The sequence below is a fragment of the Kitasatospora sp. NPDC004240 genome (genome assembly GCF_053603215.1).
Genome location: NZ_JBSGFD010000006.1, coordinates 1 through 55,785, shown reverse-complemented (window position 1 = coordinate 55,785; position 55,785 = coordinate 1). Strand labels below are relative to the sequence as shown.

At 73.6% G+C, this 55,785-nt stretch carries 52 protein-coding genes and 1 pseudogene (1 of these 53 only partly in view); 11 read left to right on the top strand and 42 right to left on the bottom strand.

All coding sequences use genetic code 11. The features are described from left to right. Window positions 1–2,413, bottom strand: partial view of a UPF0182 family membrane protein gene (locus tag ACWEQL_RS03045; RefSeq protein ID WP_452148387.1) — the 5' portion only. Its footprint begins 611 nt before the window's first position; 2,413 of the gene's 3,024 nt are visible here — the first part of the coding sequence; its start codon is at window positions 2,411–2,413; its stop codon lies beyond the left edge, outside the window. A gap of 199 nt (window positions 2,414–2,612) precedes the next feature. Here ACWEQL_RS03045 and ACWEQL_RS03040 point away from each other — a divergent pair, with 199 nt between their 5' ends. Further along, on the top strand, window positions 2,613–3,176 hold the full coding sequence (locus ACWEQL_RS03040) for a PPA1309 family protein (protein WP_452148386.1): 564 nt from the start codon (window positions 2,613–2,615) through the stop codon (window positions 3,174–3,176). 27 nt (window positions 3,177–3,203) lie between these two features. Here ACWEQL_RS03040 and ACWEQL_RS03035 read toward each other — a convergent pair whose 3' ends face one another. The 4 genes from ACWEQL_RS03035 to ACWEQL_RS03020 all read right to left on the bottom strand — a co-directional run bounded on the left by ACWEQL_RS03035 (window position 3,204) and on the right by ACWEQL_RS03020 (window position 6,709). Further along, complete coding sequence (locus ACWEQL_RS03035; protein ID WP_452148385.1) at window positions 3,204–4,295, bottom strand: YlbL family protein; 1,092 nt, start codon at window positions 4,293–4,295, stop codon at window positions 3,204–3,206. Window positions 4,296–4,376: 81 nt separating this feature from the next. Then, a complete protein-coding gene (locus tag ACWEQL_RS03030; RefSeq protein WP_452148384.1) occupies window positions 4,377–4,574 on the bottom strand; it encodes a hypothetical protein in 198 nt (65 codons plus the stop codon). 307 nt (window positions 4,575–4,881) lie between these two features. Continuing rightward, the gene (locus tag ACWEQL_RS03025; RefSeq protein ID WP_452148383.1) at window positions 4,882–5,322 is read right to left on the bottom strand and encodes a molybdenum cofactor biosynthesis protein MoaE; all 441 of its coding nucleotides are present in this window, start codon (window positions 5,320–5,322) and stop codon (window positions 4,882–4,884) included. Between the two features lie 238 nt (window positions 5,323–5,560). Beyond that, complete coding sequence (locus tag ACWEQL_RS03020; RefSeq protein ID WP_452148382.1) at window positions 5,561–6,709, bottom strand: NAD-dependent epimerase/dehydratase family protein; 1,149 nt, start codon at window positions 6,707–6,709, stop codon at window positions 5,561–5,563. Between the two features lie 211 nt (window positions 6,710–6,920). Between ACWEQL_RS03020 and ACWEQL_RS03015 the strand changes: the two genes are divergently transcribed. Beyond that, window positions 6,921–8,501 carry a zinc-dependent metalloprotease gene (locus tag ACWEQL_RS03015; RefSeq protein ID WP_452148381.1) on the top strand — a complete coding sequence of 527 codons (1,581 nt, stop codon included), beginning with the start codon at window positions 6,921–6,923 and terminating at the stop codon, window positions 8,499–8,501. Beyond that, entirely contained in the window at window positions 8,498–9,097 is a 600-nt protein-coding gene (locus tag ACWEQL_RS03010; protein WP_452148380.1) for an NUDIX hydrolase, read from the top strand. The genes ACWEQL_RS03015 and ACWEQL_RS03010 overlap by 4 nt, the downstream gene beginning before the upstream one ends. A gap of 109 nt (window positions 9,098–9,206) precedes the next feature. On the opposite strand, the gene ACWEQL_RS03005 is transcribed toward ACWEQL_RS03010, so the two are convergent. From ACWEQL_RS03005 to ACWEQL_RS02990, 4 genes are all read right to left on the bottom strand, one after another. Next, window positions 9,207–9,890 carry an AIM24 family protein gene (locus ACWEQL_RS03005; RefSeq protein ID WP_452148379.1) on the bottom strand — a complete coding sequence of 228 codons (684 nt, stop codon included), beginning with the start codon at window positions 9,888–9,890 and terminating at the stop codon, window positions 9,207–9,209. Window positions 9,891–9,905: 15 nt separating this feature from the next. Then, a complete protein-coding gene (locus ACWEQL_RS03000) occupies window positions 9,906–10,598 on the bottom strand; it encodes an AIM24 family protein (RefSeq protein WP_452148378.1) in 693 nt (230 codons plus the stop codon). A 46-nt stretch (window positions 10,599–10,644) separates the two neighbouring features. Next, window positions 10,645–12,069: a TerD family protein gene (locus ACWEQL_RS02995; RefSeq protein WP_452148377.1), complete on the bottom strand. Its 1,425-nt coding sequence runs from the start codon at window positions 12,067–12,069 to the stop codon at window positions 10,645–10,647. A 188-nt stretch (window positions 12,070–12,257) separates the two neighbouring features. Beyond that, window positions 12,258–13,019 carry a M48 metallopeptidase family protein gene (locus tag ACWEQL_RS02990; protein WP_452148376.1) on the bottom strand — a complete coding sequence of 254 codons (762 nt, stop codon included), beginning with the start codon at window positions 13,017–13,019 and terminating at the stop codon, window positions 12,258–12,260. A 279-nt stretch (window positions 13,020–13,298) separates the two neighbouring features. Between ACWEQL_RS02990 and ACWEQL_RS02985 the strand changes: the two genes are divergently transcribed. Then, window positions 13,299–14,384 carry a ThiF family adenylyltransferase gene (locus tag ACWEQL_RS02985; RefSeq protein WP_452148375.1) on the top strand — a complete coding sequence of 362 codons (1,086 nt, stop codon included), beginning with the start codon at window positions 13,299–13,301 and terminating at the stop codon, window positions 14,382–14,384. Between the two features lie 85 nt (window positions 14,385–14,469). On the opposite strand, the gene ACWEQL_RS02980 is transcribed toward ACWEQL_RS02985, so the two are convergent. The 3 genes and pseudogenes from ACWEQL_RS02980 to ACWEQL_RS02970 form a co-directional block, all read right to left on the bottom strand. After that, entirely contained in the window at window positions 14,470–15,183 is a 714-nt protein-coding gene (locus ACWEQL_RS02980; RefSeq protein ID WP_452148437.1) for a DUF2071 domain-containing protein, read from the bottom strand. Between the two features lie 113 nt (window positions 15,184–15,296). Next, a pseudogene (locus tag ACWEQL_RS02975) lies at window positions 15,297–15,614 on the bottom strand (metalloregulator ArsR/SmtB family transcription factor); the annotation flags it as partial. A 127-nt stretch (window positions 15,615–15,741) separates the two neighbouring features. Beyond that, complete coding sequence (locus ACWEQL_RS02970; RefSeq protein ID WP_452148374.1) at window positions 15,742–16,629, bottom strand: sigma-70 family RNA polymerase sigma factor; 888 nt, start codon at window positions 16,627–16,629, stop codon at window positions 15,742–15,744. Between the two features lie 104 nt (window positions 16,630–16,733). Here ACWEQL_RS02970 and ACWEQL_RS02965 point away from each other — a divergent pair, with 104 nt between their 5' ends. After that, complete coding sequence (locus ACWEQL_RS02965) at window positions 16,734–17,495, top strand: SDR family oxidoreductase (RefSeq protein ID WP_452148373.1); 762 nt, start codon at window positions 16,734–16,736, stop codon at window positions 17,493–17,495. A 13-nt stretch (window positions 17,496–17,508) separates the two neighbouring features. Here the strand turns inward: ACWEQL_RS02965 and cpt are convergent, their stop codons facing one another. The 12 genes from cpt to ACWEQL_RS02905 form a co-directional block, all read right to left on the bottom strand. Continuing rightward, a complete protein-coding gene (gene cpt, locus ACWEQL_RS02960; RefSeq protein WP_452148372.1) occupies window positions 17,509–18,057 on the bottom strand; it encodes a chloramphenicol phosphotransferase CPT in 549 nt (182 codons plus the stop codon). A 41-nt stretch (window positions 18,058–18,098) separates the two neighbouring features. Beyond that, entirely contained in the window at window positions 18,099–18,560 is a 462-nt protein-coding gene (locus ACWEQL_RS02955; RefSeq protein WP_452148371.1) for a hypothetical protein, read from the bottom strand. A gap of 65 nt (window positions 18,561–18,625) precedes the next feature. Continuing rightward, window positions 18,626–18,865, bottom strand: coding sequence for a DUF397 domain-containing protein (locus ACWEQL_RS02950; RefSeq protein ID WP_452148370.1), 240 nt, complete (start codon window positions 18,863–18,865; stop codon window positions 18,626–18,628). Between the two features lie 137 nt (window positions 18,866–19,002). Further along, complete coding sequence (locus ACWEQL_RS02945) at window positions 19,003–19,239, bottom strand: hypothetical protein (RefSeq protein ID WP_452148369.1); 237 nt, start codon at window positions 19,237–19,239, stop codon at window positions 19,003–19,005. Window positions 19,240–19,329: 90 nt separating this feature from the next. Further along, entirely contained in the window at window positions 19,330–20,166 is an 837-nt protein-coding gene (locus tag ACWEQL_RS02940; protein WP_452148368.1) for a helix-turn-helix domain-containing protein, read from the bottom strand. A 3-nt stretch (window positions 20,167–20,169) separates the two neighbouring features. After that, a complete protein-coding gene (locus tag ACWEQL_RS02935; RefSeq protein WP_452148367.1) occupies window positions 20,170–20,685 on the bottom strand; it encodes a DUF6879 family protein in 516 nt (171 codons plus the stop codon). Next, window positions 20,669–20,890 (bottom strand): hypothetical protein, encoded by a 222-nt coding sequence (locus ACWEQL_RS02930; protein ID WP_452148366.1) that lies wholly within the window; start codon window positions 20,888–20,890, stop codon window positions 20,669–20,671. The genes ACWEQL_RS02935 and ACWEQL_RS02930 overlap by 17 nt, the downstream gene beginning before the upstream one ends. A gap of 143 nt (window positions 20,891–21,033) precedes the next feature. Next, entirely contained in the window at window positions 21,034–21,555 is a 522-nt protein-coding gene (locus ACWEQL_RS02925; RefSeq protein WP_452148365.1) for a DUF6879 family protein, read from the bottom strand. A gap of 82 nt (window positions 21,556–21,637) precedes the next feature. Further along, the gene (locus ACWEQL_RS02920; RefSeq protein WP_452148364.1) at window positions 21,638–21,820 is read right to left on the bottom strand and encodes a DUF397 domain-containing protein; all 183 of its coding nucleotides are present in this window, start codon (window positions 21,818–21,820) and stop codon (window positions 21,638–21,640) included. Window positions 21,821–21,854: 34 nt separating this feature from the next. Beyond that, window positions 21,855–22,037, bottom strand: a complete 183-nt coding sequence (locus ACWEQL_RS02915) for a DUF397 domain-containing protein (protein ID WP_452148363.1) — start codon at window positions 22,035–22,037, stop codon at window positions 21,855–21,857. A gap of 178 nt (window positions 22,038–22,215) precedes the next feature. Then, a complete protein-coding gene (locus tag ACWEQL_RS02910) occupies window positions 22,216–22,398 on the bottom strand; it encodes a DUF397 domain-containing protein (protein WP_452148362.1) in 183 nt (60 codons plus the stop codon). A gap of 5 nt (window positions 22,399–22,403) precedes the next feature. After that, window positions 22,404–23,255 (bottom strand): helix-turn-helix domain-containing protein, encoded by an 852-nt coding sequence (locus ACWEQL_RS02905; RefSeq protein ID WP_452148361.1) that lies wholly within the window; start codon window positions 23,253–23,255, stop codon window positions 22,404–22,406. A 159-nt stretch (window positions 23,256–23,414) separates the two neighbouring features. Here ACWEQL_RS02905 and ACWEQL_RS02900 point away from each other — a divergent pair, with 159 nt between their 5' ends. Continuing rightward, a complete protein-coding gene (locus ACWEQL_RS02900; RefSeq protein WP_452148360.1) occupies window positions 23,415–23,783 on the top strand; it encodes an ATP-binding protein in 369 nt (122 codons plus the stop codon). 163 nt (window positions 23,784–23,946) lie between these two features. Here ACWEQL_RS02900 and ACWEQL_RS02895 read toward each other — a convergent pair whose 3' ends face one another. Then, on the bottom strand, window positions 23,947–24,891 hold the full coding sequence (locus tag ACWEQL_RS02895; protein ID WP_452148359.1) for a sigma-70 family RNA polymerase sigma factor: 945 nt from the start codon (window positions 24,889–24,891) through the stop codon (window positions 23,947–23,949). 91 nt (window positions 24,892–24,982) lie between these two features. On the opposite strand from ACWEQL_RS02895, the gene ACWEQL_RS02890 reads away from it, so the two are divergent. Next, the gene (locus tag ACWEQL_RS02890) at window positions 24,983–25,438 is read left to right on the top strand and encodes a carboxymuconolactone decarboxylase family protein (protein WP_452148358.1); all 456 of its coding nucleotides are present in this window, start codon (window positions 24,983–24,985) and stop codon (window positions 25,436–25,438) included. 46 nt (window positions 25,439–25,484) lie between these two features. Here the strand turns inward: ACWEQL_RS02890 and ACWEQL_RS02885 are convergent, their stop codons facing one another. Continuing rightward, complete coding sequence (locus tag ACWEQL_RS02885; RefSeq protein ID WP_452148357.1) at window positions 25,485–26,081, bottom strand: dihydrofolate reductase family protein; 597 nt, start codon at window positions 26,079–26,081, stop codon at window positions 25,485–25,487. 298 nt (window positions 26,082–26,379) lie between these two features. Between ACWEQL_RS02885 and ACWEQL_RS02880 the strand changes: the two genes are divergently transcribed. Next, window positions 26,380–27,714 carry an ABC1 kinase family protein gene (locus tag ACWEQL_RS02880; RefSeq protein ID WP_452148356.1) on the top strand — a complete coding sequence of 445 codons (1,335 nt, stop codon included), beginning with the start codon at window positions 26,380–26,382 and terminating at the stop codon, window positions 27,712–27,714. A gap of 136 nt (window positions 27,715–27,850) precedes the next feature. Here ACWEQL_RS02880 and ACWEQL_RS02875 read toward each other — a convergent pair whose 3' ends face one another. The 4 genes from ACWEQL_RS02875 to ACWEQL_RS02860 all read right to left on the bottom strand — a co-directional run bounded on the left by ACWEQL_RS02875 (window position 27,851) and on the right by ACWEQL_RS02860 (window position 31,839). Then, a complete protein-coding gene (locus ACWEQL_RS02875) occupies window positions 27,851–28,096 on the bottom strand; it encodes a hypothetical protein (RefSeq protein WP_452148436.1) in 246 nt (81 codons plus the stop codon). A gap of 161 nt (window positions 28,097–28,257) precedes the next feature. Further along, window positions 28,258–28,626, bottom strand: a complete 369-nt coding sequence (locus ACWEQL_RS02870; RefSeq protein WP_452148355.1) for a WhiB family transcriptional regulator — start codon at window positions 28,624–28,626, stop codon at window positions 28,258–28,260. 169 nt (window positions 28,627–28,795) lie between these two features. After that, window positions 28,796–29,281, bottom strand: coding sequence for a hypothetical protein (locus ACWEQL_RS02865; protein ID WP_452148354.1), 486 nt, complete (start codon window positions 29,279–29,281; stop codon window positions 28,796–28,798). Between the two features lie 305 nt (window positions 29,282–29,586). Further along, complete coding sequence (locus tag ACWEQL_RS02860; RefSeq protein ID WP_452148353.1) at window positions 29,587–31,839, bottom strand: ATP-dependent DNA helicase UvrD2; 2,253 nt, start codon at window positions 31,837–31,839, stop codon at window positions 29,587–29,589. 192 nt (window positions 31,840–32,031) lie between these two features. Between ACWEQL_RS02860 and ACWEQL_RS02855 the strand changes: the two genes are divergently transcribed. Beyond that, window positions 32,032–32,292: a mycoredoxin gene (locus tag ACWEQL_RS02855; protein WP_452148352.1), complete on the top strand. Its 261-nt coding sequence runs from the start codon at window positions 32,032–32,034 to the stop codon at window positions 32,290–32,292. Window positions 32,293–32,340: 48 nt separating this feature from the next. On the opposite strand, the gene ACWEQL_RS02850 is transcribed toward ACWEQL_RS02855, so the two are convergent. The 6 genes from ACWEQL_RS02850 to ACWEQL_RS02825 all read right to left on the bottom strand — a co-directional run bounded on the left by ACWEQL_RS02850 (window position 32,341) and on the right by ACWEQL_RS02825 (window position 40,412). Then, window positions 32,341–33,180 carry a GntR family transcriptional regulator gene (locus ACWEQL_RS02850; RefSeq protein WP_452148351.1) on the bottom strand — a complete coding sequence of 280 codons (840 nt, stop codon included), beginning with the start codon at window positions 33,178–33,180 and terminating at the stop codon, window positions 32,341–32,343. Window positions 33,181–33,387: 207 nt separating this feature from the next. After that, entirely contained in the window at window positions 33,388–34,329 is a 942-nt protein-coding gene (nudC, locus tag ACWEQL_RS02845; RefSeq protein WP_452148350.1) for an NAD(+) diphosphatase, read from the bottom strand. 57 nt (window positions 34,330–34,386) lie between these two features. Further along, complete coding sequence (locus tag ACWEQL_RS02840) at window positions 34,387–35,805, bottom strand: dipeptidase (protein WP_452148349.1); 1,419 nt, start codon at window positions 35,803–35,805, stop codon at window positions 34,387–34,389. Between the two features lie 193 nt (window positions 35,806–35,998). Next, on the bottom strand, window positions 35,999–38,917 hold the full coding sequence (locus ACWEQL_RS02835) for an FtsX-like permease family protein (protein ID WP_452148348.1): 2,919 nt from the start codon (window positions 38,915–38,917) through the stop codon (window positions 35,999–36,001). After that, complete coding sequence (locus tag ACWEQL_RS02830; RefSeq protein ID WP_452148347.1) at window positions 38,914–39,690, bottom strand: ABC transporter ATP-binding protein; 777 nt, start codon at window positions 39,688–39,690, stop codon at window positions 38,914–38,916. Before ACWEQL_RS02830 ends, ACWEQL_RS02835 begins: the two co-directional genes overlap by 4 nt. A gap of 59 nt (window positions 39,691–39,749) precedes the next feature. Then, window positions 39,750–40,412, bottom strand: coding sequence for a PadR family transcriptional regulator (locus ACWEQL_RS02825; RefSeq protein ID WP_452148346.1), 663 nt, complete (start codon window positions 40,410–40,412; stop codon window positions 39,750–39,752). 125 nt (window positions 40,413–40,537) lie between these two features. Between ACWEQL_RS02825 and ACWEQL_RS02820 the strand changes: the two genes are divergently transcribed. Then, window positions 40,538–41,509, top strand: a complete 972-nt coding sequence (locus ACWEQL_RS02820; protein ID WP_452148345.1) for an endonuclease/exonuclease/phosphatase family protein — start codon at window positions 40,538–40,540, stop codon at window positions 41,507–41,509. A 27-nt stretch (window positions 41,510–41,536) separates the two neighbouring features. Here the strand turns inward: ACWEQL_RS02820 and ACWEQL_RS02815 are convergent, their stop codons facing one another. The 4 genes from ACWEQL_RS02815 to ACWEQL_RS02800 all read right to left on the bottom strand — a co-directional run bounded on the left by ACWEQL_RS02815 (window position 41,537) and on the right by ACWEQL_RS02800 (window position 50,117). Further along, window positions 41,537–42,736 carry a PP2C family protein-serine/threonine phosphatase gene (locus tag ACWEQL_RS02815; protein ID WP_452148344.1) on the bottom strand — a complete coding sequence of 400 codons (1,200 nt, stop codon included), beginning with the start codon at window positions 42,734–42,736 and terminating at the stop codon, window positions 41,537–41,539. Window positions 42,737–42,927: 191 nt separating this feature from the next. Continuing rightward, complete coding sequence (locus ACWEQL_RS02810; RefSeq protein WP_452148343.1) at window positions 42,928–46,167, bottom strand: UvrD-helicase domain-containing protein; 3,240 nt, start codon at window positions 46,165–46,167, stop codon at window positions 42,928–42,930. A gap of 110 nt (window positions 46,168–46,277) precedes the next feature. Next, entirely contained in the window at window positions 46,278–49,628 is a 3,351-nt protein-coding gene (locus ACWEQL_RS02805) for an ATP-dependent helicase (protein WP_452148342.1), read from the bottom strand. 135 nt (window positions 49,629–49,763) lie between these two features. Continuing rightward, a complete protein-coding gene (locus ACWEQL_RS02800; RefSeq protein ID WP_452148341.1) occupies window positions 49,764–50,117 on the bottom strand; it encodes an MGMT family protein in 354 nt (117 codons plus the stop codon). A 134-nt stretch (window positions 50,118–50,251) separates the two neighbouring features. On the opposite strand from ACWEQL_RS02800, the gene ACWEQL_RS02795 reads away from it, so the two are divergent. Then, window positions 50,252–53,002 carry a flippase-like domain-containing protein gene (locus tag ACWEQL_RS02795; RefSeq protein ID WP_452148340.1) on the top strand — a complete coding sequence of 917 codons (2,751 nt, stop codon included), beginning with the start codon at window positions 50,252–50,254 and terminating at the stop codon, window positions 53,000–53,002. Window positions 53,003–53,067: 65 nt separating this feature from the next. Here the strand turns inward: ACWEQL_RS02795 and moeZ are convergent, their stop codons facing one another. Together moeZ and ACWEQL_RS02785 are read right to left on the bottom strand one after the other, a co-directional pair. Further along, window positions 53,068–54,246: an adenylyltransferase/sulfurtransferase MoeZ gene (gene moeZ / locus ACWEQL_RS02790; RefSeq protein ID WP_452148339.1), complete on the bottom strand. Its 1,179-nt coding sequence runs from the start codon at window positions 54,244–54,246 to the stop codon at window positions 53,068–53,070. Between the two features lie 276 nt (window positions 54,247–54,522). Beyond that, a complete protein-coding gene (locus tag ACWEQL_RS02785) occupies window positions 54,523–55,533 on the bottom strand; it encodes an NAD-dependent epimerase/dehydratase family protein (RefSeq protein ID WP_452148338.1) in 1,011 nt (336 codons plus the stop codon). Between the last annotated feature and the right edge of the window lie 252 nt (window positions 55,534–55,785).

Below are 55,785 nucleotides of genomic sequence, written 5' to 3'. Positions count from 1 at the left end.
TCAGCAGGTTGAGCTGGTAGGCGACGGCCGGGTCCGAGTTGAACTTGGCCTGCGCCTGCTTGGGGCCGAGCGCCCCGGAGCCGGTCGGCATCTTGATGATGCGGATCTTGCCGTAGTCCGGGCCCGGGTCCGCGTTGACCGCCATGAAGGCGGCCAGGTTGTCCCGGCCCGCCGGCACGAAGCTGGTGGTCAGCGAGAAGTTCGCGCCCTGGGTGCCGGGCATCCGCACGGTCAGGTAGTACGGCGGCTGCACGTCACCGGTCGTGGTGGTGGGGTCGGCCGGCACCTGCCAGACGTCGGTGCCGTTGAAGAAGCCGTCGGCGTCCGTCATGTGGTACTCGGCGAGCAGGTCGCGCTGCACCTTGAAGAGGTCCTGCGGGTAGCGCAGGTGCGGCATCAGCGTGGACGGGATGTCGGCCTTGGCCCGCACGGTGTCGGGGAACGCCTTCATCCAGGTCTTCAGCACCGGGTCGGCCTCGTCCCACTGGTAGAGCGTCACCTCGCCGGTGTACGCGTCCACGGTGGCCTTGACCGAGTTGCGGATGTAGTTGACCTTGTTGGCGGCGGTCAGCAGCTCACCGCGCTGGCTGGTCAGCGAGTCCTTGGTGACGTCGCCCAGGGTGGTCTTGGAGGAGAACGGGTAGCCGTCCGAGGTGGTGTAGCCGTCCAGCACCCAGAGCAGCTTGCCGTTCTGCACCACCGGGTACGGGTCGGCGTCGATGGACAGCCACGGCGCGACCTTCTCGACCCGCTCCTTGGGGGTGCGGTCGTAGATGATCTTCGAGCCGTTCTTGATGGCGTCCGAGTAGAGGATCTTCAGCTCGCCGAACTTCACCGCGTACGCGGCCCGGGTCAGCGGGTTCTCCAGCGAGACGCCGCTGCCGCCGTCGTAGCGGTAGGTGACCGGCTTGCCGTCCTCCGAGGTGTAGTCGATGTCGACGTTGTCGCCGCCGACCACCGACCAGGTGGAGGTCTTCTCGCCGTAGTAGACCCGCTGCTGGTACGGCCCGAAGGCGCCCTTGGTCGGCAGCGCCTGCTCGGTGTAGACCGGGTTGCCGTTGGAGTCGACCTGGTTGCCCTTGGCCGCCACCACGCCGTAGCCGTGGGTGTAGCTGAAGTGGTCGTTGATCCAGTTGCGCGGGATGCCGTTCAGGTCGATCTCGCGCACGCCCAGCACGGTGTCCTGGGCGCCGTACCGGTCGATGTCCAGCGACTTCGGGAACGCGTAGTACTTGCGCAGCGCCTCGTTCTGCTGGAAGGTCGGGCCGACCACGTTCGGGTCCAGCAGCCGGATGTCGGAGATCGTCTGCGCGTCCGGCTTCAGCTGCTCGCCACTGGTCGAGTTCACCGGGTTGTACTGCTGCGACTCACTGCCCGCGATGCCGTACGCCTGCCGCGTCGCGTCGATGTTCTTCTGGATGTACGGCGTCTCCTTGGCCTGCTCGTTCGGCTTGACCTGGAACTGCTGCACGATCGCCGGGTACAGCCCGCCGATCAGCACCGCCGACAGCACCATCAGCCCCAGGCCGATCAGGGCCGGCGCCCAGGTCCGGCGGACCGGGGTGAGGAAGAACAGCACCGCGCAGATGATCGCGACGAAGAACAGGATCGTCTTGGCCGGCAGGAACGCGTTGGCGTCCACGTACCGCAGGCCCGTCCAGCCGCCGACCCCCTTGTACGCGCCGGTCTTCACCGCCAGCGCGTACCGGTCCAGCCAGTACGCCACCGCCTTGAGCAGCACGAAGACGCCCAGCAGCACCGCCAGGTGCCCCTGCGCCCCGGCACTCGCCCGCCGGCCCGGGCCCTGCAGCCGCAGGCCCCCGTACAGGTAGTGCACCAGCACCGAGGAGAGCAGCGCCACGATCACCGCGCTGAACGCGAAGCCCAGCAGGAACTCGTAGAAGGGCAGGTCGAAGGCGTAGAAGGAGACGTCCAGGCCGAACTGGGCGTCCTTGGTGCCGAACGGCGTGCCGTTCACCCACAGCAGCCAGGTCCGCCACTGCCCGGACGCGGCGGCGCCCGCCACCAGGCCGATCACCAGCGACACCGCGATCAGCGCCCAGCGCTTGAACGGCGCCAGGCCCGCCCGGTAGCGGTCCAGCGACTGCTGCTCCACCGACATCGCCGACAGCGGCGGCCGCAGCCGGTGCGCCAGCCAGATGTTGAAGCCCACGAACAGCGCCATCAGCACGCCGAACACCGTGAACAGCCCGGCCTTGGTCCACAGCTGGGTGGTGAACACCGAGGAGTAGTGGACCGACCTGAACCAGAGCCAGTCCGTCCAGAACCCGGCGAACATGACGAACAGCAGGAAGAGCACCGCGAGTACGCCCAGGGTCAGCAGGAGCACCCGCGTCCGCCGCGAGGGCGGGCCCACCCTTCGCCGGAAACCCGGCCCTGAGCGTTCCGGCATCTGGAAGACCACGGTGGCACCTCGGCTGTGTCGTCTGGAATCGGTCGGTCGTCAGAGCAACTTAACCAGTCTTCGGCCGAGTTCCCACCGTTAGCAGACGGTTACGGGGCCCGCCCGGCCCGCGGGCACCGGGAGGGGACGGACGGACCCCCGTCACCGGTGGCCGCCGGGCACCGCCGCGACGTGTGAGGATTGAGACATGTCCGATGTCTCCCACACCCCCGACGACGTCTCCAAGCTCCCGGCCGCGACCCCGCTCACCCGGGCCGCCCTGGAGATCGACGAATACGTCGCCACCCTCGGCTGGGACCTCCCCGCCCGGCTGTTCGCCCTCGTCGACAGCGCCCAGCTGCGCAAGGCCGACCCCAGGATCGCCAAGCAGCTCGGCCTGGCGGACACCGACGAGCCCGGCCTCACCCCCGTCGAGCAGGACGAACTGCCGCCCGGCACGGAGCTCGACAAGTTCCTCGGCACCATCGCCTGGCCCGACGCGGTCGCCGGCTGCGCCCTGGTCGTCGAGCGCCTGATGCTGCCCCCGGGCGCCGAGCAGTCCCGGCCGCGCAACGCCACCGACGCCCAGCTCGCCGAGTGGGTCGCCAACCACCCCAAGCGCGAGGAGGTGCGGATCACCGCCGCCGTGCTGCGCGACGGTAAGAAGGAGATCGCCCTGCGGCTGCGCTCCAAGGACGTCGCCCGCGAGGTGCTGACCGGCCCCGAGCTGGTGCCCGGCCTCACCGAGGCGCTGCTGGCGACCTTCAAGTGACCGGGCCGGCGCTGCCGTCCCGCGGGGCTACTTCCCGCAGGACGGCAGCGCCGAGGTCTGTCCGGCGCTGACCTGCTCCAGCGACTTCAGCGCGCCGTCCAGCGTCTCGGTCCTGATCAGCGTCAGCCCGGACGGGATGTGCTTGCGCGCCTCCTCGCAGTTGGCCGCGGGGGTGAAGAAGTACTCGGCGCCGGCCTCGCGGGCGGCGATCAGCTTCATCGAGATGCCGCCGATCGGCCCGACCTTGCCGTCGTCGCCGATGGTGCCGGTGCCGGCGACGAACCTGCCGCCGGTGAGGTCCCCGGGGGTCAGCTTGTCGATGATGCCGAGCGAGAACATCAGCCCGGCGCTGGGGCCGCCGACGTCCTGCAGGCCGATGTCGATCTGGAACGGGTAGGTGTGCCGGACCGAGGTGACGATCCCGATCACCGCGTTGTCGGCGTCGTCGGCCTTGCGGGTGGTCAGGGTGACGTCGGTCCGGGGGGCCGGGTCGGCCTTGGCCGCGCCGGCGCCGCTGTCGGGCAGCCGCGGCACGACGGTGAAGACCACCTGCTCGCCCGGCTTGTGTCCGGTGACCGCCTTCGCCACCTCGGCCGGGGTCGCCACCGCCGTCCCGTCGACCGCCACGATCTGGTCACCGGCGTGCAGCCGGCCCTCGGAGGGGCCGCCCGCCACCACGGCCCGGACGATCAGCTCGTCGCCGATCGGGATGCCCAGCTGCTTGAGCGCCGCCGTGCGGGCGCTGTCCTCGGAGGAGGCGAACTCCTCGGCGTTCTGCTTCTTGGCCTGCTCGTCCGTCTGCCCCTTGGGGTAGACGTTCTCGTGCGGCACCACCATGACGTCGTCGCGCAGCCAGCCGACCACCGCGGAGACCAGGCTGGGTTCGTACCGGGCCCCGGTCACCTGGACGGTCGTCATGTTGAGGTGCCCGCTCGTCGGGTACGACTCGCGCCCGGTGATGGTGATCACCGGCTTGCCCGTCTTCTCCTGCACGCCGAGCGTGTCGTACGTCGGCCCCGGGCTCATCTCCGTGTACGGCACCTTCATCAGCACCGACGCGCAGAGCAGCGCTATGAGCAGCAGGGTGGCGGCGAGCATCGTCGCAGAGCGGCGTGGCATGCCTCGACAGTACGGGACGCGGGTGACGAACCGCCCGCCGGGCCCGGGCCAGGGGCAGGCCCCGGGGCCGCCGGACGGCCGTCAGCGCCGCTCGGCGCGGCCGCGGCCGTCCGTGGCACCGCCGGCGGTGGTGCGTTCCAGGGCCGCGGTGAAGCGCCGGTGCTCGGCGAGCGAGGCCGGGTCACCCGTGGCCCTCGGCGCGCGCTGGGCCCACCCGGCCCAGACGGTGGCGAGCAGCGCGGCGACAACAGGAATGATCAACCAGGCGAGCGCAGCCATCTCAGTACTCCCAGCTCGTCGTGTCTATGAGCAGATTAACCACCCGGGCGAACAACGCGGATGGCGCCGTCCGGGTTACGGGACGGCCGATCGGCTCACTGCCAGGGAGTATGCGGCTCGCCGGCCCGCACCCGTTCGGGTGAGGGCCGGGCGCGCCCGCACACCGGGGGCTTGCTTCGTGTCCGCCCGATCACCCGGACGGGTCGGGCCGCACGGGCCCCCGGCGCGGCCCGGCGGGCCGTGCCGGAGCGGGCGCCGGGAGGTGACGGGCGCCGGGACGGCAGGTGGCGGGCGACGGGCGCGCGGGTCAGCAGCTGCCGGCGCCGACCCACTCCTCCTCGCCGTCGGAGAACACCTGGTGCTTCCAGATCGGGACCTCGTGCTTGAGGTCGTCGATCAGCCGGCGGGCCGCCGCGAAGGCCTCGCCCCGATGGGCGCAGGACACGGCGACGATGACCGCCTTGTCGGTGATCTCCAGTCGACCGACGCGGTGCACCGCGGCGAGCGCCCTGACCGGGAAGTCCGCGACGATCCTCTCTGCGATCCGGCGCATCTCCTGCTCGGCCGTGGGGTGGCAGCTGTACTCCAGCGCGCCGACGGACTTGCCGCCGTCGTGGTCACGGACCGTCCCGACGAAGACGGTCGTGCCGCCGGCCGCGTCGTCGCCGACCGCCTCGTACACCTCGTCGAGCGAGAGCGGGGTGTCGCGGATGGCGATCAGGCGGATGGGGTCGTGGTTCTCGGACATGCCCCCATGATTCCTCATCGCCGGCGGTCCGGGGCAAGGGGCTTCCGTATCACGATTGCGAAATTTCGCATCGTGAGAACGGCGGCGGTCCGGGCGGGGAGCCGGGGCGCGCGGCGGCGGCGCGGGCCGGTGGCCGCGCCACCGCCCGTACCGCCGTCCCGGACGCCCGACCTGACAGCCCCGACCTGACAGCCCCGGGCGCCCGACCTGCCAGCGCCGCCGTCCCGGGCGCGCCGCCTCAGAAGCGCCGCCGCTTGCGGGCCCGCCGCACCAGCGCCGCCGTACCCACCAGGGCCACCGTCGCGCCGGCCGCGCCCAGGCTGGTCGCCGCCTCCTTGCCGCCCAGCCGGCGCCCGGCCACCGCGTGCTTGCCCGACACCTGGGCCAGCAGCTCGGCCAGCACCTGCTCGTTGGTGAACCCCGGCCGCCAGCCCGCCTCGTGCAGCCGGCTCCCGGACACCACCCACGGGTACATCGTGTAGGCCAGGTCACCGGCCGGCGCCGGGGTCAGCCCCAGCCGGTGCAGCCGTGCCGCGGTGCCCAGCGCCAGCGCCGCCGGCAGCTCCATCCGCCGGATCCCGGACAGCCGCTCGACGTCCTCCTGCTCCAGCCAGCCGTCGCAGCCGACCGTCACCTCGCCCTCGACCAGCCCCAGCGCCGCGTACTCCAGCGCCGCCGCCAGGTCGTCCACGTGGCAGAACTGCCAGCACGGCCGGGACCCGGCCACCACCAGCAGCCGGGGCGCCTCGAAGTGCCGGGTCAGCACGGTGTCGACGCCCGGGCCGACCACCACCGCCGGCCGCAGCACCGTCACCTGCAGGCCCGGGTGGGCCCGCGGCGCCCGGCGGGCCAGCCGCTCGATCTCCAGCAGGTCCCCGACCAGCGAGGCCTCCTCGGTCGCCCGCAGCTCGGAGTCCTCGGCCAGCGGGACCTCGTTGTCGGCCAGCGCGCCGTAGACCATCGCCGAGGTGCAGAGCACCACCCGGTGCACCCCGGCCGCCGCGGCCGCGGTCAGCACGGTCTGCGCGCCGCGCACGTTGTAGGCGCTGCGGGCCCGCGGGTCGGACTCCATGCCGAGGTCCATCGCCAGGTGGACCACCACGTCGACCCCGGCGAGCCGCTCGGCGACCGCCGGGTCGCGGACGTCGAGGATCCGCCACTGCACGCCCGGCACGTCACCGCGCCGGTCGTCCACGGCGAGGACCTTCTTCACGTGCGGCGAGGCCACCAGGCGCGCCGCGACGCGCTCGCCGAGCACTCCTGCGGCGCCGGTGACGGCCACGGTCAGCGGCCGTCCGCCGTAGGCTGGAGACGGCGACGCCGTGGTGTCCGGGTCGTCCTCTCCTCCGGTCAGCCCAGAGCGAACGTCCGAGGGCGGGGAACTCACCGGCCATCCTCCACGGTTAGCTTATGTGCGTACGTACGTGTGTCACGTACGTCCATCCTGCCCGAGGCGAAGGCCCGGCGGTGCACCCGGCGCGGGCCAGCCGCGCGGGAGCCGCCCACCGGCCGTGAGTTCCCCCGCTCCGCCGACCGCCCGGGCCGGCAGACGAGAGCCCCACCCAACCCGTAAGACGGCCGACCGGATCGAGGACCCCGTGAGCGACCTTCCCTTCGGATTCGGCGTTCCGCCCGAGGAGCCCGAGGACGGCAAGGCCAAGCGCGACGACGCCGAGAAGAGCGAGAACGCGAAGAAGGACGAGCAGGGCGACGGCGCCCAGCAGGACGGCCAGCTGCCGTTCGGCTTCGCCGGCAACCCGTTCGGCGCGCTGTTCGGCATGGGGATGCCCGGCGCCGGGATGCCCGGCGCCCCCGGCTCGTCCGACAACCCCTTCGGCGCGATGTTCGGCGGGCTCAACCCCAACGACCTCGGCGCCGCCTTCCAGCAGCTCGGCCAGATGCTCTCCTTCGACGGCGGCCCGGTGAACTGGGAACTGGCCAAGGACATCGCCCGGCAGACCGTGGTCGCCGAGCCCACCGAGGGCAAGAGCAAGGACCGCTCCGTCAGCGCCTCCGAGCGCTCCGCCGTCGCCGAGGCCGTCCGGCTCGCCGACCTCTGGCTGGACGGCGTCACCGAGTTCCCCTCCGGCGCCGGCACCGCCGTCGCCTGGAGCCGCGCCGAGTGGATCGAGGCCACCCTCCCGGTCTGGAAGGACCTGGTCGACCCGGTCGCCGAGCGCGTCGGCAACGCCATGGGCGGCGTGCTGCCCGAGGAGATGCAGGCCATGGCCGGCCCGCTGATGGGCGTCATGCGCTCGATGGGCGGAGCGATGTTCGGCACCCAGATCGGCCAGGCGCTCGGCGCGCTCGCCGCCGAGGTGGTCGGCTCCACCGACGTCGGCCTGCCGCTCGCCCCCGCCGGCAAGGCCGCCCTGCTGCCGCAGAACATCGCCGAGTTCGGCGAGGGCCTGAGCGTCCCCGCCGACGAGGTCCGGCTCTACCTGGCCCTGCGCGAGGCCGCCCACCAGCGCCTCTTCGCCCACGTGCCGTGGCTGCGCGCACACCTGTTCGGCGCGGTCGAGGCCTACGCCCGTGGCATCAAGGTCGACACCTCCCGGATGGAGGAGCTGGCCGGCCGGCTCGACCCGTCCAACCCCGAGGCCCTCCAGGAGGCGCTCGCCGGCGGCCTGCTCCAGCCCGAGGACACCCCCGAGCAGAAGGCCGCACTCGCCCGCCTGGAGACCGCGCTCGCGCTGGTCGAGGGCTGGGTCGACGCCGTCGTCCACGCCGCCGCCCAGCCGCACCTGCCGCAGGCCGGCGCGCTGCGCGAGACCGTCCGCCGCCGCCGCGCCGCGGGCGGCCCCGCCGAGCAGACCTTCGCCACCCTGGTCGGCCTGGAGCTGCGCCCGCGCCGGCTGCGCGACGCCGCCCGGCTCTGGGCGCTGCTCGCCGACGCCCGCGGCGTCGAGGGCCGCGACGACCTCTGGCAGCACCCCGACATGCTCCCCACCGCCGCCGACCTGGACGACCCGGACGCCTTCGTGCACCGGGACACCGCCGGGGGCCTGGAGGGCGGCCTCGACTTCGACGCGATCGACCGGCTCCTCGGCGAGGCCGCGGCCGGCGGCGCCACCGGCCAGGGTCCGAAGCCGGACCTGCGCAAGGACGACGGGTCCGGCGCGCCCGGCGACGACGCGCCCGGCACGGGCGAGGACGGCAAGGAGGGGCCCGCCGCATGACGGTCACCGACACGGCCGCCGGGGCGGCCGCCGGGTCCCTGCACGCCGACGCCGTCCGCGCACTGGACGGCTGGCGGCCCGGCGACCCGGTCCAGGAGGCCCTGCGCCGCGACTACCTGGACCACCTCGCCGAGCAGCCCGGGGGCCTGTACCGCTCCTGTCTGCCCGCCCACATCACCGCCAGCGCGATCGTGGTCGACCCGGCCGCCGGCCGCGTCCTGCTCACCCTGCACCCCAAGGTCGGCCGGTGGCTGCAGATGGGCGGCCACTGCGAGCCGGGCGACGCCGACCTGGCCTCCGCCGCGCTGCGCGAGGCCACCGAGGAGTCCGGCATCGACGGCCTCACCCTGCTGACGGTCGACGGCCTCCCGGCCCCCGCCAAGCTCGACCGCCACCAGGTGCGCTGCACCGGCAAGGACCGGCCGGAGAACACCCACCTCGACGTCCAGTACGTCGCGGTGGCCCCGCCCGGCGCGCGGGAGCTGATCAGCGAGGAGTCGCTGGACCTGCGCTGGTTCGCGTACGACGCCCTGCCCGAGCTGACCGACGACTCGGTCCGGGACCTCGTCGCCCGGGCGCGGCAGCTGACCGGCTGAACCGCCCCGGTCCGCTCCGAGGGGGCCCGCCGTGGCGGCGGGCCCCCTCGTACGGCTGTGCGCGTACCGCCGGGCCCCTCGTAGAGCCGTGCCTCCTGCGGCCGTGCGCTCAGCGCACCGGCACCCGCTGCGGGGGCAGCAGCTCGCTCGGCTGCACGACCACGAAGCCGTCGCCGGTGAAGGCCAGCTCCCAGCCCTCGGTGGCCGTGCCGCGCCGCCGCCAGGCCTCGGTGTTGGAGCTCTGCGCCTGCAGCTGCACCTCCAGCGACGAGGACCAGCCGACCACCGCGTCGGCGTCCGCGTAGACGTACTGCCCGCGCTGCACCGGCATGACCAGCGGCCGGCCGGAGGTCATCACGACGAGCTTCCCGCTGCCGGACAGCTCCAGACTGTGCGTACCCACGCCGGTGATCCGCTCGCCGCCCTCGATGTTGACCACCTGCCAGCTGATCCCGGTGTCCATCGCCAGCACGTAGCTGCTGGTCACCGTGAGCCGCTCACCGCGCAGCTCCAGGATGTGCAGGTGCTGCGCGAGGTTGGCCAGGTAGACCGTGCCGGTGCCGCTGCACCGCATCAGGTCCAGGGCGGTGGGCTGGTTGTTCTGCCGGTTGCGGCGGGAGCCCGGCGGGGTCCAGCCGGTGAACTGCACCCGCCCGGTGTGGGCGACCATGGCGCCGCTGCGGGCCAGCACCTCCGCCCGCCCGTCCAGGACGACCCGCAGCATCTGCGGGTTCTGCAGGGCGTAGCGCTCGTCGCCGGTCAGCGCGGTGTGGTCGAGAAGGGGACTCTGCACGGTGCTCGCTGCTCCTCAGCCGCGGATCTTGAGTCGGTCGGAGGTGTCCTCGCTGGGCTGCACGACGACGAAGCCCGAGCCCTTGAAGCCCAGCTGCATCGCCTCGCCGCTGCCCCGGCCGATCAGCGACCCGACCTTGACGGTCCGCCGCGTCCTGATCTCCAGGCCGGTCGTCCAGGCCACCAGGGCGTCCGGGTCGACATAGGTCTCGGCCTCGGCGCAGTCCAGCACCACCGGCACCCCCCGGGAGGTGATGGAGACCCAGCCGCTGCCGCTCACCGTCACGTTGAACAGCCCGGTTCCGGCCATCAGCGCCGGGCCCTTCACCTTCTCCACCGTGCAGCTCAGCGAGGAGTCCAGGGCGAGCAGGTGGGAGCCGTTGACGGACAGCGACTCGTTGTCGAGCTGGAGGTTGAGCACGTCCGCGCCGAAGTCGGCCAGGTAGAGCGTGCCGTCCCCGAACCAGCGCAGCAGCGGGCTGCGCTCCCCCGACGCCCACTCGCCGAGTGCCCGGCGCAGCGACTGGGAGACCGGCTCGTACTGCAGGAAGCCGTCGTAGGCCACCATCGCGCCCGGCTTGGCCAGCACGTCCTGGGTGGCGGTGACGGCGACCTTGCACATGGCGCCGCCGTGGTTGCTCATCCGCGCGGTGGGCGGGGAGGCCGTGTAGCCCTCCAGGTACGTGCCCGAGAGCACCTGCCGCTGCATCGTGCCCTCCTTTCTGCTGGGTGCTGGACGCCGGAAGCGGTGGGACTCAGACCTCGAACGGCTGGACCACGATGAAGTTGCCCGGCCCGCCGCGGAACTGCAGGCTGAGCGACTCCGCCGCGTGCCCCGCGTACGCCGAGCGCCGGATCCGGACCGGCGCCGTGGTGATCACCTGTGCGCCGCGCGACCACGCCACCAGCGCGTGGATGTCGGCGTACGTCTCCGGCGCCGGGGTCACCGGCAGCACCACCGGGATGCCGTTGGTCTTCACCACCACCGTGCCGTGGCCGCTGAACTGGAGGGTGAAGAAGCCGCCGTTGGGCAGCCCCTCGCCCTCGATCCGGCGGACCTCGTGGTCGAGGCCGGCGTCGAAGGCGAGCACCCGGTCCGAGCTGACGCAGATCGCGTCGCCCTCCAGGCGCACCACGTGGAGGTGGCTCGCCTCGTCCGCGAGGAACACCTGACCCTCGCCGGAGACCCGCATCAGCTTGAGCGTCTGGCCGGTGAGGTTGCCGGTCAGCTTGCGCAGCATGCCGGAGCTCTCGTGGGCGAAGTCGGCCTTGCCCTGGTAGGCGACCATGCTGCCGTTCAGGGCGAGGACGTCCTGACCCTTGGTGAGGGTGTAGCGGACGAGGTGGTCGTTCTGCTTCAGCCAGCCGGACTGCTCGGGGAGCTCGGCGTACTTGACCAGGGAGACGCGGACGCCGGGTGGCTGCTGGGCCTGCGGCGGCTGCTGGGCCGCGTACGGCGGGGTGACCGGCTGCGGGGCGGGGGGCTGCTGGGCGGGGATCTGGAGGGTCGGCTCGGGGGTGGGCGCCGCGACCGGGGCCGGGGTGGCGGTCGCGGCCGGGGTCGGGACGGCGGTCGCGGCCGGGGTCGGGGCCGGGGTGGCGGTCGCGGCGGCGGGGACGGCTGCCGGGGCGGGCTGGGCGTCCTCGTCGTCGAGCGCCTCGCCGCCGAAGTTCTCCAGCAGCGCCCGCAGGCCCCCGTCGAAGCCCTGGCCGACCGGGGTGAAGCGCCACTCGCCGTTGCGGCGGTAGAGGTCCGCCAGCATCACCGCGCGCTCGGTGCTGAAGTCCGCGCCGGTGAAGGAGTACCGGCCGACCTCCGCGCCGTCCGCGACGATCCGCACGTACCCGCTGGCGACCTGCGACATCTGGCCGTCGCCGTCGATGGTCGCGGTCAGGCTCAGCCGGTGGATGGCCGGCGGCACCTCGGGCAGGACGACCCGGAACGCCTCGGTGTCACCGGACTGCGCGCCCAGCATCCGCACCGAGCCCTCCGGGCTGGCCGGCTGGTTGAAGAAGACGAAGTAGCGGTCGTCACTGAGCCGCTCCGCCTCGTCCAGGCCGAAGCAGCTGATGTCGAAGGCGAGGCCGGGCGCGGCGAGGTGCACGCCGACGTAGAGGTCGGTCCCCGGGGTCAGTTCGGCTATCCGCACGCGCGACGCCTTGGCGAGTTCCCTGGTCATGGCGCTGAACTGGCCCTCCCTGCGTAACCGGCACGGTTGCGTAACCGGCATGGTGCCGCGACCTTATCCCACCTGATCCGGACGGGGCAGGAGCGCGGAAGGTTCCCCTTCACGCCCGGGGACGCGCTCGGGCGGGGGCCGGTTGGCCGGGCGCGGGGTGCGGGTTGCCCGGGTATGGGGTGCGGGGCTCAGGCGCAGGACTCGGTGGGGGCCGGCGGGCCGCTCTCCGGGCCCGCGTGGCGGGCTCCCGGGATGTGCGGCAGCCGGGCCGCCGACGCCACGCCCTCCAGGTATCCGCGGGCACGCTCGGTGCGCGGGTAGGCCTCCAGCAGCGCCCAGAACGCGGGCCCGTGGTCCGGGACCAGCAGGTGGGCCAGCTCGTGCAGCAGCACGTAGTCCACGACGTACTCCGGCATGCCCTGGAGGCGGTGCGAGAGCCGGATCGTGCGCTCGCTGGGGGTGCAGGAGCCCCAGCGCGAGTTCTGGTTGGTGACCCAGCGGACCTGGGCGGGGCGGGCCCGGCCGTCGAGGTAGCCGGTGGACAGCTCGCGGGCCCGGGCCGCCAGCGCGTCGTCGCCCAGCACCCGCCGGCTCTCCTGGGCGGCGAGCTTCTCCAGCATCTGCGCGACCCAGCGCTGCTCCTCGGCGTGCGACATCCGGGCCGGGATCAGGACGACGGTGCGGTCGCCCTCGCGGTAGGCGGAGACCGTACGGCTGCGGCGGGCGCTGCGGCGGACCTCGACGCGGGAGCGGTCGGGGAGGGGGTGGGGTTCGGTGCCCTGGCCGTGGCCCGGCTGCGCCTGGGCGGGCTGTGCCGGGAGTTGCTGCTCCGGCGGTGGCGGGGCGGGATCCGGGCGCCCGCGTGTGCTCGGCGCCGCGACCTGGGACCCGGACGCTGCACGGGCACGCCGACGCGACGCCGGGGAATGGGAGTCCCGTTCGGCCGCCATGGCACACGACGTTACCCGTTACCCCTGACAGAAGTCCGCTGTCATGGCCGAAATCTTTCGTGGAGTGATCGAGAACGAAAGGCTTACGGGAGGTGTCCGGAACACGACCCGAGGCCGGACGGAAGGTTATCCACAGGGTGAGCGAACAGATCTTCAGATCATGGGATCGGGTCTGTGGATAACGCTGAGCACGGAGTCCGTCACCTGGGGCATGCTGCGGTCAGCCGTCCGTCCGGAAACGATCGGAGGTGCGTACCCGTGCGCCCTGTGGTGCCTCCCGTGTCGCGCCCTGTCCTGAAACCCGCCCTGTCCCGCGCCTGGCGGGACACCGAGACCCTGCAGCTCGGCACCGTGCAACGCCATGCGCACCGTCTCGGCCAGACCGACGAGACCGTCCGCTCGCTCCTCGGCCTGCTCGACGGCGAGCACGAGCGGTGCGCCCTGCTGGAGGCCGGCGAGCGGCTGGGGCTCGGCCGCGACGCGGCCGCGGGCCTGATCGACGCGCTGGAGCGCGAGGGCCTGCTCGACGACGCGGCCGCTGTCGACGCCGCTCTCGGCCGTTTTCCGCGACCCCTGCGCGAACAGCTCGGACCGGACCTCGCCTCGCTCTCCCTCGTCCACCCGGGCCCCGGCGACGCCGCCGCCGTCCTGGCCCGGCGGGCCGGGCGGACGGTGGAGGTCCGCGGGGCCGGACGGGTCGGCTCCGCGGTCGCCGCCGTCCTCGCCGCGGGCGGCATCGGCACGGTCACGGTCACCGACGGCGGCCGGGTCAGCGCCGGGGACTGCTCCCCCACGGGCCTGCCGCCCTCCGACGTCGGACGGCTCAGGGGCACCGCCGTGCGCGAGGTCGTGCAGCGGGCCACCGGGGTGCGCCGCTGCGCCACGCGCTCCCCGCGCGCCTTGCCCGCCCTGGTCGTCCTGGCCCCGCGGGACGGCGGCGGCGCGTTCGCCTGCGGCTCGTACGAGTCCAAGCAGCTGATGCGCGCCGGGGTGCCGCACCTGTACGCGGGCGTGGTCGAGCGGATCGGGGTGGTCGGGCCGCTGGTGGTGCCGGGCGGGTCGGCCTGCGGGACGTGCCTGCTACTGGCCCGGGAGGACGAGGACGCGGCCTGGCCCCGGCTGCTGACGCAGATCGCCGGCGAGGGCCCGGGGCGGGCGCCGACACCCGCCTGCGACACGGCGGTGGCGACCGCCGTCGCCGGGCTCGCCGCACTGCACGTCCAGCTGTTCCTGGACGGCGGGGAGCCGGCGAGCCTCGGCGGGTGGTGCGAGCTGTCGGCGGAGGACGGGATGGTGCGGCGGCTGCGGCTCAAGGAGCACCCCCACTGCGGATGCCTGTGGGACCCGGGAGAGGGGGTGGTCTGAGCGCGGACCGCGGAGCGCGATGGGGCCGACCCGCGTACGGTCGGCCCGGCCGGCGTCCGGTCGGCCCGGCCCCGGACCGGGCGGGTCAGGCCGCCATCGCCGGCAGCGGCCGCCAGCGCGCCGGCAGGTCGCGCATGACCAGCGCGCAGTCCAGCACCGCGGTGCCGGGCGGGAAGCGCCGGGTGTCGTCGAAGAACGAGGACCGCGCCTCGCGCACCCGGCCGGCCTCCACCCGCCAGTCCTCGGCGCTCAGCTCCATCCCGTCGAGCCGGCAACCGCCGGCGGCCGGGGAGTACCCCTTGGCGCCCGCCCGGAAGAACGCCGAGGCCTCCGCGAGGTCCGCGAACAGCTCGCTGCCCCGCAGCTCGTCCGTGACCTCGACGGTGACGTCCGCCCGGGTCCCGTCGTGTCGGGAGGCGAAGGCGACGCGCAGTTCGTCCGCCGTCTCCTCGACCGAGAAGTCGGCGCGGCCGTGCTCCCCGGGGAAGAGCCGGCCGCCGGCCCAGGCATTGATCCGGGAGCCGGTCTCGCGGCGGCTGATGTAGACGCCGGACTCGACGCCGTCCGGCCCGTCCCACTCGACGGCCACGCGGTGGGCGACGTTCTCGCTGCGCAGGCCGACCGCCCTCGGTGCCCAACTCGGCCGGGCCGCGCCGATCCTGAGCAGGCAGATCCCGGCGACCGCGTGGCCGTTGACCAGCTGCGGGCGCAGCGTGGCGGGCAACAGGCCGGCGGCGATGCCGGGGTCGACCCGGTAGTTCACCAGCAGCCGCCGTTCGACGACGCTGGCCAGGTCCATCGGGTACTGGGACACGTTCACGCCTTCTCCCCCTCGGCGAGTTCAACGGTCTCGGCGGGCGCGGCGGGCTCCGCGCGTTGCGCCCGTTTCACGGCCCCGGCGGGCTCCACGGCCTCGTCGGCGGGCCGCCACCTGGTGTGACGCAGCACGATCTGCTCGGGGCAGACCGCGCTGAGGAACCGCCCGACGCAGGTGGCGAGCCGCTCCTCGACGAGCGAGTAGAGGATCCGGTTGCCGTCGCGGCGTTCGGTGACCAGCCCCGCGCCCTTGAGCACCCCGAGGTGGCGCGAGATGGACGGCGCGCTGATCGCGAACCGTCGCGCGATCTCGCCGGCCGGGAGCTCCCCGCCCCTGAGGTCTTCGAGGATCTGGCGCCGCGTCGGATCGGCCAGCGCGCGGAAGACACCGACCTCATCGTCCTTCTGACTCATAGGGAGATATTTAGCACATGAGCTAAACAGCTAACAACGCCTCGGTCGAAGGCCGGTCCCATCGGGAAAGCCGGGAGGACCCCGGCCGCGAGCGGCCGAGGTCCTCCACCTGCGCGGACGGGCGGGGTCAGCCCCCGATCACCGCGATCTCGATCCGGTCGAGGCGTTCCGGCTCCGCGACCACGTCGATCTCGGTGACCAGACCGTCCACGATCGCGAACCGCAGCACCACCGCCACCCGCCCGAGCGGCGCCATGACCAGGCCGACGGCCCCGTCCAGCAGCGCCACCCCGGTGACCCGGGCCCGGGCCATGGCGGCCATCGCACCCGTCGCCACCGGCCGCGCCCCGCGGACCGTGATCGGCTCCGGCGTCGGCACGACCAGGCGATCGGCCCGCAGCACCACGTCCGGGTGGAGCAGCGAGACCAGCGCCTCGAAGTCGCCGCCGCGGGTTGCGGCCAGGAAGGCGTCGACGACCCGCCGCCTGCGCACGAGGTCGGGGCCGGGCACGGGCGCCCCGCCCTTGACCCGGCGGCGGGCCCGGCTGGCGAGCTGCCGGGTGGCCTCCGGGGTGCGCTCGATCAGCTCGGCGATCTCGTCGAACGGCACGGCGAACATGTCGTGCAGCACGAAGGAGAGGCGTTCGGCCGGACTCAGCCTGTCGAGCACCACCAGCAGCGCGACCCCCACCGAGTCGGCCAGCAGCGCCTCCTCCTCCGGATCGGCCCCGGACTCCTCGCCGAGCGGGATGTCGGGCGCCGGCGCCGCGTCGTACGACTCCTCGCGGCGGGTCCGGCGGGCGCGCAGCATGTTCAGACAGACCCGGCCGACCACGGTGGTGAGCCAGCCGCCGAGGTTCTCGACCCCGGTCAGGTCGGCGCGGCTCGCCCGGATCCACGCCTCCTGGAGCGCGTCATCGGCCTCGCTGAGCGAGCCGAGCATCCGGTAGGCGACCGCGCGCAGATGGCCGCGGTCCTTCTCGAAGCGCTCGATCAGTAAAAGCTGCTCGTCCATCTGTCACGTTCCTCGCTCGGCGCGGGTCAGGGAGTCGGAAGCACGAAAACTACCGGCCCGGCCGGGGCCGAACGCCCCCGGCCCGAGCGAGTACGGAGAGAGCCATGACGTCCACCATCCTGGTCACCGGCGGCACCGGCACCCTGGGCCGCCACGTGGTTCCGCTGCTCACGGAGGCCGGCCACCACGTGCGGGTGCTCAGCCGGCACCCGCACGAGGCCGCCGACGGCGTCGCGTACGTGGCGGGCGACCTGGTGCGCGGCGAGGGGGTGGACGCGGCGGTGGCCGGGGCCGACATCGTCCTGCACCTCGCCGGCGGGCCCAAGGGCGACGACGTCGCCACCGCCCACCTGGTCCGCGCGGCGCAACGGGCCCGGGTGCGGCACCTCGTCCACATCTCGGTGATCGGCGTGGACCGGGTGCCGCTCGCGTGGTTCCGGATGAAGCTCGCCGCCGAGGAGGCGGTGACCGGCTCCGGGCTCCCGTGGACGGTGCTGCGGGCCGCTCAGTTCCACGACCTGGCGCTGACCGTGGTCGACAAGATGACCAAGCTGCCGGTCGTCCCCGCGCCCGGCGGGCTGCGCTGGCAGCCGGTGGACGCCCGCGACGTGGCCGCCCGCCTCGTCGAGCTCACCCTGGACGAGCCGGCGGGGCTGGTGCCCGACCTCGCCGGGCCCGCGGTGTACGACCTCGGCGACCTGGCCCGCAGCTACCTGCGGGCGCGGGGCAAGCGCCGTCCGCTGCTGCCGGTCCGGATGCCCGGCAAGGTCGGCCGCGCCTACCGCGCCGGCGACAACCTGACCCTGCGGGGCGCCGACCGGGGGCACCGCACCTGGGAGGAGTTCCTCGCCGAGCGGGCCGCCTGACGCCCTTCTCGCACTACCGGGGTCGGCCGACGGCGGCGGCGATGGTCCGCGCGCACTCCAGCGCCTCGGTGCGGGTGGTGTCCAGCTCCAGGTCGTACCGCACGCCCCGGTGGACCAGCTCCGCCTGGGCGGCTGCCATCCCCGCGATCCGGTCCCCGCGGGCGGTCTCCCGTCCGGCGGCGACCTCGGCATCGCAGCGCACGCCCACCCACAGCACCTCCAGGCCGTCCAGGGCCTTGAGCCATCGCTCCTGGGAGCCGGCCCCGCCGAGGAACACCTCGTCCACGACCACCCGGGCGCCGGCCCGGGCCATCGCGGCGATCCCCTCGATCCACGCCGCCTCCACCGCCCGGAACTCCTCCCCGACGGTCACCCCGCCGTCGGGGGCGAAGTCGATCCCGCCTGCCGACTCCCGCATCGAGGCGGGCATCGCGTCGACCAGCGTGTCCGTCCCGAGCGCCAGCCACGGCTGCGGCAGCACCGCCTGCAGACACCGGGCGATCCCGGATTTCCCCGCGCTGGAGCCACCGTTGAGCACGATCACCTGAACCTGAGCAGTCATCACGCCACCGTACGGGCGGCCGGGGTCGGCCCCAAGTGAATTCAGGCCCGCTCCGGGCACGGTGGCACCAGGCCGTGCACGCCCCGGGTCGGGCAGGGGACTGCCGAACGGTGCACGACCGTTCCGGACGGGAGCCAGAGCGACCACACCACGTCGTTCCGGTCGGCGAGTTGCCCGGCCGCCGCGTGCCGCCTGGTCTCGGTCGGCAGGTGATCGGCGGCCTCGGCGCCCGAGGCCCGCCACTCCTCGGCCAGCCAGTCCGCGGCCTCCTTGGCGGCGGTGAGGGTGGCGTGCGGGCGGGTCGGCTTCAGCAGCCAGTGGTGCACCATGAGCGGGGGCCGGGTGTCCTGCCGGAACAGGGTGAACGGGCGGTTGGCCCGGCGGCGGAGCAGTTCCGGGTCATGGGGGTCGAACCCGGGATGCTCGGGGCGGCGCCCCTCCTCCGCGGCCAGGTCCTGGCCGCGCCCGGTCCAGCGGTAGACGTGGATGTGCTGCTGTGCCACGGCGGTCGCTCCGAGGGTTGTCGGCGCCCTGCCTGCCCGTCGGCGGGCAGGCAGGGCGGACTGGATCAGACAGCGGTGTCGAACCGCGCCGGGTCGATCCCGGCCGCCGCCAGCTCGGCGGTGGAGAAACGGAGTTCGGCGCCGGGCCGCTTGGTGTCGCCCATCACCCAGAGGCCCCCGGCCACGCCCGGGACCTCGCGGAGGGTGGCACAGGTCTCGTGCTCCGACTGCTGGTTGCCCCCGCACGCCTTGAAGGCGGCCGCACTCCGGGGAACCTCGATCCCATACAGGTCAACGTCACGCATCACGCGCACCTTCCTGTTCGCACAGTGCTCAATATCCATGCCCCGCCCACGAGTTGGGGGGAGGCTCGCCACACGGCCACCGGCTCGAAATCCGGTTCGGCCGCGGGTCGTCATGCCGCCGGAAGAGGCGGTCGGGTTCACGCCCAGTCACTGATCCGACGCGTGAGCATCGCGACGGGCACCTCCCGGAACGGCCCACCCGGCCGCCACAGGGGGCGGACGACGGCCATGTCGCCGCATTCGCTCACCAGCTCGACCAACCGCCCGGTGGAGAGGTCCTTCCGGATCGGGTTCTCGTCGATCCGGCGCTGAAGCTCGGCAATTGTCCGCCGCTTCGGAGAATCGGACACCCGATCGAAATCCGCATCAGCCATGCCCGACTCCCGAAATTCTTCGACTCATTCCGACGAGTCACCAAGCTAGGGGAATTCCAATCGGTCGATCACCGATATTCCCGAGTCGGACTAAAGATCTCCGCGATACACCGCCGCCCAGTCACGCAACTGGCCCCTGGCAGGATCACCGAAGAGGGCGCACTCCTCGTAGTGCGAAAAAACCTCCAGATGCTCTGCGATATCCCTGGAGTCCTGGAACACCACGCGACCGGTGAACGTCTCCACCGTGGCCAGGCGGTCGTCGTAGACGGTGAAGGTGTTCATCGGCCCACGGGGCATGACCACGCCGAACGGGACCACGCCGATCCGGACATTGGGCAGGCGGGACAGGGCCACCAGCCGTTCGATCTGGACGGACATCTCCATCGGCCCGACGACTGCCCATTTGACGGCCTGCTCCGTGAGGAGAAAGGTGAACGACTTCGAGGAATCGTAGAGAATCGCCTGCCGCTCCAGCTTGCGCGCGACGGTCTTGGTGGCATCGCCTGGCGAGCCGGTCAGGCTCGCCCGCACGTACTCCGGTGTCGCCAGAAGCCCGGTGATCATCGCGGGAAGGAAGTACCGGAGGACCTTCGCCCCGGACTCCAGGGCTGCCAGCTCGGCCTGCCGCTTCTCAAGGCCGGCCCGCCAGGAGGAGCGGGTGTCCTGCCACTGAGTGTTGGCCACCCGCGCGAGGGCCAGTATCTCGTCGACCACCTCCGGCGGCGCCCCCAGCGCACGGAGGATTCTGTCGACCTCGACCAGAGTCGGAATCTTCCGACCGGTCTCGATCTTGCTCACCGTGCTCTGCGTCATCGCACAACGAGCAGCAAGCCGGGCTCCGGTGAGACCGACTCGCTCGCGCAGCTCGCGCAACTGCTTACCCAGGTCAGCCTTCGACCGCCCGAGCCTTTCCGGTTCCAGCACCGATCAGCCGTGATCCTTGACGTACTCCCGAAATGGAACCGCCTCCGCGATCGCCAGTCTCTTCCACTCCACGAATGGGGTCGGGTCACCTTCGAACAACTCGCGGTTGATCTGCGTCCCGTCGGGGCGGTAGTTCATCAGAACGACCTTGGAGTCGTCGAACAGCCAGAAGTCCTGGTCGGGCAGACCCGGGTTCTTCCGTCCCGTCAGATCGAGGATCCGGACATCCTCGCCGGCTGCGACATTGTGAACGTAGTACGCGAACTCGAACCGGAGATAGTCGGTCAGCGGGCGGGTGAGGACGTGGACCCGACCAATGGTCCGGCCACTGCTCCGATAGCCCTTGATCCGCTCCGTCCACGCCGACGCATCTTCCGGAGCCACCGGCTCACCGGCAAGGAACCGCCGGATGTCGTCCTCCTCCTGCGGCACGGTATAGACGGGGAGCGTCTCAAGACGCCACGCGTCGCGCTCCATGGCGTCGAAGAAGCCCCGCCAATCGCTACCATCCAAGAGCACGGACAGCCTCCCGAAGAACATGCTCGGGGATCTCGACCAGACCCTCGCCCTCAGGCGGCGTGAAACCTCCGAACAGATCACCCTGCACCACGAACGATCCCCGGTCGGTGGCATACACGTTGGGGCAGTCGTCGGAACTGCATTCACCTGAACCGCTGCCGTTGTCCGTACCGGTCAGCCGCGTGAGTCCGGGCTTGCCAGTCACGCTAACCCCCTTCTGCGCGACCTCGGTTGGGCCGCTCGACACGACCGTAGGGATCGTCACGCAGGGTTGTCCATCGCTACTCGGTGATATTCCCGTACTGGACTAAAGATCATGATCAGCGGTGGCCGCCGAGGAGCCCCGGCTCAGTCGCGGCCATGCCGCTCCCACCACGCGGCGAACGGCGTGGCGTGATCGAGAGCGAGGTCACGGAGCTCCAGCCACTTCGTCGGATGTGCCTGGAGGTCGGCGCCGACAAAGGAGCCGCTCGGACCGTAGGTCATCGTGACCACCGTGCGCTCGTCGAAGGCCCAGAAGTCCGGGACGCCTTCGAGCGGGTTGGGCCTGCCGGTGATGTCGAGGATGAAGAACTCCTCGCCCGCTCCGGCGTTCTTGGTGTACCCCCAGCCGAGTTCGAACCGTAGGTAGGACGTCAACGGGCGGGACAGGACATGCACCCGGTACATCCGTTTGCCGGACGCGACGTTGGCCCGAACCTCATCGACCCATTCCTGGTTGTAGTCGGGGGGCTGCGGTTCGCCGGCGAGGAACGCTCGAATGCTCTCGGCGTTCGACGACCCGCTGTAATCGTCCAGCGTTTCGAGCCGGAAGGCCTCGTGCTGGAACTCCGCGAACAGCCTCTCGAAATCTTGGCCCGTGATGCCCATCGGCGACCTCCGGTTGGTCGAGCCCAGTAGCGGAAGCTCGCGGCCCTGGCGGCGCGCCAGGGCCGCGCGCAAAAGCCAGCGGTCAGTCGAACTCGCCGCCCCGGATGCCCGACTGGAGCGCCTGCCACTCCTCAGGAGTGAACCGGACGACCGCATCGGGCTGGCGAGTGTTGCGGAGGTGGACGGCATCAGGGGTGACGGCCACCTCCGGGCAGTTATTGCCGTCGGCACACGTTTGCGGGCGCTTCCACACGAGTGTTTCCATCCGGCCGTTCTCCTTCCGGATCGATGTTGTCCGGTCAGTCGAACTCGCCGTTGCGGATGCCCCGCTGGAGCGTCTGCCACTCCGCCGGGGTGAGCCGGACGACCGCGTCGGGCCGGAGGGTGCTGCGGAGGTGGACCGCCTCGTCGGCGATGGCCACCTCGGGACAGTTGCCCGCGTCGGCGCAGGCCTTGGGGCGCTCCCACGCACGTTCTTCCATCCGGCCGCTCTCCTTCCGGACCTCACGATCCGTATGACAAGGCCACGAGGGCCCGGCTCGGCCGAGCCCACCTGGGGCAACGGTAGGGACAGCCGACTACGACTGTCCACGATCGACGCGAGGTGCCGTGCGCGCGGCCCCGGCGGGTGCGCCGGGGCCGCGCGCCATGAGCCGCAGGTCAGCCGAACTCGCCGTTGCGGACGCCCGACTGGAGCGCCTGCCACTCCTCAGGAGTGAACCGGACGACCGCGTCGGGCTGGAGGGTGCTGCGGACATGGACGGCATCGGGGGTGATAGCCACCTCGGGGCAGCTCGCGCCGTCGCCGCACGCCTCGGGGCGCTTCCACACAAGTGCTTCCATCTGACCTAGACCTCTTTCCTGATCCGCACGATGAGGTCGCGAGAGTCCTGCGCGGGGAGGGATCTCTCGGCCATACGCTCGATGATCGCCCGGTAGTTGTCCAGCCGCTTCTGCTCGTGCAGGAAGAGGGGACCTCCGACCGAGTCGAGCTGAACGGTGTCCAGCCTGGGTACGGGACCCACGGCATGGATGATTCCCTGGCCCGCCCCCATGAAGCCGTGAGCCTCGAAGCTGACGGCCCGAACCGTCACGTGCGACAGCTCGGAGAGTTCGAGAAGGCGGTCCAGCTGGCGTCTCGCGGCATCGCGCCCGCCGAAGCGCATACGAAGGGCCGCCTCATGGATGATCGCCTCGTAGGGCCGGTCGACGTCGCCCGTCATCACCTCGGAGCGGCGCTGCCGGTGCTCGACCCGCGCCTCCAGGAACCGTGGAGTGAGGGGCGGGTTCACATCCCGGAAGATCGCCCGGCAGTACTCCTCGGTCTGCATGACACCGGGGACGTGGCAGACCTGGTAGGTGCGCATCCCGCGGGCGTGATGCTCCATCTCCGCGATGTCCAGGAAGCCCGTCGGCACCGCACCCCGGTACTCCTCCCACCAACCCCTGTGCCTCTCCTCGGCCATGCTGGCGAGGGCCCGGACGAAGGCGGTGTCGTTCTCCTCGTAGTCAGAGGCGAGTACACGGACCCGGTCCGAGGTGACCGGGTACCAGCCCTTCTCCATCTGCGTGATCTTCGTTCGGTCGAGCCCGAGACGGGCTGCGGCCTGAGCGGTAGTACGGCCGGCCGAGTCGCGCATCTTCCGCAGCTCGATACCTACCCGTTCCTGCCGGGCAGTTGGGGTGCTTCGTGACGGCATTGCTCCAGGATCCACCCCGGCGGCCCGGCAGGTCCAGCAATCGCCCGATCGAGGGAATGGAGGGGAAGAAGTTCCGGCACATGTTCCCCCCTGTCCTACAGTCAGTATCGGCCGACCCACTCGGGGCAGCCAACTCACCTTCACCGCAGGGAGATTCCCATGTGTGACTCCAGCCTCCCCTCCCCCGCCCTCTCCTCCGCCCGCCGGACCTTGCGCGACGCCATGGTGCGGGCCGGATGGGGAGCCGACTCCATCGCGGACGCCGAACTCGCGCTCGTCGAGCTGATCGTGAACGCGTGGCGGCACGGCGGGACCGGTTCGCCGGCCGTCCTGATCCTCATCCTCGACCGGACCCTGCGGGTCTCCGTCACCGACCAGTGCAGCGAGCTGCCCCGCCAGGGGGCCGAGAACGAGCTCGCCGAGTGCGGGCGCGGGCTCCAGCTCGTCCAGGGGCTCAGCCACCGTTGGGGGGCCGAACCGCAGAAGGAGGGCAAGGCGGTCTGGTTCGAGCTGGACGCGGCCGCCTGATGCCCCTCCTGTTGCTGCTCCTCCTCGTCCTGCTCGCGGCCGCCGTCGGCGCCGTCTGCCAGGCGAGGACCCATGAGGTCCGCGAGCGCATGCCCTCGCGCGACTGACCGACCGCACGAGAGCCCTCGCACACGGAACGAGGGCTCCCGCAACGATGCAGAGATCAGGCGTCGAGGAACTCCACGTCCAGCGACTCCAGTTCGGCCGGGTCGCCGACCACGTCGATGGCCACGACCACACCGCCCTCCACCGTGAAGCGCAGCGCCCCGCGGAGCACTCCGCCCGGGGCGAAGGCCGCGCCCACGAAACCGTCCAGTAGCGCGAGGCGGGCCTCCTGGGCCTTGCCGAGGAAGGCGTCGAGCACCGACTGGCTGCCCCGCAGCTCCGTCGCTCCGCCCAGCAGCGGCACCAGCCGGTCCGCGCGGACCACGATCTCCGGGTCGAGCAGGGCGAGCAGCCCGTCGAAGTCCCCGCCCCTGGCCGCGACCAGGAACGCGTCCACGACCTGGCGCATCCGCGAACGGTCGGCCTCCGCCGCCGGCTCCACCGTCCGCCCCTGGACCCGCCGACGGGCCCGGCTGGCCAGCTGCCGCGTGGAGGCGGGCGTACGGTCCAGCACCGCGGCCACGTCCTCGAACGGCACCGCGAACAGGTCGTGCAGCACGAACGCGACCCGCTCCGCCGGCCCCAGGGTGTCCAGCACCACCAGCAGCGCCTGCCCGACCGTGTCGGCCAGCAGCGCCTCCTGCTCGGGATCGGCCGGACGGACGGCGTCGGCCCGCGGCCCGGTCTCGTACTCGGCCCCGTACTCCTGGGCGTCCACGAAGTCCTCCCGGCGGGAGGTGCGCGAGCGCAGCATGTCCAGGCAGATCCGGCTGACGACGGTGGTCAGCCAGCCTCCCAGGTTGCCCACCTCGGTGGTGTCCGCGCGGCTCGCGCGCAGCCAGGCCTCCTGGACGGCGTCCTCGGCTTCGGCGAGCGAACCGAGCAGCCGGTAGGCGACCGCGCGCAGATGGCCGCGGTGCTCCTCGAAGCGCGAGGCGAGCTCACCCAGGTCGCGCCGGTCACCCGGATCGTTCGGATCGTTCGGAGAAGTTTTCCCGTCCACCTGTCACAACCCCCCGGTGCGGTCCGTCAGTGCAGTGACGGAGCAAGTCCACCGCGATCCTACGAGACGCGAACCATCCAGGAGTGAAGCCGTGCAGGCTCGTATGCAGAACCCCGCCGTGATCATCCCCGAGGCCATGCCCGCCATCCTGAACGTCTTCAAGGCGGCGAAGAAGGGCGGCGTCCCCGAGGCCGTCCTGGAGCTCGTCCACCTGCGGGCCAGCCAGATCAACGGGTGCAGCAGTTGCGTGGACGCCGGGGTGCGCAGTGCCCGCAAGGCCGGGGAGAGCGACGAACGGCTGTTCGCGGTCGCGGCCTGGCGGGAGACCCCCTACTTCACCGAGGCCGAGCGGGCGGCGCTGGCGCTGGCCGAGGCGGCGACCCGGCTGGCGGACCGGACGGACCCGGTGCCGGACGCGGTCTGGGACGAGGCCGCCCGGCACTACGACGAGAAGCAGCTCGCCTCGATCACCCTGATGATCGCGGTGACCAACCTGTTCAACCGCCTGAACGCCACCACCCGCCAGATCGCCGGCTCGGCCTGGTGACCCCGCCGGGCCGCCGCCGGGGCGCCACGGGGCCGCCCCACCGGGGTCAGGCCGAGGCCGCCGGCCGGTAGGTGGAGATCTGGACGCCCGCCGGGCTGGTGACCGTGGAGACCAGCTCCAGCGGGCGCAGGCCGCCGTCCGCCGGGAAGATCGACTTGCCGCCGCCGAGCAGCACCGGCATGTGCATCAGCCGCAGCTCGTCGACCAGGCCCTCGGCGATCAGGGTGCGGACGAGTTCGGCGCTGCCCATCACCAGCAGGTCGCCGCCCTCGTTCCCCTTGATCTCCCGGATGCCCTCGACGGCCTTGCCGCCGTCGATGAGGGTGGTGTTGTCCCAGGTCAGGTCGGCGTCGCCGAGCGTGCCGGAGACGACGTACTTGGGGATGGCGTTCATCCGGTCGGCGAAGGGGTCGCCGGCCCGCCCGGGCCACGCGCCGGCCATGACCTGCCAGGTGCGGCGGCCGAAGAGCAGCGCGTCGGCCTTGCCGAGCGCGTCGTCGAAGGTGCCGCCGACGACCTCGGGGTCGAAGAAGGGGCCGGTCCAGCCGCCGTTGGCGAAGCCGCCGTCGGTGTCCTCCTTCGGGCCGCCGGGGGCCTGCACGACGCCGTCCAGGCTGATGAACTCGCACACCACCACGCGCATGGGAATCGCTCCTCGTTGCTGTTCCGGGGTTACGGAGATGAAGACCTCCGCTCCGCCCGGAAATCATCGCCCACAACGACGTGATCCACGTCACACCATCGCCATCGCCCCGCAGACCACCCGCGAACCACCCGCGAACCGTCCCCACCTCGCCCGCACACCCGTCGCGCACCGGCCTCCAGGCCTGGAGCCCACGGCCCCGGGCCGGGAAATGCGGCCGGGGCCCGCGCCGGGACCGGGCACAATGGCGTCATCGCGTCACGGCGCACTGCGCCGTCCGACTGACTGGGAGGCCCGGGTGAGCGATCTTCCGCGCAAGGCAGTGACCCGTACGGCGAGGCTGGCCGCGCTGCCGCTGGGGATCGCCGGGCGGGCCACGCTGGGGCTGGGCCGGCGGATCGGCGGGCGGTCGGCGGAGGTGGTGACCGCCGAGCTCCAGCAGGCGACCGCCGACCAGCTGTTCAAGGTGCTCGGCGAGCTCAAGGGCGGGGCGATGAAGTTCGGGCAGGTGCTGTCCGTCTTCGAGGCCGCGCTGCCGGAGGAGGTCGCCGGGCCGTACCGGGCGGCGCTGACCAAGCTCCAGGACGCCGCGCCGCCGATGCCCGCCGCGAAGGTGCACTCCGCGCTGGAGCAACGGCTGGGCAAGGACTGGCGGGAGCGCTTCGAGAGCTTCGACGACCGGCCGGCCGCGGCGGCCTCGATCGGGCAGGTGCACCGGGCGGTCTGGCACGACGGGCGCCGGGTCGCGGTGAAGGTGCAGTACCCGGGCGCGGGCGACGCGCTGCTGGCGGACCTGTCGCAGCTGAGCCGGGTGGCCTGGCTGCTCGGGCCGCTGATCCCGGGGCTGGACATCAAGCCGCTGATCGCCGAGCTGCGGGAGCGGGTGGCGGAGGAGCTGGACTACGAGCTGGAGGCGCAGGCCCAGCGCCGGCACGCGGAGGAGTTCGCGGACGACCCGGACATCGTGGTGCCGCGGGTGGTGGCGCAGGCCGACCAGGTGCTGGTGACCGAGTGGATGGACGGCACGCCGCTGGCCGAGGTGATCGCCGACGGGACGCAGGAGGAGCGGGACCGGGCGGGGCAGCTGCTGGCGCGGTTCCTGTTCGCCGGGCCGTCCCGGACGGGGCTGCTGCACGCCGACCCGCACCCGGGCAACTTCCGGCTGCTGAAGGACGACGGCCCGGCGGCCGGGTGGCGGCTGGGGGTCATGGACTTCGGCACGGTCGACCGGCTGCCGGACGGGCTGCCGGCCCCGATCGGGAACTCGCTGCGGATGGCGCTGGCCGGCGACGCGGCCGGGGTGCTGGAGATGCTGCGGGAGGAGGGCTTCGTGAAGCCCTCGATCGCGCTGGACCCGGACGCGGTGCTGGACTACCTGCTGCCGATCATCGAGCCGGCCGCGGTGGACACCTTCCACTTCACCCGCGGCTGGATGCGGTCGCAGGCGGCCCGGATCGCCGACCCGCGCTCGCCCGCCTACAACCTGGGCAAGCAGCTGAACCTGCCGCCGGCGTACCTGCTGATCCACCGGGTGACGCTGAGCACCATCGGGGTGCTGTGCCAGCTGGGCGCCAAGGCGCCGTTCCGCGCCGAGATGCTGGACTGGCTCCCGGGCTTCGACGACAAGCGCTGACACCCGAAGGGCCCCGCAGCTCTCGTGCCCGGCCCCCGCAACGGCCGCAGGCCGCTCCCCGGACTCGGGGGGCGGCCTGCGGCACGACGGGGGTCCTACGAACGGTGGCACCGGTCACCGGCACCACGGCGGCACGTCACATCAGCGCGACGGCCAGGGCCTTGCGGGCCCGCAGCGACGCCCGCTCGGCCTTCAGCCGGAGCCTGCGCGCGCGGACGACCCGGGTGACCAGGCGTTCGTGCTCGGCCTCGTGCAAGCGCTCTTGCATATGCGCACGGGCCAGGGATTCGTGGAGGAGTTGCATCTCAAGGGTCCTGTTCTGGATCTGAAGTTCGGTGTACTGCTCGGAGCGGGCGGCGGAATCGATGGCGGCGGCGGTCATGTCGTGGTCCTGCTCGTGGTGCGTCGTCGGACGGTGGGCGGTGTGGCTGGCCAGGGCCGCGTCGGCCTTGGCGGCGGCGAGTCGCACGGAGCGGCGCAGGGCGCTGTCCTGAGGGGGCTGCTCTCCCCGGCGGACGGCCTCGGCTCCGAGCGGACCGGAGGTCACGCGACGACCTCGGTCTTGCGCGGGCGGCCACGGGGCCGCTTGCGGGCCACGACGACACCCTGGACGAACAGCTCGCCACCCCAGACGCCCCACGGCTCACGCCGCTCCAGGGCGCCGGTCAGACAGGCGTCCTTGACCGGGCAGGTGCCGCAGAGGGACTTGGCGTACTCGACGTCGGCCGGCGTCTCGGCGAAGAAGACCTCGGGGTCGAAGGCACGGCACGGGATGGGCAGGCCGAGCGCCTCGGCGGACTCGATCGAGGTGAGCTGCATAGGGGAAACCTCCGGGGGGTCGGCCTGGTCGGCCTTGGTGGTCTGGCTTGTCAGCGGTACGGACGGGGTGGGCGGTGTGATGACCGTGGACACTTGGTCGTCTTCCTCGTCTTCTCAGTGGGTCCGGCTCAGCTGACTGGTGGGGCTGGGCCGGAGGCCCCGGGGGGCCTGGGTGGTCTTTCTCGTACCGGACAAAACAGAAGGGCCGCGGATCCCGGTGGACGGGGTTCCGCGGCCCTGGAGGCTCAGACCTGAGGGTTGCTCAGGTTTGTTCTCTCCAGGGTTCAGGCCCGCGGAAGGCCCGCATCCGGATGGCCGAGGCGCCCATAAAGGCGGCCATGGCCTGGTTGATCTGCTGCTCGTCCTGCTTCGGGGCGTTTCCGGCACCGATGACCTGCGCATATCCGCCATGCTCGGCGGCTGCCACTACTGCCTTCGGTGCCTGGGTCGGTCGCTCGTCACGCAGGGAGCGCGACGTGGCGACGTGGGCCCAGTCACGGGACAGACCGGTCTCGACACGGGTGCCTTCGATGCCGCCCGTGATATCCGCCAGGCAGACGACAGTGTTGCCAAGACCACTGACAACACGGTCACTGCCGCCGGCGGCGGCGGGGACGACGGAGACACCGGTGGCGTCGAGACCCAGACCGGTTCCGCCCAGCATCGCGAGGGCCCGCAGGCGGGCGGCACGCAGGGAGGCAGCGTCGACGGTCTGACCGGTCACTTTGGTGATCATGAAGGTTTCCACTGTCTTCGCCTCCTCTCGGCGTCTCGCGGAGCCTGGTCTCCCGGGCTCCGAACTGTTCGGATGTCTGTCTCGGTGCTGCTGGGTGAAGCTGGTGAAGCAGGCAAAACCGTGGGCGGGTGCAGGAAGGCACGGCACAGGCGTCACCCCGTGCGATCGCGTCCCCTTGACCGCTCCGGCAGGCTATTGCGCTCCCGGTACGGCGCGCAAACTATTTTTCCCGGCGAGTTCCCGGCGAGGCCCCCAGGGCCTCCGCGACAGCTCCACGGCGGGTTCGGACACGCCCTGCCGACGCACCCCGGGCCGGCTCACGCCGGTTCGCCCGGCTCGTCGTCCGTGACGTCGGCCGAGTCCTCCTCGGGTTCTTCCCCCGCGCACAACGAGAGCACGGCGGCACCGTATTTGTCCAGCTTCATCGCGCCGACCCCGGAGATGACCGCCAACTCCTGCCGGCTCCCGGGGACGTCCTCGGCGATCGCCATCAGGGTGGCGTCGGTGAAGACCACGTACGCCGGGGCGCCCTGCTTCTTCGCCTGCCGGGCCCGCCACTCGCGCAGCCGCTCGTACAGGCCCTCGTCCATGGTGGACGGGCAGCTCTCGCAGCGGCGCAGCTTGCGCTCCACGGCCTCGGTGAGGACGCGGTCGCAGACCCGGCACTTGACCGGCCCGCGGACCCGCCGCGCGGCCGAGCGCTCGCCGGGCTCGACGCCCCCCCGCCCGCCCCGGGACCCGGCACGCGCGCCGGGCGCGCCGGAGTTCGGCCGCAGGCCGTCCAGGAAGCGGGTGGGCCGCCGGCTGGCCCGGCCGCCCGGGGAGCGGGAGAGCGCCCAGGAGAGCGACAGGTGCCGGCGGGCCCGGGTGACGCCGACGTAGAGGAGCCGGCGCTCCTCCTCGATCTGCTCGTCGGTCTTGGCGTAGATGATCGGCAGGGTGCCCTCGGTGAGGCCGACCAGGAAGACGGCGTCCCACTCCAGGCCCTTGGCGGCGTGCAGCGAGGCGAGGGTGACGCCCTCGACGGCGGGGGCGTGCTGGGCGGCGGCGCGGGCGTCGAGCTCGGCGACGTACGCGGCCAGGTCGGCGCCCTGCCCGGCGGCGGCACGGGCGGCCTCGAACTCCTCGGCGAGCCGGACGAGCGCGGCCAGCGACTCCCAGCGCTCGCGGACGGCCCCGGAGCCGGCCGGCGGCTCGGCGGTGAAGCCGCGGGTGGCGAGCACCGCGCGGACCTGCTCGGCCAGGCCCGGCGCGCCCCCGGTGAGCGGGTCGTCGCCGGCCCGGGCGGCGCCGCGCAGCAGCACGCCGGCGTCCCGGACCTCGGGCCGCTCGAAGAACCGCTCGGCGCCCTTCAGCTGGTAGGACACGCCCAGGTCGGCGAGGGCCTGCTCGTAGACCTCGGACTGGCCGTTGGTGCGGAACAGCACGGCGATCTCGCTGGCCCGCACGCCGGCCGCGAGCAGTTCCCTGACCTTGCGCGCGGTGGTCTCCGCCTCGGTGGGCTCGTCCTCGTACTCGGCGTAGACCGGCTCGGGGCCGGCCTCGCGCTGGGAGACGAGTTCGAGGCGGTGCCGGGCGGCCTCGCCGCGGGCCTGGGCGAGCAGCCCGTTGGCGAGGTGGACGACCTGCGGGGTGGAGCGGTAGTCGCGGACCAGCTTGACCACCGTCGCCTCGGGGTGGCGGGTGCGGAAGTTCAGCAGGTAGTCGGGGGTGGCGCCGGTGAAGGAGTAGATGGTCTGGCTGGCGTCGCCGACCACGCAGAGGCTGCCGGCGCCGGGGCCGGTCCACCGGTCGAGCAGCCGCTGCTGGAGCGGGGAGACGTCCTGGTACTCGTCGACGGTGAAGTGCCGGTACTGGGCGCGGACCTGGTCGGCGATCTCCGGGCGGTCCTCCAGGATCGCGGCGGTGAGCAGCAGGACGTCCTCGAAGTCGATGACGCCGCGGTCGCTCTTGGTCTCCTCGTAGACCCGGTAGACGCGGGCGATCTCGGCCGGGTCGCGGGGGGCCTCGCGGCCGGTCTTGACCACGGCGGTCGGGTAGTCCTCGGGGCCGATCTGGGTGACCTTGCACCACTCGATCTCGGCGGTGAGGTCGCGCAGCTCGGTGCGCTGGACGCGCAGCCCGCAGCGGCCGGCGGCCTCGGCGACCAGCTGGACCTTGCGTTCGAGCAGCCGGGGCACGGCGCCGCCGACGGCGCGCGGCCAGAAGTACTGGAGCTGGCGCAGGGCGGCGGAGTGGAAGGTCCGGGCCTGGACGCCGTCGGCGCCGAGCTGGCGCAGCCGTCCGCGCATCTCGCCGGCGGCGCGGGCGGTGAAGGTGACCGCGAGGACCTGCTGGGGCTGGTAGACGCCGCTGCGCACGCCGTAGGCGATCCGGTGGGTGATGGCGCGGGTCTTGCCGGTGCCGGCGCCGGCGAGGACGCAGACGGGGCCGTGCAGGGCGGTGGCGACGGCCCGCTGCTCGGGGTCGAGCCCGGCGAGGACGGCGTCGGGGCCGGACGCGCCGTACCCGTCGGCCCCGGGGTCGTCGTACGGGCCGCCGCTCAAGAGGTCTTCCTGCATGCGTTCCATCCTCTCAGCCCGGTGGGACAACCGGGGCGGGGTTGTCCACAGGCCCGGTAGGACCGGAGGATCATCACCACACGCACCACCGCGTCCGGGCACGGATCCGGCCCCCGGTGGTCACCGCGCGGAATGACCGGAGCACGCCGCGCGTTCTCCGCTCTGACCGACGCCCGTCCCCAACCCGAAGGAGTCTCCTCGATGTCCGGCAGCGTCACGATGTACAGCACGACCTGGTGCGGTTACTGCAACCGGCTCAAGAGCCAGCTGGACCGCGAGGGCATCGGCTACACCGAGATCAACATCGAGGAGGACCCGGCCTCGGCGTCCTTCGTCGAGTCGGTGAACAACGGCAACCAGACCGTGCCGACCGTGCTGGTCACCCCGGTGGGCGGCGGCGAGCGGGTCGTGATGACCAACCCGAGCCTGCTCCAGGTGAAGAAGGCCCTGGCCGCGGCCTGACCGCGCGCCGCCCGGCGCGCCGGCCCCCGTGCGGGGCCGGGGCGCCGGTCACTGCGCCCCGGCCGGCGCCGGGTCGACCGGCCCGGCGGGGGCGGGCAGCATGGCCCGCGCGGCGAGGTCGCCGACGCCGTAGACCAGCCTGCTGCGGTCGCCCGAGTAGCGCGTCTCGATGACCCGGACGGGCCCGCGCCGGTCGTAGGTGACCCGGGTCTGCACCATCAGCGGCACGCCGGGCCCGCCCTGGAACCACTGGGCCTCCTCCGGCCCGGGCATCCGGGCGACCAGGTGGTCGACGGCCCCGATCTCGGTGCGGCCGAGCGCGGCGAGCACGGCCTCGTCCCCGCCGTCGATCTGGTCCGGCTCCATCAGCGGGGTGCCGGCGGCCAGCCCGGCCCGGTAGTGGCTCTCCTCGATCGAGTACGGCTCGCGGTCGAGCAGCCGCAGCTGGCGGCGGACCACGATGGCCTCGCCGGGCCGCAGCCCGAGGCGCTCGGCGATGTCCACCCGGGCCCGGACGATCATCATCTCGAAGTCGGCGGTGAGCTCCCGCCCGGCGTCGGCCGCCTCGCCGTGGTAGACGGCGGTGGGCACGGCCAGGCAGTCGCGCGCTCCGGCCGGCTGGGTCGGGCCGTACGCGCGGTGGTCCAGGACCGGGTGCTCCCGCAGGTAGGTGCCCTTGCCCTGGAGCCGGACCAGCCGGCCCTCGTTGACCAGGACGTCGACCGCGAGCCGCACGGTGTTGCGGGCGACCCCGTACTGCCGTTCCAGTTCGCTCTCGACCGGCAGGGCCGCGGCCGCGGTGAACTCGCCCTCGCTGATCCGCCGGCGCAGGTCGGCCGCGAGGCGCTGGTATTTGGGGGATTGGGCGGTGCCCCGTGGGATTGTCACCCGAGTGAATGTAGCGAGCGCGATGACACCGTTTCAGGCGTTTGCGGCAATGTCGTCCGGGAACGGTGATGCCGGATTCCGGATATCCACCGACCGCCCCGCCCAAGGCCGCTACGGACACGAACATACCGGCGCGCAAATAAAACCGGGGGCGCACAGCACCAGGCTGTGCGCCCCCGTTCGACCCGACCCGCCCGGCGCGCGGGATTACCAGCGCGCCGCCGACGGCAGCGGTTCCCCGTACCAGAGTTCGACCAGATGGCGGGCGATCGAAATCCCCGACGGCGGCAGGATCTCCCCGGCCGCCATCCCTGCCCTCAGCTCCTCGCGGGAGAACCAGCGCGCCTCGGCCAGCTCCTCGCCGTCCACCGTGATCGCCGTCCCGTCCGGGGCGGCCTTCCCGATGAAGCCCAGCATCAGGCTGGACGGGAACGGCCACGGCTGGCTGGCCACGTAGCTGACCCCGGCCACGCGGACGCCCGCCTCCTCGAACACCTCGCGGGCCACCGCCTGCTCGATCGACTCGCCCGGCTCCACGAAGCCGGCCAGGGTCGACCAGCGGCCCTCCGGCCAGAGCGCCTGACGGCCCAGCAGGCAGCGGTCCTCCTCGTCGGTGATCATCATGATCACCGCGGGGTCGGTCCGCGGGTAGTGCTCGGCCGCGCAGGAGGTGCAGCGCCGCACGTGCCCGGCGCCGGCCTTCTCGGTCGGGTGGCCGCAGCGCGAGCAGAAGCTGTGCAGCCGGTGCCAGTGCTCCAGGGCCACCGCGTGCACCAGCAGCCCGGCGTCGCGGTCCGACAGCAGCGCGCCGACCTCGCGCAGCCCGGCCGGACGGGCGTCGCCGTCCAGCCGGCCCGGCAGGCTCTCGCCGGCCAGCGCGAAGTACGAGACGCCGTCCTCGTCGGTGCCGAGGAAGAAGCGGTCGCCGGTCTGCGGCGCCTCGAACGAGGGCAGCAGCACCAGCTCGGTGCCCTCCGCGGTGTCCACCACGAAGACCTCGCCGCCGGCGATCGGCAGCACCTTGGTCGTCGGGTGGCTCCAGGCGGCGGCCAGCCAGGGCTCGTCGAAGCGGTGGTGGGCCGCCCGGTCCACCCCGGCCCGCGCCAGCGCCAGGAGCGGCGGGTGTTCGGTCTCAGGCACGGTGCTCAACTTTCCATCCCCACGTGATGAGTCGTCCGGTGATTCTGCGGGCCCGGCCGGGCGGTCTCAGACACCCCGGCCGTCGCCGTCGGGCCGCCAGTTGTCCGCCAGGTCGCCCCACAGGTAGGCGGCGGTCTCGACGCCCTTGGCGAGCAGGTCCAGCTCCACCTTCTCGTTCACCGAGTGCCAGCCGTCCGAGGGCACCGAGATGCCCAGGAAGAGCACCGGCGCGCCGAGCACGTCCTGCAGGTCGGCGGCGGGCCCGGAACCGCCCTCACGGGTGAACAGGATCCGCTGCCCGAAGGCCCGTCCCATCGCCCGGACGGTGGACTGCAGCGCCGGGTGGTCCAGCGGGGTCAGGCACGGCCGGGTGGCGCCCGGGAAGACCAGCTCGTACCGGATGCCCTCGGGCACCCGCTCGGCGACCCAGGTGCGGACGGCCTCGCGGACCTTCTCCACCTCCTGGCCGGCGACCAGCCGGAAGGAGAGCTTGAGGTGCCCGGAGGACGGCACGATCGTCTTGCCGCCCGGGCCGGTGTAGCCGCCCCAGATGCCGTTGACCTCGGCGGTCGGCCGGGCCCAGATCCGCTCCAGGGTGGAGTAGCCGGCCTCGCCGCGGGTGCCGTACGACTTGGCGACCCGCAGCCACTGCTCCTCGTCGAAGGGCAGCTCGGCGAAGAGCTCCCGCTCGCGCTCGGTCAGCTCGACCACGCCGTCGTAGAAGCCCGGGATCGCGACCCTGCGGTCGGCGTCGTGCAGGCCGGCGGCCAGCTCGGCGGCCACCGCGGCCGGGTTGGGCACCGCGCCGCCGAAGGAGCCCGAGTGGATGTCGGTGTCCGGGCCGAACAGGTCGATCTGGGCGTCGGCCAGGCCGCGCATGCCGGTGCAGACGGTCGGGGTGGTCTCGGACCACATCCCGGTGTCCGAGATGATCACCACATCGGCGGCCAGCCGCTCGGCCTCGCGGCGGACCAGGTCGGCGAAGTGCGGCGAGCCGGACTCCTCCTCGCCCTCGACCAGCAGCTTCAGGTTGACCGCCGGAGCGGTCCGGCCGGTGGCGGCCAGGTGGGCGCGCACGCCCAGGGTGTGGAAGAACACCTGGCCCTTGTCGTCCGCCGCGCCGCGCGCGAACAGCTGCTTCCCGATCACGGTGGGCTCGAACGGGTCGGTCGCCCAGCCGTCCTCCTTGGCGGCGGGCTGCACGTCGTGGTGCCCGTAGACCAGGACGGTCGGGGCGGACGAGTCCCCGGAGGGCCACTCGGCGAACACCGCCGGCAGGCCGTCGGTCTCCCAGACCTCGGCCACCGGGAACCCGGTGTCGCGCAGCTTCGCGGCCAGCCACTCGGCGGAGCGGCGGACGTCGCCGGCCCGGTCCGGGTCGGCGGAGACGGACGGGATGCCGAGCCAGTCGGAGAGGTCGGCCAGGAAGGCGGCCTGGTGCTGGTCGATGAAGGAGCGGACGACGCTGTCCGGAGTTCTCGTCATACGGACGACTTTAGTTCGCCCGTGCGGGTGTCCGCCCCGGCCGTCCGTCCGCTGGTCGCCCGGCGGCCTGTAACGTCCGTCACCCCCGCCCTACGAGCCGGACGGGGGTGACGGGCCCGGCCGCCGTGACGGGCGGCCGGGCGGGGTGCCGGCGCGGGTGCGTGGGCTACCGGGCGGGCTGCCGGACGGCCGGTCAGGACCGGCGCAGCAGGGAGATCCGCGAGCGGGTGAGCAGGGTGGCCAGCGCCACCGCGACCAGCGGCAGGACCACCACGGTCAGCCCCATGGTCAGCCACGGGAAGACCACCACCGTCCGGTCGACGGCCTCCTCCGGGCTCATCCCGCCGTAGGGGATCTGGTTGCCCTCGACCTTGCGCAGCGCCACCGCCGGCACCAGCCCGCAGACCGTGCCGAGGATCGCGCCCATCGCCGCGATCACCCCGCACTGGAACCCGGAGAGGGTGCGCCGGATCCGCGGGGCGGCGCCGACCGCCGCGAGGGTGGTCAGGTCGCGCTGCGAGTCGGCGGCGGCGAGCCCGGTGGCGATGCCGGCCGCGCCGAGCGCGACCAGGGCGGCGAAGCCGGTCAGGCCGAGCGAGATCAGGTCGTTCGCGGGACGGAAGCCCCGCTCGACCTCGAAGTGCGAGTAGTCGGCGATCTTGTTCACCGCGCCCGAGGCCTTCTGCTCGGCCACGTCGCCGGGCATGCTCTCGGGCAGCCAGACCGAGCCGGAGTCGACGGTGGCCAGCCCGAGCCGGCGCGCGGTCTCCTGGGTCAGCACGCCCTGCCCGGCGGCCGGCGCCGCGGCCGGGACGAAGACGGCGTCGACCGGCACCTCCTTGGGCTGCGGCGGCGGCCCCGGCTGGGAGGGCGCGGCGGACGGGTGGTTCGGCTCGTTGAACTGCAGCAGGAGCTTGCCGTCCTTGACGTAGCGCTGGTCGAAGACCACCACCTTGCCCGCCGCCAGCGCCTGGGCGGCGGCCGGGTCGGTGGCGCCGAACAGGTTGCGCAGCACGGTCGCGTCGCTGACCACCAGCGAGGAGAAGCCGTTGCTGCGGAAGCTGACGGTCTCCCGGCAGCGCTTGTCCTCGCGCAGGATCCGCTCGCGCTCGGCCGCGGTCAGCTGCGGTCCGCCGCCGGGCCTCTCGTCGTCCCACGCGGGGCAGCGCTGGTCGACGGGCAGGGCGAGCTCGATGTAGGCGCAGTCGCCGATCCGGCAGCCCTCCGGGTAGGCGACCTTCCGGATGTCGGCGCGGGCACCGAGGCCGGGCATGTTGGTCTCGACCGCGGAGCGCATCTGCGGCAGCAGCTTGCCGTCCTCGCCGGCTCCCCAGCCGGCGCCGAGCAGGACCGCGCCGGCCGGTCCCGAGGCGACGTACTCGCGGCGGGACTGCTCGTCGCTGCTGGCGCCGTAGACGCCGACCGCGACCGAGCCGGCCACGGCGGCCATCACGGCGGCGACGGCGGGCGCGGTGCGGCCGCGGTGGCGGACCGAGTCGCGCAGCGCCAGGCGCGGGCCGAGCGGCAGCCAGCGGCCGAGCTTCCCGAAGAGGCCGACCAGGAACGGGGTCAGGACGACCATGCCGAGCTCCGCGAGGGCGGAGCCGCCGAGGACGGCGAGGCTGCGGCCGCCGAAGCCGCTGGTGGCGCCGAGCAGGGCGATCGCCGCGCCGGCGGCCAGCGTCAGCAGGCCGCCCAGCGCGAGCCGGCGGCTCGGCGGCTTGACCGAGTCGCGCCCGGTGAGCGCGGCGACGACGTCCTGCCGGGAGGCCTGGACGGCCGGGACGACGGCGGCGAGCAGGCCGGTGACCAGCCCGATCAGCAGGACGCCGAACAGGTCCAGCGGCTGCAGGTCGAAGTGGCCGAAGCGTACCCCGGCGTACTCCTCGGCCTTGGTGCGGGTCAGCGCGACCAGGCCGATCGCGGCGACCAGGCCGACCACGGCGCCGGTGACGCCGAGCACCACGCCGCCGCCGAGGACGACCGCGCGGATGTGGGAACGGTCGCCGCCGCCGGCCGCCATCAGGCCGAGCTGGCGCCGGGAGCGCCGGGCCCCGACGGCGAAGGCGGGGCCCGCCAGCAGCACGATCTCCAGCAGGGCCATGCCGGCCACGGTGGCCAGGATGACCACGGCGGTCTGGTCGAGGTAGTCGACCCGGGGTCCGCCGCCCTCCTGGTCCTCCTTGACGTAGAAGGGCACGTCGGAGCGGGCCGGCGGGTCCAGCAGGACGGCGCGGGAGGCGGCGGTGAAGCCGTACTTGTTGAGCTCGGTCACCTTGGTCCAGGCGAGCCCGGCGCCGCCGGGCAGCTTGACCACCCAGTGGCCCTGCTCGCCGTCGGGGCGCGGGCCGGACCTGTTGGCGCCGGGCAGCGCGGCCAGCGCGTCGAGCAGCTCGCCGGGGCGGGCGACCATCATGACGGCGCGCAGGTCACCGGGGTACTCGACGACGCCGGTGATGGTGTACGGCTTCGCCTCCAGGCCGCGCGGCGAGGTGCGGTCGCCGACGCGCAGCCCGGCGCGGTCCAGGAACTCGCGGGTGACGGCGATCTCGTGGTCGGCCGCGGGCGCGCGGCCGCCGACCAGGTCGATCCGGCCGCGCCAGACGGGGTCGGTGAGGTCCGCCTCGGAGGTCCGGCTCTGCAGCAGGCCCTGGGCGCTGCTGGTGGGCACGTACGGGCCCTCGCGCAGCGGGAGGAGGACGGTGCCGGGCGGCAGCAGTTCCCGCAGCAGCTTCTCGGGCGCGGTGTCCAGGCTGCGGCGCTGCTCGGCGGTGGGCTTGGCCGGCTCGGCGGGGCCGGTCTGCGGGGCGGCGCCGGACGCCCGGGAGGAGGTGCGCTCGCCGGACCCGGTCCGGACGCCCTCCTCGGGGTCGGGCGCCTGCAGGACGACGGTGCCCTGCTCGAGCATCCGGATCTCCGCGTCGGCGCGGCCCATCGTGCGGACCACCTTCTCGTCGGCGTCGAGCTCGCCGCTGCGGTAGAAGATGTCGGCGCCCGCCACGCCGAGGACGGGCAGGGCGACCATCGCGACCACCAGGGCGCTGCGGCCCTTGGCGCGCAGGGCGTCACGGCGGGCGATGCGCAGGGCGACCCGCCAGGCGCTGAGCTTCACCTCTCCACCGGGCCCTTCACGCTGTTGGTGGCGGCGGTGACGAGCAGGCTGGCGGCGTCCTGGCTGGCGCTCTCGTCGACCATGCGGCCGTCGCGCAGGAAGACCACGCGGTCGGCCCAGGCGGCGTGCCGGGCCTCGTGGGTGACCATCATGGCGGCGGCGCCGGCGTCGCAGCGGGCGCGCAGGACGGCGAGGACGGCCTCGCCGGTGGTGGAGTCGAGGGCGCCGGTGGGCTCGTCGGCGAGGACCAACCGGCGGTCGCCGATCAGGGCGCGGGCGATGGCCACGCGCTGCTGCTGGCCGCCGGACATGTCGTCGGGGAACCGGTCGGCGAGCTCGGGGATGCCGAGCTCCTCCAGGGCGGCGATCGCCTCGCGGCGGGCGGCGCGGCCGGAGAGGCCGTCCAGCTCGCGGGGCAGCGAGATGTTCTCGGCGGCGGTGAGCGCGGGTATCAGGTTGTAGTCCTGGAACACGTAGCCGATGGAGCGGCGGCGCACCTCGGCGAGCTTCCTGCGGTTCAGTCCGCCGAGCGCGACGCCCTCGACGAGCACCCGGCCGGTGGTCGGGGTGTCCAGGCCGCCCGCGAGGGTGAGCAGGGTGGACTTGCCGGAGCCGGAGGGGCCCATGACGGCGACGAACTCGCCCGGACGCACCTTCAGGTCGATCCCGCGCAGCGCGTGCACCTCGTTGGCGCCCTGCCCGTGGACCCGGGTGACGTTCTCCAGGTGGAGCACCGTCGGCGTGTCGCCCCTGGTCGGATCGGTGTCGGTCACACTTCCCCCTGCTGTTCTCGGGCTCGCGGGGAGCCTCGGTCGTGGTTCTGGTCCGGGTCTCAGGCCCGGGAGCGGCGGCGGGTCAGCCGTCCGACGCCTTTGCCCTTGGGGGCGTCCCCGGCGGTCCCGCCCGCGGCACGGGCCTCGGCGGCGCGGGCCTGGTCGATCTCGGCCTGCTGGGCGAGCCGGGTCTCGCAGTGGTCGAGCCAGCGGATCTCCGCCTCGGTCTGGAAGATCAGCTGCTCCAGGACGAGCAGCCAGGCGAGGTCGGAGCCGGCGTCACCGGTGCGGGCGGCGCCGGACCGGGGCTCCCCGGCGAGCGCGCGGCCCTTGAGCCGGGTGTAGTCCTGGAGCGCCTTGATGCTGTGCCGGCGCTGGCCCTGGACGACGGCGGGCACGTCCACCCCGGGGACGGTGACCGCCATCGCCAGCTTGATCGCCAGCTCGTCGCGCGGCGGGTTGGTCCGGGGCACCGGGGTGTCGAACCAGGCACGCAGTTCCGCGCGTCCCTCCGAGGTGATCTCGTAGAACTGGTGGCCCTCGGCGTCCTCGCCGGCCGGGCTCACCAGGCCGTCGCGGTCCAGGCGTGCCAGCGTGGTGTACACCTGCCCGACGTTGAGCGGCCAGGTCGAGCCGGTGCGGGCCTCGAACTCGGTGCGCAGCTGGTAGCCGTAGCGGGGGCCCTGGTCGAGCAGGGCGAGAAGACCGTGGCGGATGGACATACCGAGTATGTATACCGGGTATGCCCCGAGGGTCAAGCCGCGACCCCCCGCGTTGCCCTTCCGGCCCCCTCCCGGCCGTACTCCCGCCCCCGGGAACCACCGCCGAACGGGTACCGTCGTGCGGTGTGAGCCAGTTGCGCATCGCCACCTTCAACCTGTTGCACGGTCAGCCGCTCGCCGCGGACGGCAGCCCGGCCCCCTTCCCGCCCGACGCCGGGGACCCGCTGGCCGACGCGATCGCCGCCCTGGACGCCGACGTCCTGGCCCTCCAGGAGGTCGACCGCCACCAGGAGCGCTCCGGCGACACCGACCAGGCCGCCGTGGCCGCCAAGGCGATGGGCGCCGCCGACTGGCGCTTCGCCGCCGCGCTGCACGGCCGCCCCGCGCCGGTGGCCGGCTGGATCACCGACCCCTCGGTGAGCGGACTGCAGGTGTACGGCCCGGCCGAGATCGGCAGCGCCGCCGACCTGCCCTCGTACGGGACGGCTCTGCTCACCCGGCTGCCGGTGCGGCACTGGCGGGCCCGCCGGTTCGCCCCGGCGCCGTTCGGGCTGCCGCTGCGGGTGGCCGGGCGGCGCGGGCTGACGCCCGTGCCGGACGAGCCCCGGGCGGCGCTGGCCGCCGTGCTGGAGGGCGCGCACGGGCCGTTCACCGTGGTGGCGGCGCACCTGTCCTTCGTCCCCGGCTGGAACATCGCGCAGCTGGCCGCGATCCGCCGCTGGATCGCCGACCTGCCGCAGCCCTACCTGGTGCTGGGCGACTTCAACCTGATCGGCGCGGTGCCGCGGACGGTCCTGGGCTCGGCGACCGCGCTGGACCGCACCACGCCCCGGGTGAAGGTCCGCGAGCTGCGCACCGCCCGGCGGACCAGGCCCCGGCTCGCCGAGGCCCGCCGCCGCCGGGTGCGCGAGCCCCGGGCCCGGCTGCAGGGCTGGTACGACCTGGCGCGCACGCCCACGTACCCCTCGCACAAGCCGGCGGTGCAGTTCGACCACGTCCTGGCGATCGGCGTGCCCCGGACGGCCGTCGGCCCGGCCGGGGCCCCGCGCACCGGGGTGTCCGACCACCGCCCGCTGGTGGTCGAGGTGTCGCTCTGACGGCTCCCGGGGAGCCGGTCGAACGGCCTACCGGTGCGTCAGCTGACCGCTCTGGTGCGGGACCTGGGCCTGGGCCGTATGGGGCCCGGGCCCCAGAGGGTCGTACTGCAGCATCAGCATCGCCGCGTCGTCGCCGAGCTGGCGCCCGACGTGACGGACCACGTCCTCGTGCAGCCGGCGCAGCACGTCCACCGGGTGGCCGTCGGCGCAGGACGGGAGGCGCTCGGCGAGCGGGTAGAACTCTCCGGCCCGGTTGCGGGCCTCGATCACGCCGTCGGTGAAGAGCAGCACCCGGTCGCCCTGGCGCAGCGGCAGCCGCTGCACCGGGGGCCGCACGTCGGCCGGGTCGAGGACGCCCAGCGGCGGCACGGTCTCGGGGAGTTCGAGCGGCAGCGCGGCCTCGGCTCCGCGCAGCAGCAGCGGGGCGGGGTGGCCGCAGTTGACGATCTCGGCGGTGCCGTCCGGGCGCAGGCCGATCATCACCAGGGTGACGAACTCCTCCTCCACCCCGGGGTGGTCGTTCTCGTGCAGGGCCCGGTCGAGGCTGACGGCCAGCCAGCCGGCCACCCGGTCCAGCTCGGGCTCCTGGTGGGCGGCCTCGCGGAAGGCGCCGAGCACCGCGGCGGCGGTCTCCACCGCGCCGAGGCCCTTGCCGCGCACGTCCCCGACCACGGCCCGCACGCCGTGCCGGGTGTTGACCACCTCGTAGAGGTCGCCGCCGATCCTGGCGTGCGCGGCGGCGGCCTCGTAGTGGACGGCGGCGCGGACGGTGCCGACCCGCTCGGGCACCGGGCGCAGCAGCACCCGGCGGGCGATCGAGGCGACCAGCTGGGCATCGGCGAGCAGCTTCTCCTGACGCAGCCGCAGGGTGGCGCTCACCCAGCCGATCGCGGCGACCAGGACGATCGCGAAGACGGTGGCGCTGTGCACGGACTCGCCGAGCACGTCGTTGTGGAAGGCCATCAGGAAGGCCGCCGCCTCGGTGCAGGCGCCGATGGCGAGCGGGTACCAGGTGCGGCGGCTGACCACGGCGGCCAGCGCGGGAACGGCGGTGAGGGCGGGCTCGACGGTGACCGCCGCGTCGGTGAAGTAGTCGAGGACGACGACCAGCACCATGCCGAGGACCGGCAGCGTGAGCGCCGTCCTCGGCCAGGTGCCCGTCGCGCCCGGAGCGGCCCCCGGGGTCGGCCCGGCGAACCGCTCTCTGATCCATCCGGTCGCGCTCAACTTCGGTCTCTCCAGCAGAAGGCGCCGATGCCCGTGGGCACCTGCGGTGATGACTGAGGGTTGGGGAATGCGGGCCTCGCTGGCGGCCGGAGTACGGGGGTTGACCGGTTACCGACCCCACAATAGGCACGAAACGTGCACGACGCACAGGTTTGCGCAGGCGTCGTGATGACCTGGATGCTCTCCGTGACTCATTCTTCACTGTTCCCGATCAGGAGCCGTTCCAACTCTTTTCGGCCAGGAAGTCGGGCCGGTGTTTCGACCCGGCCGCTGCGCACGTACAGGAACGAGGCCGTGACCTGCTCCGGATCGACGCCCGCCTGCTCGGCCCAGGCGAGCCGGTAGACCGCGAGCTGGAGCGGATCGGCGGTCTCCTCGCGGTGCGTCTTCCAGTCCACCACCTCGTAGCGTGACGCGCCGCCGGATTCCGACCCGCCGTCACCCTCCCGGTAGACGGCGTCGATCCGGCCGCGCACCGCCCGTCCCGCCAGCACCAGCTGGAACGGCGCCTCGACCCGGTGCGGCGTGCGGTGCGCGTACGGGCCGCGCAGGAACGCCTCCTTGAGCCGCTCCAGGTCCTGCTCGTCCTCGATGCCGTCGTCGTCCGCGCCGGGCAGCGCGCCCGGCCCGAGCAGCAGCAGCGGCTCGATCCGCGACTGCACCCAGGCGTGGAAGCGGGTGCCCCGGCGGGCGGCCGGCTGCGGCGGGCGTGGCATCGGCCGGGCCAGGTCGTGCGCGAAGCCGTCCGGGTCGGCGGCCAGCCGCATCAGCTGGGTCGCGGACAGCGCGGCCGGCAACGGCACCTCCCGAACGCTCCGGCGCGAGCGCTCCAGCTCGCCGAGCAGCGCGGTCAGGTCGCGGTCCCAGGACTCCACCTGGCGGCGGTCCTCGGCGCCCATCGGCTCCGGCTCGGGGGCGGGCCGCCCGGCGAGGCGGTGCAGCACCACCTCGGCGACCCGGCGGCGGGCGAGCTGGGCGGCCGGGTCCAGCGGCAGCGGCCAGGGGTGTTCCACCGGGGCGGCCAGCGCCGGGTTCTCCGCACCGTCGATCGGCTTGTCGGCCCACCGCTCGACCTCGCCCGCGCCCGGGTGCGCCTCGGTGAAGGCCCGCAGCGCCTCCAGGAAACCGGAGGGCCCGCGCACGGTCTTCTGGCTCGGGCCCCACCAGTGGCCGGAGGCGAGCAGCAGCGAGCGCGGCCGGGTGAAGGCGACGTAGCCCAGGCGCAGCTCCTCGGTGGCGGAGTGCGCGGCGAGCTCCTTGCGGAAGGCGGTCATCGCCTTGGAGTCCCAGCCGCCGCGCACGTCCGGCAGGGTGGCCGCGTCGCCGCGCAGGGCGTGCGGCAGCACCCGCTTCACACCGGTCCAGCGCTCGCGGGCGGTGGAGGACGGGAAGGCGCCCCGGACCAGGCCGGGGACGGCGACGACGTCCCACTCCAGGCCCTTGGACTTGTGCGCGGTGAGCACCTTCACGGTGTCCTCGCCGCCGGGCAGGCTGCTGTCCAGGCCGCGCTCGTACTCCTGGGCGGCGCGTAGGAAGCCCAGGAAGGCGGACAGGCCCGGATCGCCGTCCAGGTCGGCGAAGGAGGCGGCGACGTCCAGGAAGGCGTGCAGGGTCTCCCGGCGGCGGGCGGCCAGCGCCTGCGGGGAGGCGGCCAGCTCGACCTCCAGGCCGGTGACCGTGAGCACCCGGTGCAGCACGTCCATCAGCGGCTCGGCGAGCGAACGGCGCAGCTCGCGGACCTCCCGGGCCAGCCGGGCGAAGCGCAGCCTGGCCTCGGCGGAGAACGGCAGCTCGTCGGGCTGCCCCGGCTCCAGGAAGGTCTCCAGGGCGTCGGCGAGCGAGATCACCTCGGTCGGGTCGGTCCCGGCGACCGCGGCGGCCAGCGCCTCCACGCCCTCGGGCCGGTCGGTGCGGACCAGCTCCGCGGCGCGCCGGCCGAGCAGGGCGAGGTCGCGCGGGCCGATCCGCCAGCGCGGGCCGATCAGCAGCCGCACCAGGGCGGCGTTGGCGGTCGGGTCCTGGAGCACCTCGCAGACCGCGACCAGGTCGGCCACCTCGGGCAGCTGGAGCAGCCCGCCCAGGCCCACCACCTCGACCGGCACCTCGCGGGCGACCAGCGCGGCGTGGATGTCGGGGAAGGCCGCTCCGCCGCGGCAGAGCACCGCGATCCGGCCGGGGGCGGTGCCGGTGCGCACCAGGTGGGCGATCGAGTCGGCCAGCCAGCCGATCTCCTCGGCGTGGGTGGGCAGCAGCGCGGCCCGGACGAAGCCCTCCTGCTCGGCGCCGGGGGCCGGGCGCAGCGCCTCGACGCCCTCGTGCATCGCGCGCAGCGGCGCGGCGAGCTCGTTGGCGAAGGCGAGCAGCCGGCCGCCGCTGCGGCGGTTCTCGCTGAGCGCGTAGCGGGCGGCGGGGGTGGCGTCGGCGCGGGGGAAGTGCCGCGGGAACTCGTCCAGGTTGGCGACGGAGGCGCCGCGCCAGCCGTAGATCGCCTGGCAGGGGTCGCCGACGGCGGTGACCGGGTGGCCGCCGCCGAGGCCGTCCGGGCCGGCGCCGAAGAGCCCGGCCAGCATCAGCCGCTGGGCGACCGAGGTGTCCTGGTACTCGTCGAGCAGGACCACCCGGTACTGGCCGCGCAGCAGCCCGCCCACCTCGGGGCGGCGCTGGGCGAGGCCGGCGGCGGCGGCTATCTGGTCGCCGAAGTCCATCAGCCCGGCCGCGCCCTTGCGCCGCCGGTACTCCTCGACCAGCCGCAGCAGCTCCAGCCGGGCCCGGGCGGTGCCGGGGACGGCCCGCAGGTCGTCGTTGCTCAGCTTCACGGTGGCGAGGGTGTCCAGCAGCTCCTCGTCGAAGGCGCGCAGGGTGTCCGGCTCGACCAGGTGCTCGGCGAGCTCGCCGTCCAGCGCGATGAGGTCGGCGACCAGGTTCGCGAAGGTGCCGGTCAGATAGGGGAACGGGCCGCGGGCCGAGCGCAGCACCTTGGCGGCGAGCTGGAAGCGGGTGGCGTCGGCGAGCAGCCGCACATCGGGCTCGATGCCGATCCGCAGGCCGTGCTCCTTGAGCAGCCGGCCGGCGAAGGCGTGGTACGTGGAGATCTCCGGCTCGCCGAGCGGCTCCTCGTCCGGACCGGCGACGCTCCCCCGGTCGTCGGCGGGCGGTTCCCCCAGGGCGCGCAGGGCGGTGCGCACGCGCTCGGCGAGCTCGCCGGCCGCCTTGTTGGTGAAGGTGAGGCCGAGCACCTCCTCGGGCCGCACCGCCCCGGAGCCGACCAGCCAGACCACCCGGGCCGCCATCACCGTGGTCTTGCCGGAGCCCGCGCCGGCCACGATGACGGCCGGTTCGAGGGGGGCGCCGATCGCCGCCATCTGCTCCCGGTTGAACGGGATGCCCAACAGGTCCTTGAGCTGGTCGGGATGGCGGAGCACGGCTGTCACCCCGCAACGTTAGCGGGGAGCGCCGACAGGCCGGGCGCCCTTCCGGGGTGACCCTCGCTACTCGCCCTCGCCTCGCCCTCGCCGCCCGCTCCCCCGGCCGCCCGGCGCCCCTACTCGACGAGCTGGGCCCCGTCCCGCTGGGCCGAGCAGCTGCGACGGAAGCCGCAGCGGTCGCAGCCGCCGCCGGTGCTCGGCACGAAGCGCTCGGCGATCACCTTGCCGGCCGCCTCGGCCAGCAGGTTCTCGATCCAGGGCTCGCCGGCCGGGGCCTGCTGCTGCACCTTGGGGGCGTCCGGCTCCCGCTTGGACGGCTCGCGCAGGTGCACCAGCTCGGCGCCGCCCGGCTCCGGGGGCCCGCCGGCGAACCCGGGCAGCTCGTTGAGCGCGCCGGACCGTACGGCCAGCTGGTAGACGGCCAGCTGCTTGTGCTCGGGCAGCGACTTGTCGGTGGGGATCTGCTTGCCGGTCTTGAAGTCGACCACGTACGCGCGCCCGGCCTCGTCCTTCTCCACCCGGTCCATCGAGCCTCGGATGCGCACCGACACCCCGCCGACCTCCAGGGTGAGGTCGAAGCCGTGCTCGGTGGCGACCACGTCGCGGCCGCGCTCCAGGACGTGCCAGTTGAGGAAGCGCTCCAGGGCCGCGCGGGCCTCGGTCTTCTCCTGGTGGGACTTCCAGGGCGCGTCGAAGGCCAGCGCGTCCCAGACCGTGTCGAGGCGCTCCATGAGCACCGCGAGGTCGGCCGGGGTGCGGCCGGAGCCGACCTCGTCGGCGAGCGCGTGCACCACGTTGCCGAAGCCCTGGGCGGCGGAGCCGGCGGCCCGCGCCTGCACCTCCTTGTCCAGGAACCACTGGAGGGAGCAGTTCTCCAGCTGCTCCAGGCCGCTGCCGGAGAGCCGGACCGGCAGGTCGGCGGGGCGCAGCGGCTCGGACGCGGCGGTCGGGTCGTCCATGCCCCACCAGCGGCCGGGGTGGGCGGCGGGCACCAGCGGCAGCCCGTCCTCGTCGACGGCGGCGGCCAGCGTGGCGAGCCGTTCGGCGGCGGCCCGGCGCAGCTCCGGCGAGCGGGACGGGTCGACGGTGACCGCGCGCAGCTCGGCGACCAGCGCGGGCACCGACAGCGGGCGGCGCGGGCGGTGGGTGACGTCCTCGACGGTGACCGGCGGGGTGCGGCGCACCACCCGACCGGTGCGGCTGTCGGCCTCCTCGCGGTAGAGCTCGCGCAGGAACCGGGAGGGCTCGTCGCCGTCGTCGGCGGGGGCCTTGACCGCGGTGACGATCAGGCGCTCCTTGGCGCGGGTGGCGGCGACGTAGAACAGCCGGCGCTCCTCGCCGAGCAGGGCGCCCGGGGAGAGCGGCTCGGCGAGGCCGTCGCGGCCGATCCGGTCGGCCTCCAGCAGCGAGCCTCGGCGGCGCAGGTCCGGCCAGAGGCCCTCCTGGACCCCGGCGACGACCACCACCCGCCACTCCAGGCCCTTGGAGCGGTGCGCGGTCATCAGCCGGACGGCCTCCGGGCGTACCGCGCGGACGGTCAGGGTGTCGGCGGCGATGTCCTGCGCCTCCAGCTCGGCGAGCAGGTCCAGGGCGCTGCGGTGGCCGGTGACCTGTTCCTCGGCGCGGGCGGCGGTCTCGAACAGGGCGCACAGCGCGTCCAGGTCACGGTCGGCGTTGCGGCCGGCCGCGCCGCCGCGCAGGGCGGAACGCTCCAGGCGCTCGCGCCAGCGCCGGCTGCCGTCCCACAGCTCCCACAGCGCCTCCTCGGCGGTGCCGCCGCCGGCCAGCAGGTCGGTGACCTTGCGCAGCAGCACGCCGAGGTCGAAGGCGCGGCGGGCGTACGCGGGGTCGAGGGCGACCAGCCGCTCGGGCTCGGCCAGCGCCTCGCGGATCAGCTCCTCGGCGGGGCGCGGGGCGGCGCCGGGCCGGCCGTCGACGCGCAGCGCGGCGCGTTCCTCCTCGCGCAGGGCGCGGCCCAGACGCCGCAGGTCGGAGCCGTCCAGTCCGCCGAGCGGGCCGGTGAGCAGGGCGTGGGCGAGCTCGGTGGTGAGCGGGTCCGGGGTGTCGTCCACCCGGCCGCCGGAGGTGTGGCGGCCGCGCAGCGCCCGCTCGGCGCAGACCCGCAGGGCGAGCAGCAGCTGGGCGACGGCGGGCTCCTCGCGCAGCGGCAGGTCGTCGCCGTCGATCTCCAGCGGGACGCCGGCCGCGCTGAGCGCCCGCCGCACACCGGGGATGGAGCGGGCGCCGGCCCGGACCAGGACGGCCATCTCGCCCCACGGGACGCCGTCCTCCAGGTGGGCGCGGCGCAGCAGGTCGGCGATGGAGTCCAGCTCGGTGCCGGGGGTGGGGTAGGTGTAGACCTCGACCCGGCCGCCCTCGCGGGACGGCAGCAGGGCGCGGTGCTGGGCGAGCTTGTCGGCGGGCAGCCGGCCCATCGGCATCCGCCGGGCGAGTTCCCGGGAGGCGGCGAGCAGGACGGCGCCGGAGCGGCGGGAGACCCGCAGCACCCTGACCTCGGCGGGGCTGCCGTCGGCCTGCCGGAAGGTGTGCGGGAACTCCAGGATGCCGTTGATGTCGGCGCCGCGGAACGCGTAGATGGACTGGTCGGGGTCGCCGACCGCGACGAGGTCCCGGCCGCCGCCCGCCAGCCGGCGCAGCAGCCGCACCTGGGAGGGGTCGGTGTCCTGGTACTCGTCGACGAAGACCACCTCGTAGCGGCGGGCCAGCTCCGCCCCCACCTCGGGCCGCTCGGCGAGCAGCACGGCCCGGTGGACGAGCTCCGCGTAGTCGAGGACGCCGCGCAGGTCGAGCACGTCCAGGTAGTCGGCGAGGAAGTGCGCGGCGGCGGCCCAGTCGGGGCGCTGGACGCCCTCGGCGAAGCGCTCCAGCTCGGCCTCGCCGAGACCCAGCTCACGGCTGCGGGCGAGCACCGCGCGGACCTCGTCGGCGAAGCCGCGGGTGGTCAGGCAGGCCCGCAGGTCGAGCGGCCAGTCGATGCGGCCGGCGCCGGCCCTGGCGTCCTCGGCGCCGCCGGCCAGCAGCTCGCGGACCATCACGTCCTGCTCGGGGCCGGAGAGCAGCCGCAGCGGCTCGGCGTAGTCGGCCGGGTCCTGGTGGGCGCGCAGGAGGGCGTAACTGAAGGAGTGGAAGGTCGTCACCTGCGGTGACTGGAACGCAGCGGCCTGCGGGGCGGCGGCCGAGGCGCCGAGCCGGCCGGACATCCGGTCGCGCAGTTCCATCGCGGCCTTGCGGCTGAAGGTGAGGACCAGGATCCGCTCGGGGTCGGTGCCCCGCTCGATCCGCCGGGCCACCGCCTCCACCAGCGTGGTGGTCTTCCCGGTGCCGGGGCCGGCGAGCACCAGCAGCGGGCCCCGGGCGTGGTCGACCACGGCACGCTGGTACTCGTCCAGCACGGGCGGCACGGGCTGCGCGAGGGGGCTGCGCACCAGTCGGTAGGGGGAGCTCACGGACGTCCTGGGGTAGTGCTGCGGGCAACGGCGGGGCGGGCCCTGCCGGGGGCCCGCCCGGATCGAGCCTACGATCCTGCCCCGTCATTCCCGTCCGCGCACCCGTTTCGGCGGAATCCGCGCGGGGAATCACACTCAGTCCGGCTCCCCGTCCCAGCGGGCCAGCCGGAGGTCCACCCTGGGCGGGTGGTCGGCGCGCTCGCGCAGCGGCGTGCCCTCCTCGCGGTAGCGGGAGAGGGCGCGGTGCTCGTGGCCGGGGAGCAGGGCGCCGTCCGCGCGGATCACCCGCCACCAGGGCACCGCGCCGCCGTACAGTGCCATCACCCGGCCCACCTGGCGCGGGCCGCCCTGGCCGAGGTACTCGGCGACGTCCCCGTAGGTCATCACCCGCCCGGGTGGAATCCGCTCGGTCAGGTCGAGCACCAGTTCGGCGAAGGGGGGCAGGATGCCCCGGCCGCCGTCGTCGTCAGCGTCCGTCACCTGCGGCATTCTTCCCCATCCGGCCGAGCGCGGGGTTCCGTACGAACGATCCGCCGCGCCCGATGCGCCCCCTGTCCAGCACGGGGCGTCGCGGCATGCCACCATCTTCGGGGCGGTGAGTGGTGATACGAGGACAAGACCAGATGACCGGGACGGCTGACGTGGGCGTGGACGAGGGCTCCGACGAGTCCGCCTCCGCCGTACCCGCGGCCCCCGGCGGTGGCACCGTCCCGTCGCCCGCGCCGGAGCAGGAGCCGGCGCCGACCCCGGAAGTCTCCCTGACCAAGGACCGGACGATCAAGACTCCGCAACCGACCCGACCCGAGGCCGGGACACCCGTCCCGCCCGCCGTGCCCGCACAGGTTCCGGCGAGCGTACCCGCCGGGAAGGCCCCGACCCCGTCCGACCCGCTGGACGACGCGCCGCACCTGGACGTCGACGAGCCGCTGCTCGCCGCCCGCGCGCACCGCCCGTCCGACCTGCTCCGGTTCATCACCGGGGTGTTCGGCATAGTCGCCGTGTTCGTCCTCGCCGGTGTGGCCACCTCGACCACCACCGGCATCGAGGTGGACATCGCGGCCAACGCCCCCAGCTTCTCCCCGGTCCTGTCCACCCTGGCCGGCCTGGCCTCCAGCGTCGCGGTCCTCGCCGTCCCGCTCGCCTTCGCGGTCGAGCGGCTGATCAAACGGGACGGCCTGCGGGTCGCCGACGGCGTGCTCGCCTCGGTCCTCGCGTACGGCGTCTCGCTGGGCATCGACTGGTGGGTCGCCGAGGGCGCCTCCGACCACATCCGGGACGCCCTGACCAGGTTCCCGCTGGAGAGCAACGGCACCCTCACCGACCCGGTGCACGGCTACCTGGCCCCGGTGATCGCCTACATGACCGCGGTCGGCATGTCGAGCCGCCCGCGCTGGCGGGTCGCCCTCTGGGTGGTGGTGATCTTCAGCGGGGTCACCGAGCTGTTCAGCGGCTACACCACCCCGCTGTCGCTGCTGCTCACCGTACTGATCGGCTGGTCCGTCGCGTACGGCACGCTCTACGCCATCGGCTCGCCGAACATCCGGCCCACCGGCCAGCACCTGATGATCGGCCTGCGCAAGGTCGGCTTCACCCCGGCCAGCGCCCACCGCGCCCCCGACGCCCCCGGCGGCACCCGCCGCTACTACGTCGCCCAGCAGAGCGGCCCCCCGCTGGACGTCCACATCGTCGACCGCGAGCAGCAGGCCTCCGGCTTCTTCTACCGTGCCTGGCGGCGGCTGCGGCTGCGCTCGGTCGCCGTCCGCCGCAGCCCCCAGTCACTGCGCCAGGCCCTGGAGCAGGAGGCCCTGATCGCGTACGCGGCGGCCGCCTCCGGGGCCCGCGCCCCCCAGCTGGTCGCCACCTCCGAGCTGGGCCCGGACGCCGCGATCCTGGTGTACGAGAACGTCGAGGGCCGCACCCTGGACGAGCTCGCCGACGAGGAGGTCACCGACCGGGTGATGGCCTCGCTCTGGGAGTCGGTGGCCGCCCTGCACGAGCGCCGGATCGCCCACCGCCGGCTCACCGGCGAGTCGCTGCTGGTCGTCGACGGCAAGGACGGCTGCCTGGTCAACCTGTCCGGCGGCGACATCGCGGCCACCGATCTGACCCTGCGCATCGACGTCGCCCAGCTGCTCACCACCTTCGCGCTGCGGATCGGCCCGGACCGGGCCGTCGCCGTGGCCAACCACGTGCTCGGCGCCGAGCGGGTCGCCGCCGCGCTGCCTCTGCTGCAGCCGGTCGGGATGAGCCGCTCCACCCGCGTCGACCTCAGGAAGCTCACCAAGGAGCGCAAGACCGCCGCGCAGGCCCGCGCGCTGGAGCAGGTCGCCGCCGGCGAGCGCACCCAGCAACAGGCCGAGGAGGACATCGCGGTCGCCGGCGAGGACCTGCTGAGCCGCATCCGCGGCCAGATCCTGCGGATCGCCCCCGAGGCGCCGATGGAGCCGGCCAAGCTGGAACGGCTCAAGCCGAAGTCCCTGATCATGGTCATCGCGCTGACCTTCGCCGCCTACCTCGCGCTGACCACCATCAATCCGGCCCAGCTCAAGCTCGCCCAGATGGACTGGGCCTGGGCGACCGTGGCGCTGGCCGCCGCCGCGTTCAGCTACATCGCCGCCTCGATGAGCCTGACCGGCTTCGTCCCGGAGAAGCTGCCGTTCCGGCGCACCGTCGCCGCCCAGCTGGCCGGTTCCTTCGTCAAGCTGGTCGCGCCCGCCGCGATCGGCGGCATCGCGCTCAACACCCGCTACCTGCAGAAGGCCGGCATCCGCCCCGGCCAGGCGGTCGCCTCGGTGGGCGCCTCCCAGCTGGCGGGCCTGGCCGGGCACCTGCTGCTGCTGTTCAGCTTCGGTCTGATCACCGGCAGCCAGACCAACGGCGACCTCTCCGCCTCCCGCGCGGTGATCATCGGGGTGCTGAGCGCCGCCGTGCTGGCCCTGGTGGTCGCGGCGGTCGCGCCGCTGCGGCGGTTCGTGCTGAACCGGCTGCGCTCGCTGTTCTTCGGCGTGGTGCCCCGGATGCTCGACCTGATGCAGACGCCCAGCAAGCTGATCACCGGCTTCGGCGGCATCCTGCTGCTGACCCTCTCCTTCACCGCCTGCCTGGACGCCTCGGTGCAGGCCTTCGGCGGCGACATCAGCTTCTCCGCGGTCGCGGTGGTCTTCCTGACCGCCAACGCGGCCGGCTCCGCGATCCCCACCCCCGGCGGCATCGGCCCGGTCGAGGTGGCCCTGATCGGCGCGCTCACCGTCGCCGACGTGCCGCCGACCATCGCCACCCCGGCGGTCTTCCTCTACCGCGCGCTGACCTTCTGGCTGCCGGTGCTGCCGGGCTGGATCTCCTACAACGTGCTCCAGCGCAAGGGCGCGCTCTAGGCCCGGGTACGCGGAAGGGGCCCGCCGGAGCGGGCCCCTTCCGATGCACACCGGTACGGCGTCGGTCAGTACACCGGCTTGTGCGGCTCGATCTGGCTGACCCAGCCGAGCACGCCGCCGCCCAGGTGGACGGCGTTGGCGAAGCCGGCCGACTTCACCACGGCGAGCACCTCCGCCGAGCGCACGCCCGACTTGCAGTGCAGCACGATCTTCCGGTCCTGCGGCAGCGACTCCAGGGCGCTGCCCATCAGGAACTCGTTCTTCGGGATCAGCACGGCGCCCGGGATGTTGACGATCTCGTACTCACCCGGCTCACGGACGTCGACGAGGTAGATCTCCTCCTCGTCGTCCTGCCACTGCTTGAGCTGCTTCGAGGTGATCGTCGAACCGGCGGCGGCGGCCTGCGCCTCCTCCGACACGACGCCGCAGAAGGCCTCGTAGTCGATCAGCTCGGTGACCGTCGGGTTCTCCCCGCAGACCGCGCAGTTCGGGTCCTTGCGGACCTTGACCTGGCGGTAGTTCATCTCCAGGGCGTCGTAGATCATCAGCCGGCCGACCAGCGGGTCGCCCACGCCGGCCAGCAGCTTGATGGCCTCGGTGACCTGGATCGAACCGATGGACGCGCAGAGCACGCCCAGCACGCCGCCCTCGGCGCAGGACGGGACCATGCCCGGCGGCGGGGCCTCCGGGTAGAGGCAGCGGTAGCAGGGGCCGTGCTCGGCCCAGAAGACGCTGGCCTGGCCGTCGAAGCGGTAGATCGAGCCCCACACGTACGGCTTGCCGAGCAGCACCGCGGCGTCGTTCACCAGGTAGCGGGTGGCGAAGTTGTCCGTGCCGTCCACGATCAGGTCGTAGCCGGAGAAGATCTCCATGACGTTGGAGTTGTCGAGGCGCTCCTCGTGGAGGATCACGTCGACGTACGGGTTGATCTCCTTGACGGAGTCGCGCGCGGACTCGCCCTTGGACCGGCCCACGTCCGACTGGCCGTGGATGATCTGCCGCTGGAGGTTGGACTCGTCGACCACGTCGAACTCGACGATGCCCAGCGTGCCGACACCGGCCGCCGCCAGGTACATCAGCGCCGGCGAGCCCAGGCCGCCGGCGCCGACGCACAGCACCTTGGCGTTCTTCAGCCGCTTCTGCCCGGCCATGCCCACGTCGGGGATGATCAGGTGGCGGGAGTACCTGCGGACCTCGTCGACGGTGAGCTCGTCGGCCGGCTCGACCAGGGGTGGCAGCGACACGGGGACTCCGTTGCTCGTCGGTTCAGGTTTGGCCGGGGCCAACCTCTGGGGGCATGGTGCGACGCCACCGGGGTGGCTCCACTACGCCAACAGTGTCATGCCGCCCCGGTATTCCGAGACAGCCCGTCCGATGGGCGAGACGGGCGGCATCGGATCGTGGGACCGCGCACGGCCCCGGTGGCGGACGGCCCCGACCGCCCGCCACCCCGTTCGCCGCCGGGCCCCCGCGGGCCCGCCGGGGCCGCACCGGCACTCCCCAGGCCGCCCGCCCGGCGCTCAGACCCGGCAGGCCGTCTCCAGCCAGACGTCCCCCAGCGACTCCTCCAGCGGCACCTGTGTCCGCCAGCCGAGACGGTCACGGGCGGTCCGCACGTCCGCCTGCCGCCACGGCACCGGCTCCGGCACCGCGGTCCGCCCCTCCCCCGCCCGGCCCTCCGCCGGGCGGTGGCCGGGCAGGGGGTGCGCCGCCTGGTGGAGCAGCGGGTGCGGCGGGTGGTCGCCCGCCCCGCCGGTCTGCGAGGGCAGCAGGACCTGCCGGTTCTCCTCCACGATCGTCCCCTCGAAGCCCGAGGCGCGAACCAGCAGCTGGGCCGCGTCCCGGGCCCGGACGGCGTGACCGCTGCCGATGTTGATCACCCCGGTGGCCGCCGAGACCGCGGCCGCCTGGATCGCCCGCGCGACGTCCCGCACATCCACGAAATCCCGGTATCCGGACAGGTCCGGCATCCGCACCTGGGCCTCGTCCCGCTCCAGCGCCCGCCGCAGCCCCTCCGACAGCCGGCCGAACAGCGAGGCGGTCGGCGACCCCGGGCCCACCACGTCGAAGACCCGCAGCACCGCCGCGTCCAGCCCCGAGGCCAGCACCAGCTCCGTCCCGGCCAGCTTCGACACCCCGTACGGGCCCACCGGGCGCGGCTCGGCGCTCTCCGTCACCGGCACCCCGCCGGGCACCGGCCCGTACTCCGCCGCCGATCCCACGTGCACCAGCCGGGCCGGCTCCCGGCTGCGCCGGATCGCCTCGCAGACGGTCGCCACGGCCAGCGTGTTCGCCCGGATCAGCGTGCGCGAGCTGCCGTACGTGGCACCGGCACAGTTGATCACCACCTGGGGCGCGACCGCGTCCAGGAACCGGGCCAGCGCGCCCGGGCTGCCCGCGGTCAGGTCGAAGCGGATGTCGGCCGAGTCGCGCCGGCCGAGCACCGTCACCTGCAACTCCTGGTCGACGAGCAGACGATCGGTGACCCGGCGGCCGATGAAGCCGTCGGCGCCCAGCAGCAGCACCCTCATCGGGGGTGTCCTTCCACGAAGCCAGGCCCGGCCGGGCCTGGCGGACAGATGAACGACAGGGAGGAGCGAGAGTCAGCGGTGCGCACCGGCCCGGCCGAGCGCCACCCACGCGTGGCAGGCGGCGACGAGCGCCACCGCGCCGAGGCCAGGCAGCACACCGGACGGCGGTACGTCCGCCGCGGCGGCGGCCACTTCACCACAATCGGCTCGGCATCAGGTCTCAGACTATGTGAACGGCGGATTTGCCTACCG

Excerpts from the sequence above, each read along its gene's own strand:
- ACWEQL_RS02945 (WP_452148369.1), bottom strand. The coding sequence starts at position 19,239 with ATGGCTGATGCGGATTTCGATCGGGTGTCCGATTCTCCGAAGCGGCGG.
- ACWEQL_RS02855 (WP_452148352.1), top strand. The coding sequence starts at position 32,032 with ATGTCCGGCAGCGTCACGATGTACAGCACGACCTGGTGCGGTTACTGC.
- ACWEQL_RS02965 (WP_452148373.1), top strand. The coding sequence starts at position 16,734 with ATGACGTCCACCATCCTGGTCACCGGCGGCACCGGCACCCTGGGCCGC.
- ACWEQL_RS03035 (WP_452148385.1), bottom strand. The coding sequence starts at position 4,295 with ATGCCACGCCGCTCTGCGACGATGCTCGCCGCCACCCTGCTGCTCATA.
- ACWEQL_RS02795 (WP_452148340.1), top strand. The coding sequence starts at position 50,252 with ATGACCGGGACGGCTGACGTGGGCGTGGACGAGGGCTCCGACGAGTCC.
- ACWEQL_RS02800 (WP_452148341.1), bottom strand. The coding sequence starts at position 50,117 with ATGCCGCAGGTGACGGACGCTGACGACGACGGCGGCCGGGGCATCCTG.
- ACWEQL_RS02785 (WP_452148338.1), bottom strand. The coding sequence starts at position 55,533 with ATGAGGGTGCTGCTGCTGGGCGCCGACGGCTTCATCGGCCGCCGGGTC.
- ACWEQL_RS02995 (WP_452148377.1), bottom strand. The coding sequence starts at position 12,069 with ATGACCAGGGAACTCGCCAAGGCGTCGCGCGTGCGGATAGCCGAACTG.
- ACWEQL_RS02990 (WP_452148376.1), bottom strand. The coding sequence starts at position 13,019 with ATGGCGGCCGAACGGGACTCCCATTCCCCGGCGTCGCGTCGGCGTGCC.
- ACWEQL_RS03030 (WP_452148384.1), bottom strand. The coding sequence starts at position 4,574 with ATGGCTGCGCTCGCCTGGTTGATCATTCCTGTTGTCGCCGCGCTGCTC.
- ACWEQL_RS03040 (WP_452148386.1), top strand. The coding sequence starts at position 2,613 with ATGTCCGATGTCTCCCACACCCCCGACGACGTCTCCAAGCTCCCGGCC.
- ACWEQL_RS02920 (WP_452148364.1), bottom strand. The coding sequence starts at position 21,820 with ATGGAAACACTCGTGTGGAAGCGCCCGCAAACGTGTGCCGACGGCAAT.
- ACWEQL_RS02910 (WP_452148362.1), bottom strand. The coding sequence starts at position 22,398 with ATGGAAGCACTTGTGTGGAAGCGCCCCGAGGCGTGCGGCGACGGCGCG.
- ACWEQL_RS02900 (WP_452148360.1), top strand. The coding sequence starts at position 23,415 with ATGTGTGACTCCAGCCTCCCCTCCCCCGCCCTCTCCTCCGCCCGCCGG.
- ACWEQL_RS03000 (WP_452148378.1), bottom strand. The coding sequence starts at position 10,598 with ATGCAGCGGCAGGTGCTCTCGGGCACGTACCTGGAGGGCTACACGGCC.
- ACWEQL_RS02915 (WP_452148363.1), bottom strand. The coding sequence starts at position 22,037 with ATGGAAGAACGTGCGTGGGAGCGCCCCAAGGCCTGCGCCGACGCGGGC.
- ACWEQL_RS03010 (WP_452148380.1), top strand. The coding sequence starts at position 8,498 with ATGACGGTCACCGACACGGCCGCCGGGGCGGCCGCCGGGTCCCTGCAC.
- cpt (WP_452148372.1), bottom strand. The coding sequence starts at position 18,057 with ATGACTGCTCAGGTTCAGGTGATCGTGCTCAACGGTGGCTCCAGCGCG.
- ACWEQL_RS02970 (WP_452148374.1), bottom strand. The coding sequence starts at position 16,629 with ATGGACGAGCAGCTTTTACTGATCGAGCGCTTCGAGAAGGACCGCGGC.
- ACWEQL_RS02980 (WP_452148437.1), bottom strand. The coding sequence starts at position 15,183 with ATGGACCTGGCCAGCGTCGTCGAACGGCGGCTGCTGGTGAACTACCGG.
- ACWEQL_RS02950 (WP_452148370.1), bottom strand. The coding sequence starts at position 18,865 with ATGCGTGACGTTGACCTGTATGGGATCGAGGTTCCCCGGAGTGCGGCC.
- ACWEQL_RS02905 (WP_452148361.1), bottom strand. The coding sequence starts at position 23,255 with ATGCCGTCACGAAGCACCCCAACTGCCCGGCAGGAACGGGTAGGTATC.
- ACWEQL_RS02875 (WP_452148436.1), bottom strand. The coding sequence starts at position 28,096 with ATGACCGCCGCCGCCATCGATTCCGCCGCCCGCTCCGAGCAGTACACC.
- ACWEQL_RS03025 (WP_452148383.1), bottom strand. The coding sequence starts at position 5,322 with ATGTCCGAGAACCACGACCCCATCCGCCTGATCGCCATCCGCGACACC.
- ACWEQL_RS02825 (WP_452148346.1), bottom strand. The coding sequence starts at position 40,412 with ATGTCCATCCGCCACGGTCTTCTCGCCCTGCTCGACCAGGGCCCCCGC.
- ACWEQL_RS02925 (WP_452148365.1), bottom strand. The coding sequence starts at position 21,555 with ATGGGCATCACGGGCCAAGATTTCGAGAGGCTGTTCGCGGAGTTCCAG.
- ACWEQL_RS02885 (WP_452148357.1), bottom strand. The coding sequence starts at position 26,081 with ATGCGCGTGGTGGTGTGCGAGTTCATCAGCCTGGACGGCGTCGTGCAG.
- ACWEQL_RS02840 (WP_452148349.1), bottom strand. The coding sequence starts at position 35,805 with ATGACGAGAACTCCGGACAGCGTCGTCCGCTCCTTCATCGACCAGCAC.
- ACWEQL_RS02860 (WP_452148353.1), bottom strand. The coding sequence starts at position 31,839 with ATGGAACGCATGCAGGAAGACCTCTTGAGCGGCGGCCCGTACGACGAC.